Source organism: Amycolatopsis sp. lyj-109, assembly GCF_046548995.1.
Taxonomy (GTDB): domain Bacteria; phylum Actinomycetota; class Actinomycetes; order Mycobacteriales; family Pseudonocardiaceae; genus Amycolatopsis.
Genome location: NZ_JAJPWR010000040.1, coordinates 1 through 56897, shown reverse-complemented (window position 1 = coordinate 56897; position 56897 = coordinate 1). Strand labels below are relative to the sequence as shown.

Annotated in this window: 54 protein-coding genes (1 of these 54 running past the window's edge); 26 read left to right on the top strand and 28 right to left on the bottom strand. The window is 70.9% G+C overall.

What is annotated here, in order from left to right:
* Window positions 1-1524: the 5' portion of an alpha/beta hydrolase gene (locus ACLJQF_RS46070; protein ID WP_410616777.1), read on the bottom strand. The gene continues 54 nt to the left of window position 1, outside the view; only the first 1524 of its 1578 coding nucleotides appear in the window; its start codon is at window positions 1522-1524; the stop codon falls past the left edge of the window.
* Window positions 1525-1717: 193 nt separating this feature from the next.
* Here ACLJQF_RS46070 and ACLJQF_RS46065 point away from each other — a divergent pair, with 193 nt between their 5' ends.
* Complete coding sequence (locus ACLJQF_RS46065; RefSeq protein WP_410616775.1) at window positions 1718-2407, top strand: DNA alkylation repair protein; 690 nt, start codon at window positions 1718-1720, stop codon at window positions 2405-2407.
* A 139-nt stretch (window positions 2408-2546) separates the two neighbouring features.
* Here ACLJQF_RS46065 and pheT read toward each other — a convergent pair whose 3' ends face one another.
* The 7 genes from pheT to infC form a co-directional block, all read right to left on the bottom strand.
* Window positions 2547-5114, bottom strand: coding sequence for a phenylalanine--tRNA ligase subunit beta (gene pheT, locus ACLJQF_RS46060; RefSeq protein ID WP_410616773.1), 2568 nt, complete (start codon window positions 5112-5114; stop codon window positions 2547-2549).
* Window positions 5114-6175, bottom strand: a complete 1062-nt coding sequence (gene pheS, locus ACLJQF_RS46055; protein WP_410616771.1) for a phenylalanine--tRNA ligase subunit alpha — start codon at window positions 6173-6175, stop codon at window positions 5114-5116. The genes pheT and pheS overlap by 1 nt, the downstream gene beginning before the upstream one ends.
* A gap of 133 nt (window positions 6176-6308) precedes the next feature.
* Window positions 6309-7142: a DUF6159 family protein gene (locus ACLJQF_RS46050; protein ID WP_410616769.1), complete on the bottom strand. Its 834-nt coding sequence runs from the start codon at window positions 7140-7142 to the stop codon at window positions 6309-6311.
* A 51-nt stretch (window positions 7143-7193) separates the two neighbouring features.
* Complete coding sequence (locus ACLJQF_RS46045; RefSeq protein ID WP_410616801.1) at window positions 7194-8009, bottom strand: TrmH family RNA methyltransferase; 816 nt, start codon at window positions 8007-8009, stop codon at window positions 7194-7196.
* Window positions 8006-8380: a 50S ribosomal protein L20 gene (rplT, locus tag ACLJQF_RS46040; RefSeq protein ID WP_364511634.1), complete on the bottom strand. Its 375-nt coding sequence runs from the start codon at window positions 8378-8380 to the stop codon at window positions 8006-8008. Before rplT ends, ACLJQF_RS46045 begins: the two co-directional genes overlap by 4 nt.
* 67 nt (window positions 8381-8447) lie before the next feature.
* A complete protein-coding gene (rpmI, locus tag ACLJQF_RS46035; RefSeq protein ID WP_013227847.1) occupies window positions 8448-8642 on the bottom strand; it encodes a 50S ribosomal protein L35 in 195 nt (64 codons plus the stop codon).
* A gap of 66 nt (window positions 8643-8708) precedes the next feature.
* Window positions 8709-9335: a translation initiation factor IF-3 gene (gene infC / locus ACLJQF_RS46030; protein WP_410616768.1), complete on the bottom strand. Its 627-nt coding sequence runs from the start codon at window positions 9333-9335 to the stop codon at window positions 8709-8711.
* A 200-nt stretch (window positions 9336-9535) separates the two neighbouring features.
* On the opposite strand from infC, the gene ACLJQF_RS46025 reads away from it, so the two are divergent.
* The 3 genes from ACLJQF_RS46025 (at window position 9536) to ACLJQF_RS46015 (ending at window position 11679) form a co-directional block, all read left to right on the top strand.
* Window positions 9536-9895 carry a DUF1844 domain-containing protein gene (locus ACLJQF_RS46025; protein WP_410616766.1) on the top strand — a complete coding sequence of 120 codons (360 nt, stop codon included), beginning with the start codon at window positions 9536-9538 and terminating at the stop codon, window positions 9893-9895.
* Window positions 9896-10051: 156 nt separating this feature from the next.
* Complete coding sequence (locus tag ACLJQF_RS46020) at window positions 10052-10687, top strand: GntR family transcriptional regulator (RefSeq protein ID WP_410616764.1); 636 nt, start codon at window positions 10052-10054, stop codon at window positions 10685-10687.
* The gene (locus ACLJQF_RS46015; protein WP_410616762.1) at window positions 10684-11679 is read left to right on the top strand and encodes a 1-aminocyclopropane-1-carboxylate deaminase; all 996 of its coding nucleotides are present in this window, start codon (window positions 10684-10686) and stop codon (window positions 11677-11679) included. Before ACLJQF_RS46020 ends, ACLJQF_RS46015 begins: the two co-directional genes overlap by 4 nt.
* A 15-nt stretch (window positions 11680-11694) precedes the next feature.
* On the opposite strand, the gene ACLJQF_RS46010 is transcribed toward ACLJQF_RS46015, so the two are convergent.
* From ACLJQF_RS46010 to ACLJQF_RS46000, 3 genes are read right to left on the bottom strand one after another with little or no spacing between them, the layout of a single operon-like run.
* Window positions 11695-12078, bottom strand: a complete 384-nt coding sequence (locus ACLJQF_RS46010; protein ID WP_410616761.1) for a RidA family protein — start codon at window positions 12076-12078, stop codon at window positions 11695-11697.
* Complete coding sequence (locus ACLJQF_RS46005) at window positions 12078-12836, bottom strand: IclR family transcriptional regulator (protein ID WP_410616759.1); 759 nt, start codon at window positions 12834-12836, stop codon at window positions 12078-12080. Before ACLJQF_RS46005 ends, ACLJQF_RS46010 begins: the two co-directional genes overlap by 1 nt.
* Window positions 12833-13807 carry a sugar kinase gene (locus tag ACLJQF_RS46000; protein ID WP_410616758.1) on the bottom strand — a complete coding sequence of 325 codons (975 nt, stop codon included), beginning with the start codon at window positions 13805-13807 and terminating at the stop codon, window positions 12833-12835. Before ACLJQF_RS46000 ends, ACLJQF_RS46005 begins: the two co-directional genes overlap by 4 nt.
* Before the next feature lie 145 nt (window positions 13808-13952).
* Between ACLJQF_RS46000 and ACLJQF_RS45995 the strand changes: the two genes are divergently transcribed.
* The 8 genes from ACLJQF_RS45995 (at window position 13953) to ACLJQF_RS45960 (ending at window position 23903) form a co-directional block, all read left to right on the top strand.
* Window positions 13953-15236: an amino acid deaminase gene (locus ACLJQF_RS45995; RefSeq protein ID WP_410616756.1), complete on the top strand. Its 1284-nt coding sequence runs from the start codon at window positions 13953-13955 to the stop codon at window positions 15234-15236.
* Window positions 15236-16831 (top strand): N-acyl-D-amino-acid deacylase family protein, encoded by a 1596-nt coding sequence (locus tag ACLJQF_RS45990; protein ID WP_410616755.1) that lies wholly within the window; start codon window positions 15236-15238, stop codon window positions 16829-16831. Before ACLJQF_RS45995 ends, ACLJQF_RS45990 begins: the two co-directional genes overlap by 1 nt.
* On the top strand, window positions 16828-18216 hold the full coding sequence (locus ACLJQF_RS45985) for a GntP family permease (RefSeq protein ID WP_410616753.1): 1389 nt from the start codon (window positions 16828-16830) through the stop codon (window positions 18214-18216). The genes ACLJQF_RS45990 and ACLJQF_RS45985 overlap by 4 nt, the downstream gene beginning before the upstream one ends.
* Window positions 18217-18264: 48 nt before the next feature.
* Window positions 18265-19386, top strand: a complete 1122-nt coding sequence (locus tag ACLJQF_RS45980) for a lactonase family protein (protein WP_410616752.1) — start codon at window positions 18265-18267, stop codon at window positions 19384-19386.
* A gap of 78 nt (window positions 19387-19464) precedes the next feature.
* Window positions 19465-20748 (top strand): extracellular solute-binding protein, encoded by a 1284-nt coding sequence (locus ACLJQF_RS45975; RefSeq protein WP_410616750.1) that lies wholly within the window; start codon window positions 19465-19467, stop codon window positions 20746-20748.
* Window positions 20748-21695, top strand: a complete 948-nt coding sequence (locus ACLJQF_RS45970; RefSeq protein WP_410616749.1) for a carbohydrate ABC transporter permease — start codon at window positions 20748-20750, stop codon at window positions 21693-21695. The genes ACLJQF_RS45975 and ACLJQF_RS45970 overlap by 1 nt, the downstream gene beginning before the upstream one ends.
* A complete protein-coding gene (locus ACLJQF_RS45965; protein ID WP_410616748.1) occupies window positions 21686-22534 on the top strand; it encodes a carbohydrate ABC transporter permease in 849 nt (282 codons plus the stop codon). The genes ACLJQF_RS45970 and ACLJQF_RS45965 overlap by 10 nt, the downstream gene beginning before the upstream one ends.
* Window position 22535: 1 nt before the next feature.
* Window positions 22536-23903, top strand: coding sequence for a beta-N-acetylhexosaminidase (locus ACLJQF_RS45960; protein ID WP_410616746.1), 1368 nt, complete (start codon window positions 22536-22538; stop codon window positions 23901-23903).
* 60 nt (window positions 23904-23963) lie between these two features.
* On the opposite strand, the gene ACLJQF_RS45955 is transcribed toward ACLJQF_RS45960, so the two are convergent.
* Complete coding sequence (locus ACLJQF_RS45955; RefSeq protein ID WP_410616745.1) at window positions 23964-25733, bottom strand: M64 family metallopeptidase; 1770 nt, start codon at window positions 25731-25733, stop codon at window positions 23964-23966.
* 98 nt (window positions 25734-25831) lie between these two features.
* Between ACLJQF_RS45955 and ACLJQF_RS45950 the strand changes: the two genes are divergently transcribed.
* On the top strand, window positions 25832-26437 hold the full coding sequence (locus ACLJQF_RS45950; protein ID WP_410616743.1) for a hypothetical protein: 606 nt from the start codon (window positions 25832-25834) through the stop codon (window positions 26435-26437).
* 4 nt (window positions 26438-26441) lie between these two features.
* Here the strand turns inward: ACLJQF_RS45950 and ACLJQF_RS45945 are convergent, their stop codons facing one another.
* Both ACLJQF_RS45945 and ACLJQF_RS45940 read right to left on the bottom strand, forming a co-directional pair.
* The gene (locus ACLJQF_RS45945) at window positions 26442-27110 is read right to left on the bottom strand and encodes a response regulator (RefSeq protein WP_176171321.1); all 669 of its coding nucleotides are present in this window, start codon (window positions 27108-27110) and stop codon (window positions 26442-26444) included.
* Entirely contained in the window at window positions 27107-28681 is a 1575-nt protein-coding gene (locus tag ACLJQF_RS45940; protein ID WP_410616742.1) for an ATP-binding protein, read from the bottom strand. Before ACLJQF_RS45940 ends, ACLJQF_RS45945 begins: the two co-directional genes overlap by 4 nt.
* A gap of 157 nt (window positions 28682-28838) precedes the next feature.
* Here ACLJQF_RS45940 and ACLJQF_RS45935 point away from each other — a divergent pair, with 157 nt between their 5' ends.
* Window positions 28839-30188 carry a cation:dicarboxylate symporter family transporter gene (locus ACLJQF_RS45935; RefSeq protein WP_410616741.1) on the top strand — a complete coding sequence of 450 codons (1350 nt, stop codon included), beginning with the start codon at window positions 28839-28841 and terminating at the stop codon, window positions 30186-30188.
* Window positions 30189-30367: 179 nt separating this feature from the next.
* On the opposite strand, the gene ACLJQF_RS45930 is transcribed toward ACLJQF_RS45935, so the two are convergent.
* On the bottom strand, window positions 30368-30769 hold the full coding sequence (locus ACLJQF_RS45930; RefSeq protein ID WP_410616739.1) for a winged helix-turn-helix transcriptional regulator: 402 nt from the start codon (window positions 30767-30769) through the stop codon (window positions 30368-30370).
* 122 nt (window positions 30770-30891) lie between these two features.
* On the opposite strand from ACLJQF_RS45930, the gene ACLJQF_RS45925 reads away from it, so the two are divergent.
* Window positions 30892-32331 (top strand): DHA2 family efflux MFS transporter permease subunit, encoded by a 1440-nt coding sequence (locus ACLJQF_RS45925; RefSeq protein WP_410616800.1) that lies wholly within the window; start codon window positions 30892-30894, stop codon window positions 32329-32331.
* Here ACLJQF_RS45925 and ACLJQF_RS45920 read toward each other — a convergent pair.
* The 4 genes from ACLJQF_RS45920 to ACLJQF_RS45905 all read right to left on the bottom strand — a co-directional run bounded on the left by ACLJQF_RS45920 (window position 32319) and on the right by ACLJQF_RS45905 (window position 34682).
* Complete coding sequence (locus tag ACLJQF_RS45920; RefSeq protein WP_410616738.1) at window positions 32319-32762, bottom strand: SRPBCC family protein; 444 nt, start codon at window positions 32760-32762, stop codon at window positions 32319-32321. The genes ACLJQF_RS45925 and ACLJQF_RS45920 overlap by 13 nt on opposite strands.
* Before the next feature lies 1 nt (window position 32763).
* Window positions 32764-33486, bottom strand: coding sequence for an anti-sigma factor family protein (locus ACLJQF_RS45915; protein ID WP_410616736.1), 723 nt, complete (start codon window positions 33484-33486; stop codon window positions 32764-32766).
* Window positions 33483-34034 carry a sigma-70 family RNA polymerase sigma factor gene (locus ACLJQF_RS45910; protein ID WP_247025062.1) on the bottom strand — a complete coding sequence of 184 codons (552 nt, stop codon included), beginning with the start codon at window positions 34032-34034 and terminating at the stop codon, window positions 33483-33485. Before ACLJQF_RS45910 ends, ACLJQF_RS45915 begins: the two co-directional genes overlap by 4 nt.
* Before the next feature lie 144 nt (window positions 34035-34178).
* Entirely contained in the window at window positions 34179-34682 is a 504-nt protein-coding gene (locus ACLJQF_RS45905; RefSeq protein WP_410616735.1) for a hypothetical protein, read from the bottom strand.
* Between the two features lie 225 nt (window positions 34683-34907).
* Between ACLJQF_RS45905 and ACLJQF_RS45900 the strand changes: the two genes are divergently transcribed.
* Window positions 34908-35453 (top strand): fibronectin type III domain-containing protein, encoded by a 546-nt coding sequence (locus tag ACLJQF_RS45900; protein WP_410616734.1) that lies wholly within the window; start codon window positions 34908-34910, stop codon window positions 35451-35453.
* Window positions 35454-35503: 50 nt separating this feature from the next.
* On the opposite strand, the gene uvrA is transcribed toward ACLJQF_RS45900, so the two are convergent.
* Both uvrA and ACLJQF_RS45890 read right to left on the bottom strand, forming a co-directional pair.
* Complete coding sequence (gene uvrA / locus ACLJQF_RS45895; protein WP_410616732.1) at window positions 35504-38365, bottom strand: excinuclease ABC subunit UvrA; 2862 nt, start codon at window positions 38363-38365, stop codon at window positions 35504-35506.
* A gap of 85 nt (window positions 38366-38450) precedes the next feature.
* Window positions 38451-39653: an acyltransferase family protein gene (locus ACLJQF_RS45890; protein ID WP_410616730.1), complete on the bottom strand. Its 1203-nt coding sequence runs from the start codon at window positions 39651-39653 to the stop codon at window positions 38451-38453.
* Window positions 39654-39763: 110 nt separating this feature from the next.
* Between ACLJQF_RS45890 and ACLJQF_RS45885 the strand changes: the two genes are divergently transcribed.
* From ACLJQF_RS45885 to ACLJQF_RS45875, 3 genes are all read left to right on the top strand, one after another.
* Entirely contained in the window at window positions 39764-40441 is a 678-nt protein-coding gene (locus ACLJQF_RS45885; RefSeq protein ID WP_410616729.1) for an MBL fold metallo-hydrolase, read from the top strand.
* A 320-nt stretch (window positions 40442-40761) separates the two neighbouring features.
* Window positions 40762-42729: a UvrD-helicase domain-containing protein gene (locus tag ACLJQF_RS45880; protein ID WP_410616727.1), complete on the top strand. Its 1968-nt coding sequence runs from the start codon at window positions 40762-40764 to the stop codon at window positions 42727-42729.
* Window positions 42730-42838: 109 nt separating this feature from the next.
* The gene (locus ACLJQF_RS45875) at window positions 42839-43330 is read left to right on the top strand and encodes a hypothetical protein (RefSeq protein ID WP_410616726.1); all 492 of its coding nucleotides are present in this window, start codon (window positions 42839-42841) and stop codon (window positions 43328-43330) included.
* 31 nt (window positions 43331-43361) lie between these two features.
* On the opposite strand, the gene ACLJQF_RS45870 is transcribed toward ACLJQF_RS45875, so the two are convergent.
* The 4 genes from ACLJQF_RS45870 to ACLJQF_RS45855 form a co-directional block, all read right to left on the bottom strand.
* Complete coding sequence (locus ACLJQF_RS45870; protein WP_410616724.1) at window positions 43362-44144, bottom strand: DUF1684 domain-containing protein; 783 nt, start codon at window positions 44142-44144, stop codon at window positions 43362-43364.
* 83 nt (window positions 44145-44227) lie between these two features.
* Window positions 44228-45208 (bottom strand): hypothetical protein, encoded by a 981-nt coding sequence (locus ACLJQF_RS45865; RefSeq protein ID WP_410616723.1) that lies wholly within the window; start codon window positions 45206-45208, stop codon window positions 44228-44230.
* Window positions 45209-45375: 167 nt separating this feature from the next.
* A complete protein-coding gene (locus ACLJQF_RS45860) occupies window positions 45376-45543 on the bottom strand; it encodes a hypothetical protein (protein WP_410616721.1) in 168 nt (55 codons plus the stop codon).
* A gap of 110 nt (window positions 45544-45653) precedes the next feature.
* Window positions 45654-46358 carry a Crp/Fnr family transcriptional regulator gene (locus tag ACLJQF_RS45855; protein WP_410616720.1) on the bottom strand — a complete coding sequence of 235 codons (705 nt, stop codon included), beginning with the start codon at window positions 46356-46358 and terminating at the stop codon, window positions 45654-45656.
* Window positions 46359-46432: 74 nt separating this feature from the next.
* On the opposite strand from ACLJQF_RS45855, the gene rnhA reads away from it, so the two are divergent.
* The 3 genes from rnhA to ACLJQF_RS45840 all read left to right on the top strand — a co-directional run bounded on the left by rnhA (window position 46433) and on the right by ACLJQF_RS45840 (window position 50625).
* A complete protein-coding gene (gene rnhA, locus ACLJQF_RS45850) occupies window positions 46433-46894 on the top strand; it encodes a ribonuclease HI (protein WP_410616718.1) in 462 nt (153 codons plus the stop codon).
* 32 nt (window positions 46895-46926) lie between these two features.
* Window positions 46927-47307 carry a YchJ family protein gene (locus tag ACLJQF_RS45845; RefSeq protein ID WP_410616716.1) on the top strand — a complete coding sequence of 127 codons (381 nt, stop codon included), beginning with the start codon at window positions 46927-46929 and terminating at the stop codon, window positions 47305-47307.
* 246 nt (window positions 47308-47553) lie between these two features.
* The gene (locus ACLJQF_RS45840; RefSeq protein WP_410616715.1) at window positions 47554-50625 is read left to right on the top strand and encodes a glycosyl hydrolase 2 galactose-binding domain-containing protein; all 3072 of its coding nucleotides are present in this window, start codon (window positions 47554-47556) and stop codon (window positions 50623-50625) included.
* On the opposite strand, the gene ACLJQF_RS45835 is transcribed toward ACLJQF_RS45840, so the two are convergent.
* Entirely contained in the window at window positions 50622-51899 is a 1278-nt protein-coding gene (locus tag ACLJQF_RS45835) for a carboxylesterase/lipase family protein (RefSeq protein ID WP_410616713.1), read from the bottom strand. The genes ACLJQF_RS45840 and ACLJQF_RS45835 overlap by 4 nt on opposite strands.
* 126 nt (window positions 51900-52025) lie before the next feature.
* Here ACLJQF_RS45835 and ACLJQF_RS45830 point away from each other — a divergent pair, with 126 nt between their 5' ends.
* Genes ACLJQF_RS45830 through ACLJQF_RS45820 form a run of 3 tightly spaced genes read left to right on the top strand, consistent with a single transcriptional unit; the run spans window position 52026 to window position 55047 of the window.
* Entirely contained in the window at window positions 52026-52433 is a 408-nt protein-coding gene (locus ACLJQF_RS45830) for a nuclear transport factor 2 family protein (protein WP_410616712.1), read from the top strand.
* A 33-nt stretch (window positions 52434-52466) separates the two neighbouring features.
* Window positions 52467-54350: a Na+/H+ antiporter gene (locus ACLJQF_RS45825; RefSeq protein WP_410616710.1), complete on the top strand. Its 1884-nt coding sequence runs from the start codon at window positions 52467-52469 to the stop codon at window positions 54348-54350.
* Between the two features lie 10 nt (window positions 54351-54360).
* Window positions 54361-55047, top strand: coding sequence for a histidine phosphatase family protein (locus ACLJQF_RS45820; protein ID WP_410616709.1), 687 nt, complete (start codon window positions 54361-54363; stop codon window positions 55045-55047).
* Here the strand turns inward: ACLJQF_RS45820 and ACLJQF_RS45815 are convergent.
* Window positions 55031-55774, bottom strand: a complete 744-nt coding sequence (locus ACLJQF_RS45815) for an ABC transporter permease (RefSeq protein WP_410616708.1) — start codon at window positions 55772-55774, stop codon at window positions 55031-55033. The genes ACLJQF_RS45820 and ACLJQF_RS45815 overlap by 17 nt on opposite strands.
* A 17-nt stretch (window positions 55775-55791) precedes the next feature.
* Window positions 55792-56265, bottom strand: coding sequence for an MmpS family transport accessory protein (locus tag ACLJQF_RS45810; RefSeq protein WP_410616706.1), 474 nt, complete (start codon window positions 56263-56265; stop codon window positions 55792-55794).
* Window positions 56266-56413: 148 nt separating this feature from the next.
* On the opposite strand from ACLJQF_RS45810, the gene ACLJQF_RS45805 reads away from it, so the two are divergent.
* On the top strand, window positions 56414-56897 hold a 484-nt coding region (locus tag ACLJQF_RS45805), incomplete at its 3' end, for a DUF6597 domain-containing transcriptional factor (RefSeq protein ID WP_410616705.1).

Genomic DNA, 56897 nt, shown 5'->3' with positions numbered 1-56897 from the left:
GGAGCTGTCCGGCTTCTGCGCCGCGGGCTCGTCAGGCACCGGCACCGGGCTGCACTGGACGTCCGAGTGGTTGCCGGGCCGGCGCTTCGGCAGGGCGCCGGTGGCCAGGTAGTCGGCGACCTTGTCGTCCACACAGGCCACCCCGGACAGCGAACCGGCGTGCGTGGTGCCACCCGGCGCACTGATCAGGCTCGAGTTCGGGAACAGCTTCCGCACCTCGAGGCTGCCGGTGTACGGCGTGGCGGCGTCGAGCTCTTCGCTGATGAGCAGGGCACCGGCCACCTTGCGGCCGTCGATGTTCACCGGCTTGCCCGCCTTCGCCGGCCAGAACGCGCAGGGCGCGTTGAACCAGGCGTTGCCCCAGGTCTCGAACGGGGCCTTGAAGTGGGTCAGCCAGTTGTCGATCCGCCACCGGTTCCAGTCGGTCGGCCACTGCACGTCGGTGCACTGCACGCCCAGGTACACGGCGAAGCCGTTGTCGTCGCCCAGCGGGTTCGAGTTGTCGTAAAGCTCCTTGAGTGTCTGCCAGTCACCCTTGTGCACGAAGCCGTCGAAGGCCTTGGCCATCTCGACCCAGCCGAAGACGTAGTAGCCGGCCTGCAGGAAGACGTCGGTCCACTCGTCGCCGCCGATGACCCCGCCCGCCGGGTTCTTGGCGAACTTGCGCTGCGTGTCGTACCACAACTTCTCGACGGCGTCGCCGGTCTTGCCCAGATGGTAGACGTAGTCGTACTTCGCGAGCCAGTCGAAGTAGATCTTGATGTTCTTGTCGAACGCGACGTCCTGGTCGAGGTTGGCCTCGTACCAGACCTTCCGCGGGTCGACGTTGCCGTCCAGCACCATCCGGCGGACGTTCTTCGGGTACAGCGTGCTGTACACCTGGCCGAGGTAGGTGCCGTAGGAGAAGCCGTAGTAGTTGATCTGCTTCTCACCGAGCGCCTTGCGCAGGCTGTCCATGTCCTGCGCGACGTCGGTCGTCTTGAGGTGGTTCAGGATCTCGCCGTTCTTGCGGCACGCGTCGGCGTACCCCTTCGAGCGGGCGAGCCAGGTCTTCTCCAGCTGCACGGTGGTCGGCACGTACGCCGGCCGGTTGTAGCTGAAGTAGTTCCCGTCGCAGCTGATCGCGGGCTTGCTGGACCCGACGCCCCGCGGGTCGAAGCCGATCCAGTCGTAGCTGTCCCCGGCGCCGTTCGGCACGTACTTGCCGAGCACCGACAGGCCGAGGCCAGAGCCACCCGGGCCACCCGGGTTCACCAGCATGATGCCCTGGGACCGCGCGGTCTTGTGCTTGATCCGCGACACCGCGACGGAGACCTTCGCCCCGCCCGGCTTCGCGTAGTCCATCGGCACTTCGAGGAAGCCGCACTCGGCGCCGTCGGCCTTGAGGCTCGCCGACGCGCAGGGGCCCCAGGCGATCGGCGCGGGGGTGAACTGCACCCCGGATTCCGCCGAGGCGGCGGGCGCGGCGGCCATCAGCCCCGCCGCGAGCCCCGCGGCGGCGATGGCGGCAACGATTCTTTTCACAGTCGTCCTTTTCGTCCGCATTCGACAGCGTTCGGCAGATTTCGACGAAACTACCGGCAACCTTGGACAATCTCGCCGACCGACGCGACTTTCGCCATCCGCCTTTCGTCGGTTCCTGCGACGTCCGCGCAGCGCCGGAACTGTCGGTGGCCGGCAGTACGCCTCGGAGCGCCGGAGCCCGACGGGAGGACAGATGAGCGCGGACGAGACGCTGGTCAAGGCAATCCGCGCCGGGCTGGCCGAGCTGGCCGACCCGGCGAAAGCGCCGGCGATGCAGGCGTACATGAAGTCGGCCATGCCGTTCCGCGGGGTGGCGAAACCCCAGCGCAGCACCCTCCTCAAACGAGTGCTGGCCGACCACACATTGCCCGATCGGGTGACATTTTCGGCAACCGTCCTGAAAATGTGGCGGACCGCCGAATTCCGCGAGGAGCGCTACGCGGCCATCGATCTTTCCGGGTACCGGGCCTACCGGCGCTGGCAGGACCCCGACCTGGTCCCGGTGTACGAGGAACTGATCGTCGACGGGGCTTGGTGGGACGTCGTGGACGAGGTCGCCATCCGGAGGATCGGCCCGATCCTCCGTGACGACCGCGCCCGGATGACGCCGACGATGCTGGCCTGGGCCCACGACGGCGACCTCTGGCGCCGCCGGACGGCGATCATCTGCCAGGTGGGGGCCAAGGAGGACACGGACACCGACCTGCTCGCCCGCGCGATTGAGCCGTCGATCGCCGAGCCGGAGTTCTTCCTGCGGAAGGGAATCGGCTGGGCCCTGCGGGACTACGCGAAGACGGCGCCGGACTGGGTGCGGTGCTTTGTGCACGACCACCCGGGGCTGGCCGGGCTGTCGAGACGGGAGGCGCTCAAGCACATCGGCTGAGGTGACGGCGGGCGTGCCGCGCGGGCCGGCTCGCGTGATTGGAGGGTCAGTTCGCGTGATTGGAGGGTCGACACGCGTACCTGGGTGGACGACACGGCGCCGGCCCCTCCTGCCGGGGTGCGGGAGGGGCCGGTGACCGTCAGGCGCGGAGGGTTGCGCCGAAGCGCTCGCCTGCCGCTGCCACTGCCGCGTCGCGGGCCTTGATGGCCTCGTCGACCGTCAGCGTGCGGTCCGGGGCGCGGAACCGCAGCTTGTACGCCAGCGATCGCTTGCCCTCGCCGACCTGCTCGCCCGCGTACACGTCGAACAGCGTGATGTTCTCCAGGAGCTCGCCCGCCCCCGTGCGCAGGACCTCGGCGAGGTCCGCCGACGGGACGTCCGCCGCCGCGACCAGGGCGACGTCCAGGAGCACCGGCGGGTAGCCCGAGACGCTCGGCGCCGGGCGGGAGTCCGGCAGCGGGATGGCGTCCAGGTCCAGCTCCATCGCCACCGTGCGCGGCGGCAGTCCGAGTGCCTCGACCACCTTCGGGTGCAGCTCACCCGCGTGGCCGACCGGCCAGTCGCCGACCCGGAGCTGGGCGCAGCGGCCCGGGTGCCACGGCGGGAGGTCGGTCGCCTGGACGGTCAGCTCGACCCCGGCCGCCTCCGCGATCGCGCGGGCCGCCTGGACCGCGTCGGCCCAGTTCGCCGGCTCGCCTGCGCCCCACCAGCCCGCTCGGCGGCGGTTCCCGGCGAGGACGACGGCCACGTGCAGCGGCTGCTCCGGGACCGCCGCCTCCAGTAGGGCCAGGTCCTCGTCCGAAGGCCGGCGGTCGACGCCGAGGTCCGGGACCTTCAGCGGGTTCGGGGCCGGGAGCACCACCTGGCCGATGTGGTACAGCGACACGTCCTTCATCCCGCGGGACACGTTGCGCTGCAGGGTGTCCAGCAGGCCCGGCAGCAACGTCGTCGCCAGCCGGTTGCGGTCGGCTTCCAGGGGGTTGCGGACCACCATCGTGTTGCGGCGGACGTCGTCGGCCGGGAGGCCGAACGCGTCCCACACCGCGTCGCTGATGAACGGGAACGGGCGCACCTCGACGTAGCCCGCCTCGGCCAGCGCCCGGGAGACACTCCGGACGCGCCGCTGGCCGTCGCTCAGGCCGCGACCGGCCGGGGCGGCGGGCAGCGTCGACGGGATGCTGTCGTAGCCCTCCAGCCGCAGCACCTCTTCGACGAGGTCGGCCGGCTGGCGCAGATCGCCGCGCCAGCTGGGCGGGATCGCCGTGACCAGGCCCGTGCCGTCGTCGCCTGTGCTGACCGAAACCTTGCAGCCGATCTGGGTGAGCCGGCGGACCGTCACGCCGCGCTGGTAGTTCACGCCCGCGACCTTGTCGGGCAGGTTGATCGGCATCACGACCGGCGGGTTCGGCTCGACCGCGCCCTCGTCGGTGCGGCCAGGCTGGATGGCGGCGTCGCCGTACTGGCGCAGCAGCCGCGCGGCCAGCTCGACCGCCGCGGCGCACAGCTGGGGGTCGGTGAACCGCTCGAAGCGCTTGGCGGCCTCCGAGAACAGCTTGTGCCGCCGCGCGGTGCGGCTGATCGCCGCCGGGTTCCAGTGCGCCGCCTCGAGCAGCACGTCGGTGCTCTCCGGCGTGATCTCGGTGCTCGCGCCGCCCATCGTGCCGGCGAGCGAGATGACGCCGCTGTCGTCGGCGATGACCACGTCGTCCGGGTCGAGCGTGCGCTCCACATCGTCCAAAGTGGTCAGTTTCTCGCCCGGCTTCGCCCGGCGCACCACCAGATCGCCCTGGATGGCCTTGGTGGCGAACGCGTGCAGCGGGTGCCCGAGCTCGAGCATCACGTAGTTCGTGACGTCGACGGCCAGCGAAATCGACCGGATGCCGGCCAGCATCAGCCGCCGCCGCATCCGCCACGGGGTCGGGGCGGTCGCGTCCAGGCCGGTGACCCGGCGCAGCACGAACCGCGGGCAGCCTTCCGGGTCCTCGATGCGGACCGGCCAGGCGTCGCCCTCGGCCGCCGGGACCTCCAGCAGCGCCGGGTCGCCGAAGGGCACGTCGAGCGCGTTCGACAGCTCGCGCGCGAGCCCGCGGATCGACAGGGCGTAGCCGCGGTCCGGGGTCGGGGCGAGCTCGATCACCGAGTCGTTGAGGCCGAGCAGCTCACTCGCGTCGTCGCCCGGGCTCGCGGTGCCCGGGGGCAGCACGAGGATGCCGGTGTGGTCGTCGCCGAGGCCGAGCTCGCGCGCCGAGCAGATCATGCCGTCGCTGACGCGGCCGTAGGTCTTGCGGGCCGCGATTTCGAAGTCGCCGGGCAGGACGGCGCCGGGCAGCGCGACGACGACCAGGTCGCCCTCGACGAAGTTGCGCGCGCCGCAGATGATGCCGCGGGTCTTGATGCCGTGCGGGCCTTCGTCGAACTCGCCGGCTTCGTCGTCGTCCTCGTCTTCGTCTTCTTCGTCGTCGAGGTCGTCGGCTTCGTCGGCGGGCTCGCCGACGTCGACGCGGCAGAAGCGCACCGGCTTCTTGAACTCGGTGAGCTCCTCGATCTCGGCCACCCGGCCGACGACCAGCGGGCCGGTCACGGGACCGAGCTCGCGCAGGTCGTCGACCTCGATGCCGATCCGGACGAACGCGTCGGCCAGGTCCTGCGGCGTGACCTCCTCAGCGAGCTCGAGGTGTTCGGTCAGCCAGCTGACTGGGACTCGCACTACGCCTCCGTTCCGAAGGGAAGGGTGAAGCGGACGTCGCCCTCCACCATGTCGCGCATGTCCGGGATCCCGTTGCGGAACTGCAGGGTGCGCTCGATACCCATCCCGAAGGCGAAGCCCGAGTACACCTCGGGGTCGACGCCGCAGGCGCGCAGCACGTTCGGGTTGACCATGCCGCAGCCGCCCCACTCGACCCAGCCGGGGCCGCCCTTCTTCTCCTCGAACCAGACGTCCACCTCGGCAGACGGCTCGGTGAACGGGAAGAAGTGCGGCCGCAGGCGCGTCTTCGAGTTCTCGCCGAACATGGCGCGGGCGAAGGCGTCCAGCGTGCCCTTGAGGTGGGCCATCGTGATGCCCTTGTCCACCGCGAGGCCCTCGACCTGGGTGAACACCGGGGTGTGCGTCGAGTCGAGCTCGTCGGTGCGGTACGTCCGGCCGGGGCAGACGACGTACACCGGCAGGTCGCGGTGCAGCAGCGTGCGGGCCTGGACCGGCGAGGTGTGCGTGCGCAGCACCAGGCTGGAGTCCTCTTCGCCGACGTAGAACGTGTCCTGCAGCTGCCGGGCCGGGTGGTCCTTGCCGAAGTTCAGCGCGTCGAAGTTGAACCACTCGGCTTCGAGCTCCGGGCCCTCGGCTACCTCGTAGCCCATCGCGATGAAGGCGTCCGCGACGCGTTCGGAGATGGTGCTGATCGGGTGCCGGGCGCCGCGCGGGACGCGGTCCCACGGCAGGGTGACGTCGACGGCCTCTTCGCGCAGCACGCGCTCGTCGCGCTCCACCTGGAGCTCGGCGCGGCGGGCGTCGAAGGCCGCCTGGACGGCCTGGCGGGCCTCGTTGACGCGCTTGCCCGCCTCGGCCTTCTCCAGCTTGGGCAGGGCGCCGATCTCGCGGCGGGCCAGCATCAGCGGCGCGTGGTCGCCGAGGTGGGCCGGCTTGACCTCGGCCAGCCCTTCGAGCCCGGTCGCGGCGGCGAACGCCGCTTCGGCGGCCTTGACCGCCTCCTGCAGCGTCTCGGGGGCGAGTACCGCGCCCTGTGCTTCCTTCTCCGTGGCTCCGGGCATAACTCCTCGGCGTCCGCTGGGACTGGTCGTTCGCGCTCCGCCGCACACGGCGCGCGAGAGGTCAAAGGCGGGAAAAGTCTATGGGATCGGCTCCGCGCGCCCCCGGTCGCCCCGGGGGCGCGCGGACGCACGGTCAGCGCCGGCGGAACGCCTCGGTGAAGTCGATCGACGCGAACTCGCCGGGCACGACGCCGTCGGCCGCGTAGCGGTACAGCGTCGTCTGGTAAATGCCCGTCAGCGTCGTGGTGAAGACCGCGATCAGCAGCGTCCAGATGATCGCCAGTCCGACGCAGACGAACACGGTGGCGGTGCCGCCGAGCAGGAAGCCGGCGCCGAGGAGGACGACGTAACCGGCGAAGGTCAGCAGGAAGCCGACCAGGCCGATGCCCGCGGTACCCGCGACGTTCTCGCCCCAGGTGCGGCGGAACAGCTCGACCGACCGCTTGACGCCGGCCTTCACCCCGGTGCCTTCGAGCATGACGACCGGCAGCACGAGGAACGTCGTGAGCCGCCAGGCCAGGCCGACCAGGCCGCTGATGATGCTGCCGAGGAAGCCGAGCCGCTCTTCGATCGTGCGCAGCACCACGCTGACCGTCGCGGTCACCCCGGCCCAGCCGAGCAGTGCCGGCCAGCGGCGGCCGGCCGCGGCGAGGCCGGCACCGACGCCCGGCATGCCGCCGTCGCCGCGCAGCGCGACGTCCGCCTGGGAGATCAGGGCGGCGTTGAAGAAGGTCGTGACGAACGCCGAGACGAGGTAAAACGCCCCGAGCAGCACGTACGTGCCGGCGGTGGGCCGGAAGTTGTCTGCGTCGAGGTGGACGGTGAAGAACGCGGGTGTCAGGAACACCGCGGCGACCACCAGCCCGGCGATCCCGGCGAGCACCGGGAACCACGCCAGGCCCTTGTGGGCGCGCAGCACCTTGAACGAAGCGGAGAACAGCGCGAACGAACGAGCGAGCCTGCCCATGGAATCCCCCCGGAACGGCCACAACGGATGATCGGGCAGCCTACTCGCAGGTCAGCGCCGCGCCGCCATCGCGCTCGTGTAGACGCAGACGGCGGCCGCGGTGGCGAGGTTGAGGCTCTCGGCGCGGCCGTACAGGGGGATCCGGACGGCGAGATCGGTGCGGTCGAGGACGTCGGCGGGCAGGCCGTGGGCCTCGTTGCCGAACACCCACGCTGTCGGCACGGCGAGGTCCACCCGATCGAGTTCGGCGTCGGCGTAGCCGTGGGCGGCGAACGTCCGCAGGCCCGCGGCCGAGCAGGCGGCCAGCGCGGCGGGGACGTCGCGGACGCGCGCGATCGGCAGGTGGAACAGGCTGCCGGCGGCCGCGCGGACGCACTTGCCGTTGTGCGGGTCGACCGTGTCGCCCGCCAGGACCACCGCGTCGGCGCCGGCGGCGTCGGCGACGCGGATGACCGTGCCCGCGTTGCCGGGGTCGGCGACGTCCACGAGCACCACGACGAGCCGGGCGGCCGGGGTCAGGGCTTCTTCGAGGAGCCGGTCCAGCAGCGCGCAGACGGCCACGATGCCCTGGGGCGTCACGGTTTCCGACAGCCCGTCGGCGGCGCGGTCGGTGATCGGCGAGACTCCGACACCGGCCGCGCGAGCCGCGTCCAGCAGGTCCGCGTGCTGCTCCGCCGCGCGCGCGGTGACGAACAGCTCGTGCACGGTGCCGTGCTCGAGCGCGGCCTCGACGGCGTTGGCGCCTTCGGCCAGGAACCGGCCGGTCTTGTCGCGTTCGGCGCGCCGCGTCAGTTTGCGCGCAGCAACGACCCGGGGGGTCCGCTCGGTGAACGGATCCGCCCCGGGTCGGTGAAAGCTGCCGGTCAGGCCGACTTCTTTTCGGTGTTCACGTTGGCCTTGGCGAGCTCGGCCAGCGCGGTGAAGGCGGCGGCGTCGTTGACGGCCAGGTCCGCGAGGATCTTGCGGTCGACCTCGACACCCGCGGCCTTGATGCCCTGGATGAACCGGTTGTAGGTCACACCGTTCTCGCGGGCGGCCGCGTTGATGCGGGTGACCCACAGCCGGCGGAAATCACCCTTGCGGGCACGGCGGTCCCGGTAGGCGTAGTTCAGCGAGTGAAGCGTCTGCTCCTTGGCCTTGCGGTACAGCCGCGAACGCTGGCCGCGGTAGCCGCTGGCCAGTTCGAGAGTTGCGCGACGCTTCTTCTGGGCGTTGACCGCCCGCTTGACGCGTGCCACGGGTCCATCCTGTCGATCTCAGGGGGCGAAGGGGACGCCCCGGGTGGTTACAGCAAGTTCTGCGGGATCAGATGCCGAGCAGGCGCTTGAGGCGGCCGGCCTCGGTCTTCGACACCTCGGTGGTGCCCTCGAGACGGCGGGTCACGCGGCTGGACTTCTTCTCCATGCGGTGGCGCCGGCCGGTCATCTGGCGGCGCAGCTTGCCCGTACCCGTCTTGCGGATGCGCTTGGACGTCCCGCTGTGGGTCTTCATCTTCGGCATTTCTGTCCTCTTTCGTGCGGCGGCTCACCGGAGATCCGGTGAGCCGCTGGCATGTGCTGGTCGGCGTTACGCCTCAGTCACCTGGTCGGGGGCCTGCTCGGCATCGACCTTGGCCTTCGGCTTCACGTTCTTGTGCGGGGCCAGCACCATGATCATGTTGCGGCCGTCCTGCTTGGCCGACGACTCGACGAAGCCGAGTTCGGTGACGTCTTCGGCGAGCTTCTGCAGCAGCCGGTAGCCGAGCTCCGGCCGGGACTGCTCGCGGCCGCGGAACATGATCGTGACCTTGACCTTGTTGCCCGCCGCCAGGAAGCGCGACACGTGACCCTTCTTGGTCTCGTAGTCGTGCTGGTCGATCTTGGGGCGCAGCTTCTGTTCCTTGATGACGGTCAGCTGCTGGTTGCGCCGCGACTCGCGGGCCTTCTGCGCGCTCTCGTACTTGAACTTGCCGAAGTCCATGAGCTTGCACACCGGCGGGCGGGCCTGCGGCGCGACCTCGACGAGGTCGAGGTCGTTCTCCTGCGCCAGGCGCAGCGCATCCTCGATCCGGACGATGCCGACCTGTTCACCGGCGGGTCCGACGAGACGGACCTCCGGCACCCGGATTCGGTCGTTGATGCGTGTCTCGGAGCTGATGGGGCCTCCTTGGTCCGAGGAATGTTTCCTGTTCTCGTTTCGACCTGGTGCCCACATAGCGAAGGCCCCGACACCGTTCGGTGCGGGGCCCACTCTGTTTCCGATCGCACCCGGCCGCGAGGCCGGGCACTTCACCCTGGACTTGCGCCCGGGCGAGACCGGACCCGGACACCTGTACGGTGACACGGGTGGGAGCGGGGCTCCACTTGCCGCCCCCGATCACTCGGGGGCTGGTCGCACGTGGAAGGGTACCAGACGTGTCAGATCAACCCTCCGAACAGCCCCCCTATTCCCCTGAAGCCCGCCACCTGGAGGACATCCCCAGCGTGGAGGTGATCAGCCGCGCCGCCGTCATGCTGCTGTCGGCCGGCGCCGAACGGCTCGGCCTCGCCGACGCCGACCCGGCGACGTCCCCGCACCGCGACCTCGACGAAGCACGCCGGCTCATCACCGCGCTCGCGGGGCTCGTGACGGCCTCCGCGGAGTATCTGGGCCTGCACGCCGGGCCGCTGCGCGACGGCCTGCAGTCGCTGCAGAAGGCCTTCCGGGAGGCTTCGGCCGTGCCCGATGAGCCCGGGAAGGGCCCCGGGGAAAAGTACACCGGCCCGGTCTACTGACAGCTCCGGTTCCCAGCGCCCCAAGGCGGCCTTGGTTGCGTCTGACGCACCGAAGGCCGCCTTGGGTGCGTCAGACGCACCGAAGGCCACATTGGGGCGCTTGAGCCCGCCCGAGGGGGCTGGCGCGATTCGTCGCTCACATCTAACATGTTAGATGTGAGTCTCTCGAAGGTCACTCGCCCGCTGCTCCGCGACGAGGCGTACGACCGCATCCGCCGCGCGATCGTCGACGGCACGCTGCCGCCCGGCACCCCGCTGCGCGACGCCGACCTCGCCGACCAGCTCGGCCTGTCCAAGGCGCCGGTGCGCCAGGCCCTCCTGCGCCTGGCCGACGACGGCCTGGTCGACTCGAAGCCGCAGAGCTACACGCGGGTCTCCGAGGTGATGTCCCCCGACGTCATCGACGCCCGCCAGATCGTCCGGCTGCTGCACGAGTTCGCCGTCCGCCAGGTGGCGCACCGTTGCCGTCCGGCCGACATCGCCGCGATGCGCGCGGCCAACGACCGCTTCGCCGCCGCCATCGAGGCCCGGGACATCGCGGCCGCCGTGCGAGCGGACGACGAGCTGCACGACGTCCCGGTCCGCCTGGCGGGCAACGCCGCCGTCGCCGCCACCCTCGACCGGTACACCCCGTTGCTGCGCCGCCTCGAGCACACCCGGTTCAGCTCCGCGCTGGCCTGGAACTCCGTCGAGCGCCACACGAAGCTCATCGACGCGCTCGAGAAGCACGACACCGAAACCGCCGTCTCCGTGATCTCGACCATCTGGACCGATCTGCTGGAGGACCGATGACCCTCGCCGACTTCCCGCGCTACCCCCTGCTCTTCGGGCCCTCGCCGGTGCACCCCCTCGAACGCCTGACCGCCCACCTCGGCGGCGCGAAGATCTGGGCCAAGCGCGAGGACGTGAACTCCGGCCTCGCGTTCGGCGGGAACAAGACCCGCAAGCTCGAGTACCTCGTCGCCGACGCGCTCGCCCAGGGCGCGGACACGCTCGTCTCCATCGGCGGCGTCCAGTCCAACCACACCCGCCAGGTCGCCGCGGCCGCGGCGCGGGCCGGGCTGAAGGCCGTGCTGGTGCAGGAGAGCTGGGTCGACTGGCACGACCCGCTCTACGACAAGGTCGGCAACATCCAGCTGTCGCGGATCCTCGGCGCCGACGTCCGGCTCGTCGAGGCCGGCTTCGGCATCGGCTTCAAGCAGGCGTGGGAGGACGCGGTCGCCGAGATCGAGGCCGGCGGCGGGAAACCGTACGCCATCCCCGCCGGCGCGTCGGACCACCGGCTCGGCGGGCTCGGGTTCGCGAACTGGATCGTGGAGCTCGAACAGCAGGAGGAGGAACTCGGTGTCTTCTTCGACACCGTGATCGTCTGCTCGGTCACCGGCAGCACCCAGGGCGGGATGGTCGCCGGGACCGCGCTCGGCAAGAAGCGGCGCATCCTCGGGATCGACGGTTCCGCCAAACCCGCCGAGACGCGTGAACAGGTGACCCGCATCGCGCGGAACACCGCCGAGCTGATCGGCGCGGGCGAGATCCCCGAAGTCGAACTGGACGACCGCTACCACGCCGGGATCTACGGCATCCCGGACAACTCCACAGTGGACGCCATCGAGACCTGCGCCCGGCTCGAGGGGATGATCACCGACCCGGTGTACGAGGGCAAGTCCATGGCGGGACTCATCGACCTCGTCCGGAACGGCGAAATCCCGCGCGACGCGAACGTCCTCTACGCCCACCTCGGCGGGCAGCCGGCCCTGAACGGCTACACGAGCGTTCTGGGCTGACCGCCCGCCGAAGGCTCAGTCCAGCACGCAGAGCACGTCGATCTCGACGAGCAGTTCGCCCGGGAGGCCGACGTACACGGTCGTGCGCGCGGCGTGCGGGGCGTCGCCGATCAGCTCGTTGTAGACCTCGTTGAACGGCGCGAAGTGCGCGGTGTCGGTCAGGTACACCCGCACCATGATCGCGTCGGCGAGGCTCGCGCCCGCCGCCGCCAGCACGGCTTCGATGTTCTTGAACGTCTGCCGGGTCTGGCCCACGACGTCGTCGCCGACGATCTCGTTCGTGGCCGGGTCGAAGGCGACCTGGCCGGCGACCTGCAGCAGGTTCCCCTTGCGGACGGCCTGTGAGAACTTCGCCGGCGGCTTCGGTGCGTTCTCGGTGGAAACTGCCGTCTTGCTCATCAGTGCCCCTTTCCGTTCTCCGTCCATCCACTGTGGACGGAAGCTTCCCTGGTGGCGGCCCGCAGCTCGGGCACCAGCGCCAGCAGGCCTTCGTAGTCGAGCAGCACCTTCGGCACCGACATCGACGCGGCGGCGAGCACCTCGCCGCCGGTCCCCCGCACCGGCGCCGCGATGCAGTGGATGAAGTCCTCGTGCTCGGCGTTGTCGACGGCGTACCCACGCTCGGCCACGCGCTCCAGCTCCGCCAGGTATTCCGAGGGCGTGGTGATCGTGTTCGGCGTCCGCACCGGGTATTCGATCGACCGCGCGATCTCCTCGCGGCGAGCCACGGGCATCGCCGCGACCAGTACCTTCCCCACCGCCGTGCAGTGCAGCGGCGCGCGCTTGCCGATGCGCGAGTACATCCGCACGGAGTGCCGGCCTTCGAACTTGTCGATGTAGACGACTTCGCCGTCCTCGTAGCTGGCCAGGTGCACGGTGTGCCCGGTGCGCGTGTTGAGGGCGGCGAGCGCGGGGTGGGCGCTGCGCCGGACGTCGAAGGAGTCCAGGGCCTGGTTGGCGAGGTCGAACATCGCGCTGCCCAGCCGGTAGTAGCGGGTGCCTTCGCGGCGGACGAAGTGGTGCTGCTCGAGGGTGCGCAGCAGCCGCAGCACCGTCGACTTGTGCACGCCGATCTCGTCGGCCAGGTCGTCGAGGGTCCGAGCGTCCTGCGCGATCGAGTTCAGCAGCGTCAACGCGCGGTCCAGGCTCTGACTCACGTGCGCACCACCCCTTCACCGGTCAGCCGCGCCGAACGCCACTCGTCCGGGTCGGCGTGGAGCAGGGTATCCACGACCGCGGGCGGCAGCGGCACGCCGACGTCATCGTGGGTGAGCAGGGTGACGGCGGCCTGCAGGTGCCCCTGCCGCAGCCGTTCCAACGGCGGGGCGCCGCGCAGGGTCGCGGCGAGGAAGCCGGCGGCGAACGCGTCGCCGGCGCCGACCGGCTCGACGACGTCGACCTGCAGCGCGGGCGCGAACAGCGGTTCGCCTTCGACCAGCGTCGCGCCGCGCTCGCCGTGCTTGACGACCAGCGTGCGAGGCTCCGGGAGCAGCGCCCGCAGTTCCGCCGGGTCACCGGTCCCCCACACCTGCTTGGCCTCGTCGTCGCCGGTCAGGACGATGTCGGCCTGCCCGGCCAGCTCGGCGAGCAGGCCGGGGTCACGGCCCGCCCAGAGCGCCGGGCGCAGGTTGACGTCGAAGGAGATCAGGCGGTCGCCGCGGGGCAGCGCCAGGAGCGCGCGCACCAGCTCGAGGCAGCTGTCCGACAGCGCGGGCGTGATCCCCGACAGGTGCAGCACGCGGACGCCGTCGAGGTCGAGCCGGTCCAGCAGCGACGGGCCCATCCCGGACGCCGCCGAGCCGGTCCGGTAGTAGCGCACGGGACTACCGCCGGCGCCGCTTTCCTTGACGTAGAGCCCGGTCGGGCGCAGCGGGTCGACGGAACAGGCGCTGACGTCGACGCCGTGGGAGGCGACCTCGCGCAGCATCGCCCGGCCAAACGGGTCGTCGCCGACCGCGCTCACCCAGCCGCTCGACACGCCCAGCGTCGGCAGGTTGCAGGCCACGTTCGATTCGGCCCCGCCGATGGTGCGCATCCAGCGCTTCACCTCGTCCGGCGGGCCGGGTTCGGCGGGCACGAACAGCGCCATCGTCTCGCCCACGCACAGCACCTCGGGCCCGCTCGTCACTTTCCGTCTCCCCTGTCCGTCACCCCGTTGACCTGTGGCGACCCGGATGCTACACCTATGGCACTCAAAATGCGCAACAGTCGTTGCAACATACGCAACAGTAACACTCCTACTACAGGGGTCGCCGCCGATGAACGTATGCACCATGAACACCGCCGCGCTCGCCGCCCTCCGCCAGGAGCGGATCGACTGGCGCTTCCGCTCGGCTGCCCCAGCCCTGACCGGGCTCACCCTCGAAGAAGCCGCGGACCGCCGGCTGAACCTGTTCACCGACGGGTTCTTCGCCCCCTTCGTCGTCCTCGACGACGAAGCGCTCGAACACAACCTCCGGACGATGGCCGCGTGGTGCGCCGCCCGGGGCGTGGTGCTCGCGCCGCACGGCAAGACGACCATGGCACCCCAGCTGTTCGCTCGCCAGGCGGAGCACGGCGCCTGGGGCGTGACCTGCGCGAACGCCGGGCACCTGCGGATCTACCGCGCCTTCGGCGTGTCCCGGATCCTGCTGGCCAACCAGCTCCTCGACCCGAGCGGCCTGCGCTGGCTGGCCGCGGAGCTGGCGGCCGACCCGGACTTCGAGTTCCTCTGCTGGGTCGACTCGGTCCGCGGGGTCGAGCTGATGACCGCCGCCCTCGAAGGCGCCCAGCGCCCGGTGGACGTCCTGGTCGAACTGGGCGCCGACGGCGGCCGCACCGGCGTCCGCGACACCGCGACCGCACTGGCGGTCGCCGAGGCGGTCCAGGCGAGCCCGGTGCTGCGGCTGCGCGGCACCGGCGGGTACGAAGGCGCACTGTCCCACGGCACCGACGAAGCCGCGCTGACCAAGATCAGCTCCTATGTGGACGGCCTACGCGACCTGGCGATCTCGTTCGCGGACAAGGGACTCCTGGACGGGCAGATCATCGTCACCGCCGGCGGCAGCGCCTACTTCGACCAGGTCGCGAACGAGCTGACGAAACCGTGGCCGGACGGCCTCGACGTGCTGCCGGTGCTGCGCAGCGGCGCCTACCTGACCCACGACGACGGCTTCTACCGTGAAATCTCCCCACTGGGCGACCACCCGCGCATCGAGGGCCTCGACTCCTTCCGGCCCGCGCTGCGGGCGTGGGCACAGGTGACGTCGAAGCCGTCGGACGAGCTCGCGCTGCTGACCCTCGGCAAGCGCGACGCGTCCTTCGACGAAGGCATGCCCGAGCCGCAGCTGCACCGGACGCCGGACGGCCCCGCCGAACCCCTCGAAGGCCACGTCGTCGCGAAGATGAACGACCAGCACGCGTTCCTCACGCTGCCGGCGGGCTCGCCGGTCGACGTCGGCGACTGGATCGGCCTCGGTCTCTCGCACCCGTGCACGGTGTTCGACAAGTGGCCGCTGCTGCCGGTGACCGCGGCCGACGGCGAGACGGTCGTCGACTACGTCCGGACGTGGTTCTGATGGACGTCGTCTTCCGCGGCGCACTGGTCGCCGACGGCACCGGCGACGCGATCACGCGGCACGACGTCGGGCTCACGGGCGGGAAGATCGCGAGTGTCGCCGAGGCGGGATCGCTGGCCGGGCGGCGGCACATCGACGCCGACGGCCTGGTGGTCGCGCCCGGGTTCATCGACATGCACTCGCACTCCGACCTGCAGCTGCTGGCCAACCCGGACCACCCGGCCAAGATCACCCAGGGCGTGACGACCGAGGTCCTCGGCCAGGACGGGCTCTCGTACGCGCCGGTCGACGACGTCGTGCTCGAAGCCCTGCGGCAGCAGCTCGCGGGCTGGAACGACGACCCGCCGGGGTTCGACTGGAGCTGGCGCTCGGTCGGCGAGTACCTCGACCGGCTCGACCGGGGCATCGCCGTCAACGCCGCCTACCTGGTGCCGCAGGGCACGGTCCGGATGCTCGCCGTCGGCTGGGCCGACCGGCCCGCCACGGACGCCGAGCTGAACCGGATGAAGGAACTGGTGTCCAGGGGGCTGGCCGAAGGCGCGATGGGGATGTCGTCCGGCCTCACCTACACGCCGGGGATGTACGCGGAAACGAGCGAGCTGGTCGAGCTGTGCCGGGTCGTCGGCGAGCGGGGCGGGTTCTACAGCCCGCACCACCGCAGCTACGGCAAGGGCGCGCTGGAGGCGTTCGCCGAAATGATCGAGGTGAGCAGGCAGTCCGGCTGTCCGCTGCACCTGGCCCACGCGACGATGAACTTCTCGGTCAACAAGGGCAAGGCGCCCGACCTGCTGCAGCTTCTGGACGACGCCCTCGACGACGGCTGCGACATCTCCCTCGACACGTATCCGTACCTGCCGGGCGCGACCTACCTCTCGGCGCTGCTGCCGAGCTGGGCCACCGAAGGCGGGCTCGACGCCACGCTCGCCCGGTTGTCCGATGTGGACGAGCGCGAGCGGATCCGCGCCGAGATCGAGGAGTCCGGTTCGGACGGTGCACACGGCGTCCCGATCGACTGGGACGCCATCGAAATCAACGGTGTCCGCAACGAGCACAACGCCCATCTCGTCGGGCACAGCGTCGCCGCGTCGGCGCGCACGCACGGCACCGAACCGGCCCGGCTGTACTTCGACACCCTGCTCGACGAGCGGCTCGGGACGTCGTGCCTGATGCACGTCGGGCACGAGGAGAACGTCCAGGCGATCATGCGGCACCGGACGCACACCGGTGGCAGTGACGGGCTGCTCGTCGGCGCCCGGCCGCACCCGCGCGCGTGGGGCACCTTCCCGCGCTACCTGGCCCGGTACGTGCGCGAGCTGGGCGTGCTGGACCTCGCCGAGTGCGTCGCCCACCTGACCGGGCGGGCCGCACAGCGGCTGCGGCTGGCCGACCGCGGGCTGGTCCGGGCCGGGTACGCCGCGGACCTGGTGCTGTTCGACCCCGAAACGATCACCGACACCGCCACCTTCGACGATCCCCGGCAGGCTGCCGCCGGGATCACCCATGTGTTCGTCAACGGCGTCGCCGCCCTCGACGACGGCCGTCCCACCGGTGCCCTCGCCGGTGGATCCCTGCGCAATCCCGGGAGAACCCGATGATCCACTGGCTGCAACACACCACGGGTGGGCTGCTCACGCTCGCCGCCGTCTCGATCGCCGTCCTGCTGGTGCTGATCATCAAGCTCAAGCTGGAGCCGTTCATCGCGCTGATCGTGGTCGGCCTGCTCACCGCGCTGGCGGCGGGCCTGCCGGTCGGCACGATCGTCGGCTCGGCCCAGAAGGCGTCGGACTCCTTGCTGGAGAAGGGGTTCGGCAGCATCCTCGGGCACATCACGGCGATCATCGGGCTGGGCACGATCCTCGGGTCGATCCTGGAACGCTCGGGCGGCGCGAAGGTGCTCACCGGGGCGCTGCTGCGGTCGTTCGGGGAAAAGCGCGCGCCGCTGGCGATGGGCGTGGCCGGGTTCGTCTTCGGCATCCCGGTGTTCTTCGACATCGGCATCTTCGTGCTGGCCCCGCTCGTCTACGTCGCCGCGAAGCAGGGCGGCAAGTCGCTGGTGCTGTACGCGATGCCACTGCTGGCCGGCCTGTCGATCACGCACGCCTTCCTGCCGCCGCACCCCGGCCCGGTGGCCGCCGCCGGGCTGCTGCACGTCGAACTCGGCTGGATCATCCTGATGGGCCTGGCCTGCGGGATCCCGGCGTTCCTCGTCGGCGGCGTGCTCTACTCGACGTGGATCGGCAAGCGCATCGTCGTCGATGTGCCCGAGGACATGGTCTTCGCCGAGGAAGAGGGCGAGAAGGAGGAGAACCCGCCGTCGCTCGGGCTGGTCGCGGCGATCATCGCGGTGCCCCTGGTGCTGATCCTGGCCGGCACGTTCGGCAGCATCTGGCTGCCGAAGGGCTCGGCGCTCGCCGGCGTCGCCGCGTTCATCGGCACCCCCGCGGTCGCACTGACCGTCGCCGTCCTGCTCGCGTCCTGGCTGCTGGGCCTGCGGCGCGGGTTCACCGGCAAGGACCTCAACGAGCTGGCCGCCAAGTCACTGCGGCCGGTCGCGATGATCCTGCTGGTCGTCGGCGCGGGCGCGTTCTTCGGCGCGGTGCTGTCGGCGACCGGGATCGGCAAGGCCGTGGCCGACTCGCTGCACGACGCCGGGCTGCCGGTGCTGCTCGCGGCGTACGTGATCAGCTGCGGCATGCGGATCGCGCAGGGTTCGGCGACCGTCGCCATCGTGACCACGAGCGGGATCATCGCGCCGACCGTGGCCCAGCTCGGCTATTCGCAGATCCAGCTGGCGCTGCTCGTGATGGCGATTTCGGCCGGCTCGATCATCGCCTCGCACGTCAACGACGGCGGCTTCTGGATCGTTTCGCGGTACTTCAACCTCACCGTGCCGCAGACGTTGAAGTCCTGGACCGCGCTGGAAACCGTGCTTTCCCTTTCGGGTTTCGCCGCTTCGGCATTGCTCATGGCCGTGGTCTAGACCATACTGGAGCTTGTCACCGCCGAAACCCGTTGGGAGACAATGACGATGACCGGACTTTCCCGTCGCACGTTCCTCGGCGCCGCGGCCGGCGCGGGCGCCGCCACCGTCCTCGGCAGCCAGCTCGCGTCGGCGGTCACCACGCCGAAAGGCTGCTTCGCCGGAGGAACCGTGTACATCGGCAGTTACACCAGCGGGGCGACCGGGCACGGGCTCGACGTCACGACCCGATCCGGCGCCGCGCTGAACCCCGTCCGCACGGTGCCCGGCATCACCGACACGTCGTGGTTCGACCGCAGCGCCGACGGCAAGACGCTGTACGTCACCAACGAAGGTGATCCGGCGGGGTACGTCTCGGCACTGAACATCGCCGATCCCGCGAAACCGAAGCTGCTCAACAAGGTGTCGTCGAAGGGTGGCGCGCCGACGCACCTGAGCGTGCATTCGAGCGGGAAGTACGTGCTGGCGGCGAACTACAGCTCGGGCAGCGTCGTCGTGCTGCCGGTCCTGGCCGGCGGCAAGCTCGGCGCGGCCACGGACCTGGTCACCCACCACGGTGCCGAGCGGGACGCGCACGCGCACCAGGTCGTCAACGACCCGAGCGGCCGCTGGGTGCTGGCGGTGGATCTGGGCGCGGACTCCGTGTACGTCTACGGCTTCGCCGCCGGGAAGCTTTCGCTGCACCAGCAGCTGAAGCTGCCCTCGGGCGCCGGGCCGCGGCACCTCGCGTTCGACCGCACCGGGAAGTTCGCCTACATCCTGGGCGAGCTGCGGGCGGAGGTGACCGTGGCGAGCTGGGACGCGGCGGCCGGAAAGCTGAAAGCGCTCTCGGTCGTCCCGGCCGTGCCCGCCGGGAGCACCGGCGACCGGTTCCCGGGCGAGATCGTCGTGTCGAACGACGGGAAGTTCGTCCACGCCACCGTTCGCGGTCCCAACACCTTGGCCACCTTCGCGGCTTCCGGCGCGACGCTGAAGCTTGTTTCGACCGTGCCCACCGGTGGGAACTGGCCGCGACACGTGGCCCTCGACCCGTCCGAAAGCTGGTTCTACGTCTCGAACCAGCGCTCCGGCACCGTCACCTGGCTGCCGCGCGACCCGGCCTCCGGCCTGCCCGGCGCCCCCGCCGGTTCGCTCGCCGTCGGCAGCGTCAACTCCGTCTACTTCGCCTGAGCCCCAACCCCCTCGTGAGTGGTAATTAGGGTTCTAACCCTAATTACCACTCACGAGGGTACCTACGGGAGGTTCCTCATGAGACTGCGCCGCACCCTGCCCGTCGTCGCCGGGCTGGCCCTGCTGGCCGGCTGCGCGCCCACCCAGTCCGCACCCGCGGGCGGCGGCGGGGACGACAAGACCGGCACCGTCCGCGTCTGGCTGTTCGACGAAGCCAACCGCGCGCCGAAGGAGGCCGCGGTCAAGGAGGCGATCACCGAGTTCAAGGCGGCGCACCAGGGCGTCGAGGTCGACGTCCAGTGGGTGCCGGTCGAGGGCCGCGCCGACAAGTTCTCCGGTGCCTTCAACGACCCGGCCAACGCCCCGGACGTCGCCGAGTTCGGCAACACCGACGTCTCCAGCTACGCGGCCACCGGGGCGCTGGCCGACCTGACCGGCGACCTCGCGGCGTGGGGCGCGGGCAAGGACCTCATCCCGACCGTGCTGGACACCGCGAAGTCCGGTGGCCAGACCTACGGCCTGCCCTGGTACACCGGCATCCGGGCGCTCTACTACCGCACCGACGTCTTCACCGAGCTCGGCCTGAAGCCGCCGTCGACGCTGGCCGAGCTGACCGACACCGCCCGCCGGATCCGCGCCGCCAAGCCGGACCTCTACGGCATCTCCGTCGGCGGCAAGTACACCTACGCGATGCTGCCCTTCCTCTGGGCCAACGGCGGGGAGCTGGCGCAGGAACAGGGCGGCAAGTGGACGTCGGCGGTCACCGGCGAGCAGGCGAAGGCCGGCGTCACGCAGTACGCGAACCTGCTCAAGGACGACATCTGCCCGCCCGCGCAGTGCGCGAACCTGACCGGTACGCAGAGCGTCACGGCGTTCGCCGGCGGGAAGGCCGGGATGACGATCGGCGGCGACTTCAACCGCAAGGCCGTCGAGCAGGGCGCGGTGAAGGGCAAGTACGCCGTCGTGCCGCTGCCGGGCCTGACTGTGGGGAGCACCGCGCCCGCGTTCGCCGGCGGCAACCTCCTGGGCGTGTTCAAGGCGAGCAAGCACCGCGGCCTGGCGCTGGAGTTCGTCGAGCTGCTCGGCGGCGCGAAGTACCAGGAGAAGATGTACACCGCGATGGGCAACCTGCCGACGCTGGGCAGCGTGCAGCGGAAGCTCGCGGCGAACGACCCGTTCCTCAAGCCGTTCGTCGACACGCTGAAGGCGGGCACGAAGTTCGTCCCGGCGACGCCGGCGTGGTCGAAGATCGACAGCCAGAACGTGCTGCCGACGGCCGTGCAGCAGATCGCCACCGGCGGCAAGGACCCGTCGGCGGCCCTCGCCGACGCGGCCGCCGCGATGGACAAGGCCTTCGGCTAGTGGTGACGGTCCAGGAGGCCTCTTCCGTCACGGCCCCGGCGCGGCGGCCGAGGCGGACGGGGGACGGCCGGGCCGCCGCGCTCTACCTCGCCCCGGCGGGCATCCTGCTCGCCGCGCTGCTGGCCTACCCGATCTACCAGTTGGTCCTGATCTCGTTCTACGACTACGGCCAGCCGCAGGCCGCGGGCAACGCGCCCCTGGTGTTCCTCGGCTTCGCGAACTACGCCGACCTGCTGTCCCAGGCGCAGTTCTGGACCGTGCTGGGCAAGACGGTCGGGTTCGCCGCGGCCTGCGTCGTGGGTTCGCTGCTCGTCGGCACCGGGCTCGCGGTGCTGGCTTCGCGGGTGCGTTCGCTGCCCCGGATGCTGCTGTTCCTGGCCGCGCTGGGCGCGTGGTCGACCCCGGCGATCGCGGGCTCCTACGTCTGGCTGTTCCTCTTCGACACCGACTTCGGCCTGGTCAACGAGGTGCTGTCGGGCCTCGGGCTGCCGTTCGAGCACCACTCGTGGACGTTCGGCACGCTCGGCGCGTTCGGCCTGGTCGCCGCCGAGGTCATCTGGTGCTCGTTCCCGTTCGTGCTGGTCACGATGTACGCCGGGATCAAGGGCGTGCCGGACGAGGTCCTGGAGGCCGCGTCGCTCGACGGCGCGTCGGTGTGGCGCACGACGTGGACGATCGTGCTGCCGATGGTGCGGCCGTTGCTGATGATCGCGACCGTCCAGTCGATCATCTGGGACTTCAAGGTGTTCACCCAGATCTACGTGATGACCAACGGCGGCGGCGTGGCCGGGCGCAACCTCGTGCTCAACGTCTACGCCTACCAACAGGCCTTCGCCGGGCAGGAGTACGGCCTCGGCTCGGCGATCGGAGTCGTGATGACGCTGTTGCTGCTGTCGGTCACCGGGCTGTACGTCCGGGCGCAGCGCCGGAGCGCGGCATGGCTGTGAAGCGCCCCGGGCGCCTGATCGCCGAAGTCGTCACGGTCGTGATCGCCGGGATCGTTGCCTTCCCGCTGTACTGGATGCTGCTCTCGGCGGTGAAGCCGGCGGGCGAGATCCAGACGGCGAACCCGAAGCCGTGGACGCTCAGCCCGTCGTTCGACAGCTTCTCGCGGGTCCTCACCGTGTCGGGCTTCGGGCGGTTCTTCGTCAACAGCCTGCTCGTGGCCCTGGTCGTCGTGGCGCTGTCGCTGCTGCTGTCGTTCCTCTCGGCGGTGGCTCTGACGCGGTTCGCCTTCAAAGGCCGGACCGTGCTGCTGGTGATGACGCTGGTCGCCCAGATGGTGCCGGTGGAGGCGCTGACCATCCCGCTGTTCTTCCTGATGCGGTCGCTCGGCGGGGTCGTGCCGGCGTTCGGTTTGAACGAGCTGGGTTCGCTGGTCCTGGTGCACCTGGCGTTCAGCCTGCCGTTCGCGATCTGGATGCTGCGGGGCTTCGTCGCCGCGGTGCCGGTGGAACTCGAAGAGGCAGCGAAGCTCGACGGCGCGTCACGGATGCGGTTCACCTGGCAGATCCTGTTCCCGCTGGTGGCGCCCGGGCTCGTGGCCGTGAGTGTGCTGGCGTTCATCCACGCGTGGAACGACTTCCTGTTCGCCAAGACGTTCATCGTCTCCAAGACCGAGAACCAGACGCTGCCGCAGGCGATCCTGGTGTTCTTCAAGCCCGAGGACACCGACTGGGGCGCGGTGATGGCATCCTCGACGCTGATGACGATCCCGGTGCTCGTGTTCTTCGTCCTCGTCCAACGACGGCTGGTGTCCGGCATGGCCGGCGCCGTGAAGGGCTGACATGGCTTTCGACACCCTGCTCCCCCGCCCGGTTTCGGTGACGCCCGCGCCGGGTTCCTGCCCGTGGCCGTCCACAGTGGACGTCCGGCCCGCTGCGCTGCCGCCGGAGGGCTACCGGCTCACGATCTCCCCCTCGGGCGTGGTCCTGGAGGCGGCCGACGCCGCCGGCGAGTGCTACGGGCGGGAGACGCTGCGGCAGCTGGCGGGGCCGGCCGCGTTCCGGGTGGCCGGTTTCGCGCCGTCGTCGCTGCCGTGCGGGGTCGTCGAGGACCATCCCCGATTCGGGTGGCGTGGCTGCCTGCTGGACGTCGCCCGGCACTTCCGGACGAAGGCCGAGGTGCTCCGGTTCGTCGACCTGCTGGCCGCGCACAAGCTGAACGTGCTGAACCTGCACCTCACCGACGACCAGGGCTGGCGCTTCGAGGTGCCTTCCCTCCCGCTCCTGACGTCGGTGGGCGGCTGGCGGCCGTCGTCGATGGTGGGCAGCGGAGGCGAGCAGGACGGCCGTCCGCACGGCGGGTTCTACACCGGCGACGACCTTCGGGAGATCGTCGCCTACGCCGCTTCGCGGGCCATCACGGTGGTGCCGGAGATCGACATCCCGGGCCACGCGCGGGCGGCTTTGGCGGCCTATCCTTCGCTGGGGACGTCGTCGTCCTACGAAGTCTGGACTTCGTGGGGCATCAGCACCTCGCTCCTTTCGCCGACTCCGTCCGCATTGGACTTCTTCCGGACGGTGTTCGACCACCTGCTGGCGATCTTCCCGTCCCCGGTGATCGCCCTCGGCGGCGACGAGACACCGGGCGCGACCGACGAGCACCGCGCGTTCGTCCGGCAGCTGGCCGAGTACCTGGTGGCCCGCGGCCGCACCCCGATGGGCTGGGACGAGGTCCTCGACATCGGCGGCCTGCCCCCGATGGTCATCGCCGCCTGGCGGAACGAGGAGGCGGGCCGGCAGGCGGCGTCGGCGGGGCACGACGTGGTGCTGTGCCCGGAACAGCACGTGTACCTGGACCACCGGCAGTCCGCGGATCCCGGCGAGCCGATCCCGGTCGGCGAGGTGCACACGCTGGAGGACGTGTACGCGTACGAGCCGGCGCTGAGCGGCCCGCGGCTGCGGGGCGTGCAGGCGCAGGTGTGGAGCGAGCACTTGGACAGCGTGCGGCGGGTGGACTACATGGCGTTCCCGCGGCTGTCGGCGTTCGCCGAGGTGGCGTGGAGCTCCGGGCCGCGGGACTATGCGGAGTTCCTGCCGCGGCTGCGGGACCACCACCTGCCGCGGCTGGACGCCTTGGGGGTGGAGTACCGGCCGTTGGCCGGGCCGCATCCGTGGCAGCTGCGGCCCGGGGTGCCCGGCCGGCCACGCTGACTCAGCCTGGATTCACCTATCTGCCGCGGCTTGTCGTGAGTGGTAATTCGGGTTCTAACCCTAATTACCACTCACGACCATTTGCGGCAGCAGCGTCACCGTGACCGACTTCGCCGGGCCGACGTTGCCGGCCGCGTCGATCGACCGGTACTCGATCCGGTGCGTGCCGTAGCCCGGCTTGCGTTCGGAGAACGGCGACACCGTCAGCCCGCCCTCGCCGAGGTTGCCGTACGCGAGCCCGTCGATGTCCGTGCCGCGCGGGGTGAACAGGTACGGCGCGTTCGGGTCCGTCGGCCAGCCGAAGTACTTGTGCCAGCCGTCGCCGTCGACGCGGAACTCCGGCATCCCGTCGGGCGAGGTGAGCCGCATCGTGAACGAACCGTGGTACGCGGTGCCCGCCGGCAGCTCCGCCGTGGTCTCCGGGCCCGTCGCGTCCACCGTCCAGCTCACCGTCGTGCCGCCGGTCGTGGCGGTGAGCGTGTGCGTGCCGCGGGGTGCGTCGAGGGCGTGGTCGGAGCCGGTCCCGGCGTAGCGGCCGTCCAGGGTCCAGACGACCTCGGGGATCGAGCCGGTCGGCTCGCCGGTTTCGACGTACACCACGTCGTGGCCGCCGACCGGGCGCGAAGTCGGCGTCGAGGCCACCACCGCCGGACCACTCGCGGGCGGCGTGACCACCGCTGTATCGACCGTCCAGGTACGAGTTGCGGCGGGCCGGGCCGCCGGGTCGCGGACGAACGGCGTCGGGTCGGTCACCGTTGCGGTCAACGTGTGGCGACCGGGCCGCACGTGCGCGCGGCGCAGGTCGACCGCGTCCCGGCCGGGCAGCGCAACGCCGTCGAGGGTCCAGCGAATGTCCAAGCGGTGGTCCACCGGGTGCATCGGGCGCACCCGGACCACCCGGTCGGCGCCGATCGTCCCGGCCGGGGTGCCGCCGGTGATCAGCGGGACCTTCGCCGCGATCCGCTGCGTCATCCGCTCGCGGCCGACCTGGTCGAACGCGTAGCCGAGCGTCTTCATCATCGAATGCCTGCTCGGCCGCCAGACGCCGGTTTGGGTGTACAGCCCGCCTTCGAAGCGGCCGATCGTGCCGCCGGACTCGCTGGGCTCGCCGAGCCAGCGCCACCACTTCGCGTGCTGGGCGCGCAGCTGCGGCTCGGTCAGCAGGGTGTGGTGGATCGACGCGGGCTCGCCGCCTTCGTACGCCCCACCAGGAACTGCGCGCGCGTAGTAGTCGTACTCGTCGTCGAGGCCGCCGAGCGAATGGCCGAGTTCGTGCGGCGAAATGAGCGCGGACAGGGCGTTCCCGCCGGACGCCGTCGCGTAGGTGCCGCCCGCGCCGCCGTAGGTGGTGCTGTTGCCCAGCGCGAGGATCTGGCGGTTCGCGCGGGTCGTGCCCGGCACGAGGTCGGCGTACCGCTGAGCGGCCGCGTCGTCGACGGTCAGCAGCCGCTGCACGCTCTGCGGGTTGCAGCCGCCCCAGAAACCCATGTCCAGCGGGGTGTCCCGGCGGGGTGCGTCGAGCGAGGGGTCACAGTCCACACCGGACTCCGGCGAGGCGATCGACACGGCGTAGACGTTGAAGTAGCTGCGGTAGGACTTGAACGGCTCGAGCGACCACAGGGTGCTGACGTGCCGCTCGACGTCGGCGAAGAACTTCGGCTGCTCGGCGGCGGTGTAGCCGTCCCCGAGGACGACGAGGGTGAACCGCTGAGTGACCGGCCCGGTGACCTGCACTTCGGTGACGGTGGCCGTGGGCTCCGCGGCGTGCGCCGGAGTGGCGAGCCCGAGGGACAGGACGAACGCTGCGAAGAACCCCACCCATTTCCGCATGATCCCGGTCTACCGCAGTACTTCCGTGACCGGAACCGCCGGAAGTCGGACTATTCTCGGGCGATGGGGAATCGAGGGGAATCCTGGTCGCCGCGGGTGTGCTCGCGCTGCTGGCCGCGTGCTCGCCTGCCGAGCCGGTCGCGAGCACCACCTCTTCGGCGCCGCCACCGACCACGAAGGCGGTGCCGGCTTCGGACGCGCCGGCCCTGGGCGCCAGCCCGGGCTCTCAGCCACCGACCACGCCTCAGCCGCCACCGCCGCAGTCGCCGGACAAGGTCACCTCGGCCTGCCCCTTCCTCGGGGTGAACGACGTCCGCGCCGCCATGGGGGCGGCGCTCGATGCGTGGGCCGAAGAAGCGGCACCGGACCGGTCATGGCGGGCTGCGATCTACCGCTGCGACTACCCCTCCCGGGTCGGCGGCAGGCAGATCCACCAGCTCTACGTCGCCGCCGTTCCGGGGACCGGGCGGTTCGACGCGGTGCTGAAGGAATGGTCCCAGGAGTGCGCGGACGCCGCGGTGCCGGTCGCCGGGGTCACCGGGACAGCGCGCACCTGCTCTCCGACCACCCCCGGAAAGGAGGGCGTCGTGCTGATGGTCGCGAAAAAGTCCCACGGCGAGACCCGGTTGGCGGAGCTGGACCTGCGTCCCCAGCGAACCGAGGTCTACGCGAAGATCGCCCAGCTCCTGCTCGACCGGTTATAGGTCGTTATACGCGGGTCAGCCGGTACCAGACCTCCGGCCGCCCGACCTGGCCGTAGTGCGGCTCGCGGTGGGCCATGCCGTTGTCCGCCAGATACTCCAGGTACCTGCGCGCCGTCACACGGGACGCGCCGATCGCGCTCGCCGCCGCGCCCGCCGAAAGTCCTTCCGCCGCGCCGGAAAGCGCGTCCGTGATCGCCTCCAGGGTCTGGACGCTCATGCCCTTCGGCAGCGGGGGCTGCTCGGTCGTGCGCAGCGCGCCGAGCGCGCGGTCGATCTCCGCCTGGCCGGTGACCTCGCCGGACGCGTCGCGGAATTCCGCGTAACGCTCGAGCTTTTCGCGCAGGGTGGCGAAGGTGAACGGCTTGAGCAGGTACTGCACCACGCCGACCGAGACCGCCGCCTTGACCAGGCCGAGGTCGCGCGCCGACGTCACGGCGATGACGTCGATCGGCAGGCCGGCCGCGCGCAGCGAGCGGCAGACCGCCAGGCCGTGGGTGTCCGGCAGGTAGAAGTCCAGCAGCACCAGGTCGACCGGTTCGCGTTCGCAGAACCGCAGTGCCTCGCCGCCGGAGTGGACCACGCCGGCCACCGCGAACCCGGGGAGCCGCTCGACGTAGACGCGGTGCGCCTCCGCGGCGACCGGCTCGTCTTCCACCACCAGCACGCGGATCACCGGGCCGCCTCCTGCCGCGGCAGCCGGACGGTGAACACCGCGCCGTCGCCGCGCCCGACCTCGACCGCGCCGCCGTAGCGGCGCACCGCCTGCCCGACGAGAGCCAGCCCGAGCCCGTGACCGTCCTCGGCCTTCGTCGACCACCCCCGCCGGAACACGTCGGCATCCTCGGGCACGCCGGGCCCGGAGTCGGCAACGCGCAGCAGCAGCCCGTCCTCCTCGGAGCGGGCGGTGACGACGACCTTCGGGTGGCCGGTGCCGCGCACGGCCGCGTCGAGGCCGTTGTCGATCAGGTTGCCGAGGATGGTCACCAGGTCGCGGGCTTCGACGCCGAGCGAGGCGTCGTCGATCACGGTGTCCGGGGTGACCGTCAGCTCGACCCCGCGCTCGCTCGCTTCGGCGGCCTTTCCCAGCAGCAGCGCGGCGAGCACCGGCTCGGCGACGGCACCGACGACCCGGTCGGTCAGCTCCTGGGCGAAGGCGAGCTCGGCGGTGGCGAACTCGACGGCCTGCTCGGGTTTGCCGATCTCGACCAGGGAAACGACCGTGTGCAACCGGTTCGCCGCCTCGTGCGCCTGCGACCGCAGCGCCTCGGCGAGCCCGCGGGCGGTGGTCAGTTCCCCGGTCAGCGACTGCAGTTCCGTGTGATCGCGCAGGACGACGACGGTGCCGTGCGAGCGGCCGGCCGAGCGGACGGCGGTCGTGCTGACCAGCAGCACGCGCGAGTCCGTCAGGTGCAGTTCCTCGGCCCGGTTCTCCTCCGACGTGAACGCCTCGGCCAGCCCGTCCGGCAGGCCCAGCGTCGCCAGGTCGCGGCCCACCGGGTCGGCGTCGAGGCCGAGGAGCATGCGCGCGCCGTCGTTGCAGAGGCCGATCCGCCCGTCCCGGCCGACGAGCAACACGCCTTCGCGCACCGAATGCAGGACGGCCTCGTGGTATTCGAAGAGGTTGCTCAGCTCGTCCGGCGCGACGCCCCGGGTCTGGCGCCGCAGCCGGGCGCTGATCAGCCAGCCACCGAGCGCGCCGACCACCAGCACCGCGGCCGCCACGCCGAACAGCGGCCACAGGCGTTCGCGCAGCTCGGCCGAGATCGCCGCGACGGTGATCCCGACCGCGACCAGCGCGATCACCCGGTGGCCGGCGTCGAACACGGGCACGACGGTGCGCACGGACGGGCCGAGCGAGCCGGTGTAGGTCTCGGTTTGCTCCTCGCCGCGCTGCGCCTTGTCGATGTTCCCGATGTAGTGCTGTCCGATCAGCGCCGGAGTCGGGTGCGTGTAGCGGATCCCGGCCGGGCTCATGATCGTGATGAAGTCGACGCGGGTGTGGTCCTTCACCCGCAGTGCGAACGGCTGGAGCGCCGCGCTCGGGTCCGGCGTCCCCAGCGCCGCCACGACACTGGGCGCGTCGGCGACCGTCAGGGCGACCACGCGGACCTGGTCGCGCGCGTTCTCGTCGACCGCCCGCTGCGCGTCGAGGTAGGCGAAGGTGATCCCGGCGCCGGCCAGCACGCAGAGCACCACCAGCTGCAGCACGAGCAGCTGGCGCGCGAGGCTCCAATGGGACCGCACCGTCGGGGGCACCTCCTCATACCAGCACACCGCGCGAGCCGCTGTCCGAACGGGACGGTGCGATCATCACACGAACTCAATGAACACAAGTGAGCCGGATCACCGAACTCGGCCTACAGTGTGCCGCAACCTGGACATCCCCGAGCTGGAGGCAACGGTGCCTACACCGACCCCCGACGCGGCGCCGCGCCGCGACAAGACCCGCTACCTGTACCTGGCCGTGATCGTCGCGGTCGCGCTGGGCATCGCGGTCGGCTTCCTCTTCCCCGGCTTCGCCAAGGGCTTGAAGCCGCTGGGCGACGGCTTCGTGAACCTGATCAAGATGATGATCTCGCCGATCATCTTCTGCACCATCGTGATCGGCGTCGGGTCGGTCGCGAAGGCGGCGAAGGTCGGCAAGATCGGCCTGATGGCGTTGGTCTACTTCATCGCGATGTCGACGTTCGCGCTGGCGATCGGCCTGATCGTCGGCAACCTGCTGCACCCCGGCACCGGGCTGCACCTCAACCCGGGCGACGTGAAGAAGGCCCACGACTCGGCCACCGGCTCCGCCGGTCCGGTGGAGTTCGCGCTCGGCATCATCCCGAAGACGCTCGTCTCGGCGTTCACCGAAGGCCAGGTGCTGCAGACGCTGCTGGTCGCGCTGCTCGTCGGCTTCGCGTTGCAGAAGCTCGGCCCGAAGGGCGCGCCGATCCTGCGCGGCATCGAGCACATCCAGCGGCTGGTCTTCCGGATCCTGGCGATGATCATGTGGGCCGCCCCGATCGGCGCGTTCGGTGCCATCGCCGCGGTGGTCGGCGCGACCGGGGTCAACGCGTTGAAGAGCCTCGCGGTGATCATGATCGGCTTCTACCTGACCTGCCTGGTGTTCGTGTTCGGCATCCTCGGCACGGTCCTGTGGGTGGGTGCGCGGGTGAGCATCCTGAAGCTGCTCAACTACCTGCGCCGCGAGTTCCTGCTGATCCTGTCGACGTCGTCGTCCGAGTCGGCGCTGCCGCGGCTGATCGCGAAGATGGAGCACCTCGGTGTCGGCAAGTCGGTCGTCGGCATCACCGTGCCGACCGGGTACTCGTTCAACCTCGACGGCACCGCGATCTACCTGACCATGGCGACGCTGTTCATCGCCTCCGCCCAGGACGCGCCCCTCTCGGTCGGTGAGCAGATCGTGCTGCTGCTGTTCATGATCATCGCGTCGAAGGGCGCGGCCGGCGTCAGCGGCTCGGGCATCGCGGTGCTCGCCAGCGGCCTGCAGTCGCACCGGCCCGATCTGGTCGGCGGCGTCGGGTTCATCCTCGGCATCGACCGGTTCATGTCGGAGGCCCGCGCGCTGACGAACTTCGCCGGCAACGCCGTCGCGACCGTCCTCATCGGGAACTGGACGAAGGAGTTCGACCGCGACCAGGCGCACCGCGTGTTCGCCGGTGAGGAGCCGTTCGACGAAGCCACCATGCTCGACGAACACGAACCGGTGAAAACCGAGCCGGAGGGCGAAAAGGTCCCGGCTTGACCCCTTGACGTTCGTGCTCACTGCCCCCGCTGAGCACGAACCACCGCGGGCCGCGGTGCGAGTCCCCCCGACCTCGCACCGCGGCCCGTTCCACGTCTCCGCCAAGGGGCACTTTCACGTGAAAGTGCCGCTTTGCCGCGCAAAGCGCCGCTTTCACGTGAAAGCGGCGCGTGCGGCGTTCAGGAGGCGGCTTGGGTGTCGTAGGTGAGGCGCGCGGCGGTGATCTCGTCGCGGTGCTGCTCCGCCCAGCCGAGCAGGCCGTTCAGCGACTGGTACAGCTCCTTCGCCATCGACGTGGCTTCGTACTCCACGCGCGGCGGGACGGTCGGGTAGATCGTGCGGACCAGCAGGCCGTCACGCTCGAGGTTGCGCAGGGTCAGGGTCAGCATCCGGCGGCTGATCCCCTCGACCGCGCGTTCCAGCTCGGTGAACCGCACGGGGCCGCGGATGGCCTCCAGGAGGATGCCGATCGCCCACTTGCCGCTGATCCGGTTGATGACCTCCAGCACCGTGCAGACGTCGAGTTTCTCCGGGTCGATCACGGTGACCTGGACAGGTACACCGATGTTCCCCTGGGACATGAAAGTGCCTCCTTACCGGCGACCCCATGGTCACACATGATGGGCACTGTTACAAGAAGTGCCCTGGCAACGACCAGGGGAACTCTCGACTGGAGGGGCCTACTGTGCCATTCGACAACAACGTGGCCGAGAACCACCCCACCCGCTCCCGTGGCCTCGCGTTGGCGGTGCTGTGCGCCGCCTCGCTGATGGTCGTGCTCGACAGCAGCATCGTCGCGGTGGCGCTGCCGGCGATCCAGGCCGACCTCGGGTTCACGCCCGCCGGGCTCTCCTGGGTCTTCACCGCCTACCTGGTCGCCTTCGGCGGCCTGCTCCTGCTCTCCGGGCGGCTCGGCGACCTGCTCGGCCGCCGCCGCGTCTTCCTCGGCGGGCTGAGCCTGTTCACGCTCGCGTCGCTGGCCGCGGGCCTGGCCGCGGACGCGGGCGTCCTGGTCGTGGCGCGGTTCGCGCAGGGCATCGGCGGCGCGCTGGCGTCGGCGGTGGTGCTCGGGATGATCGTCACGATGTACCCGGAGCCCCGCGCCCGGGCGAAGGCGATCGGTGTCTACAGCTTCACGCAGGCGGCAGGCGCGTCGATCGGGCTCATCGCGGGCGGCGCGCTGACGCAGGCGCTGAACTGGCACTGGACCTTCTACGTCAACCTGCCGATCGGCGTGGCGGCGCTGCTGCTGGCCGTCCGGGTGGTCGAGGCCGACCGCGGCACCGGCCTGCGGGAGGGCCTGGACGTGCTCGGCGCGGTCCTGGTCACCGCCGCGGTGATGCTCGGCGTGTACGGCGTTTCGTCGTCGTCCTGGGGCGCGGTGCTCGCCGCGGTCGTCCTGCTCGCGGCGTTCGCGGTGCGGCAGGCGAAGGCGCGGACGCCGTTGCTGCCGCTGCGGCTGTTCCGGATCCGTGCGGTGGCCGGCGCGAACGTGGTGATGGTGCTGATGGTCGCCGGGATGCTCGGCTTCCAGTTCGTCACAGCGTTGTACCTGCAGCAGGTGCTGGGCCTCGACGCGCTGGGCACCGGCATCGCGTTCCTGCCGGTGCCGGCGGTGATCGCGGTGGCGTCACTGGGCTTCGCGGGCAAGCTCGCGGCCCGGTTCGGCCCGCGGGCGGTGCTGCTGACCGGACTCGGCCTGGTGATCGCGGGCCTGCTGCTGCTCACCCGCGTCTCCGTCGGCGGCTCCTACTTCGTCGACGTCCTGCCGCCGCTGCTGCTGATGGGCCTGGGTGCCGGCGCGGCCATCCCGGCGCTGATGGGCCTGGCGATGGCGGACGTCCCGGCGGAGGACGCCGGCGTGGCGTCCGGGCTGATCAACACGACCCAGCAGGTGGGTGCCGCGGTCGGCACCGCGGTGCTGGCCGCGGTGGCCGCTGCCCGGACCGAAAGCCTCGGTGCGGTGGACCACCGCGAGGCACTGGCGGCCGGGTTCCGGCTGGCCTACGGGGTCAGCGCCGGCTTCCTGATCGCGGCGGTGGCACTGGGCGGCCTGGTCCTGGCCCGCCGCACCCGGAAGGCCGCTGCCACGGCCCCGGCGGTTTCGGAGCCGGAGGTCTGCAGCGCCGGTCAGGCCAGGTAGGTGGAAAGCCCACGGTGGCCCCGCCGCATCATCAGCGCGTGGTTCGCGCGGAAGAGCGGCCGGGCCACCGTGTCGAAGCGCCGCAGCAACTCCTTACGGGCCTGGACGTCCTGCGTGATTTCCAGCAGCGTGCCCGCGCCCGCCGCGCGGACCGCTCCCGCCAGGGTCCCGTCGAGGTCGCCGCTGAGCCTGACCCGCATCAGGCCCGAGCGCTCGTCCTGGTGGTCCCGGTGCATCCGGACGACGATCCGGAACGGCAGCCGGGACCGGCAAACCAGCTCGGCGGTGTCGTCGTCCACGCGATGCACCGCGCGGACGTCCGACCACCACCGCGGGTAGCCGGCGAGGTCGGTGACCACGTCGAACACCCGCCCGGGCGCGGTACCGGGAAGCAGCCACGTGCTGCGGAACCGGTACAGCGCGCCCGTCACGTCACACCTGGGCCGAGACCAGCTTCCGGCCGTCCACCGTGACGATGTCGATCGAGGCGACGTCGTCCGGGGCGACCAGCGCCGACCCGTCGAGGTTGAAGCCGGAGCTCTCCCACTTCTCGGACACCTGCCAGCTGCCGGCGGTCACGGCTTTGCCGTCCTTGGTCACCACCTGGAGCAGGCACTTCTCTCCGGCTTTGACGCCCTTCACGCTGACGTCCGTCTTGACCCAGCCCTGGAACGGGATGATCGACGCGGCCAGCTGCACGCCGGTCGTCGGATCCCGGCCTTCGACGGTCTTCGTGCCGGGCACGTTCGACGGCGGTGCCGCGATGCCCCCGTCGTTGCCCGGGGCCGTCTGGCGGCCGACCAGCACGCCGCCACCGAGGGCAGCGACCACCAGCACCGCCGCCGCGACCAGAGCCAGGCCCCGCCGGGACGACGACCGGCCCGAGCGGGCCGGTACCACGCGCTCTTCTTCGTCGCGCACCCGGCGCAGGGTCTTCTGCAGCAGCAGGTCCCCACCCTCGGGCGGCCCGTCGAGGAACGCCTCGGGCGGGACCTCGTCGAGCGAGTCGCGCAGGGCGACGAGCTCGTTCAGGTCGAACCGGCACTGCGCGCAGGTCTGCAGGTGCCGCCGCTCGAAGTCGGCCGCCTCCCCGGGATCGAGGGCGCCGAGGGCGTACGCGCCGAGCTGCGTGTGACTCTCGTCCACCGAGTTCATCGCGCCACCTCCGTTCCGCTCGAAATCATCGCTGCTCTGAGTGCTCGTAGTGCGTAATAAGACCTTGATTTCACGGTACCCGGTGCGACGCCCAGTGTTCTCGCCGCTTCGGCCACCGTCCGTCCCCGGTAGTAGATCTCCACCAGGACCTCTCGATGCTCGTTGGACAGCCCGTCCATCGCGCCGAGCACGGTCATCGAGTCGACCACGCCCTGGGCGTGATCGCGCTCGACGGCCGGGGTCGGCACGCCTTCGGCCGGTTCGGCCACCTCTTGTGGCCGGGCCGCCCGGGCCCGTGCCCGGTCGGTGACCAGGTTGCGCGCGACGGTCAGCAACCAGCCGCGCACCGAGCCTTTCCCGTCGTTCTGCAGGTCGTCCGCGTGTTTCCACGCTCGGACCAGCGTCTCCTGGACCACGTCCTCGGCTGCCGCACGATCCCCGGTCAGCCTCGTCGCGTAGGCCAGCAGGCTTCGCCCGTGTTCGGTGTACAGCTGCCGAATCAGGTCTTCGCCTTTGGCCTTCTTAGGCCGCCTGCCTCCTATGGCCACCCTCGTCCTCCCGACGGTGTTCTGAGTCGTCGAGGACAGTAGTGCAACCCTCAGCTCCACCGGCGGTGCGTGCGCCGAGCGCAGCGCGACCATGGTGTTCATCGGCTGCCCGTCCTTCCTCGTTCTGCCCAAAACCGTCGTCTGTCAGTTCCCGGCGCCGCCGGCCTTGCTCTTCGCGGTGATCTTGCTGCCGTCCGGCGCAATGGCGAACCACGCGCCGTTGGCGCCCTGGCCGTTCATGTCACCCGTGACCTTGTCGCCGGTGAACTCGTACAGCGGCCAGCCGTTGAGCGTGATCTGCTTGCTGCCGTCCTTGCGGGTCGCGGTGCCGACCTGGGTGTCCTGGATGCCCTTGAGCATCGGTGTGGCCACCCCGGCGAGCATCGGTGTCCACGAGGCCGTGCACTGGCCGTCGCAGTTGGACGTCGGCGGCTGGGAGAGGTCTTTGTCGAACCGGTAGAGCGTCTTGCCGTCGGCGTCGGTGACCACCGCGCCCACGCCGTTCACCGTGGCGACCTGGAGCATCTTGTGCCCCGGTTCCCCGTGTTGCGGTCCTTGGGCGCCGTCGGCCATGTCACCGCAGGCAGACAAGGAGGCGACGGCGAACAGCGCCACCGCGCTGACGACCACCGGCCGGATACGGTTCATGACGTTCTCTCCTCGGTGAGGGCGGCTCCACCATCCGGTGGACCTCGACACCCAGAACACGGCGGCAGGAGCGAAACGGTTCAGCCCGGTTTTCGCGCCATTCGGTGCCGGTCCGCCGGCGGATTGGTGTGCCCCGGTGATCGGCACGATCTTGTCGCCGTGCGGGCGCGCTTCCTAAGCTCGGGCACGTCCGCGCCGCCGACCCCATTGCCCTGGGAGGCCGCCGTGCCCGTCAAACCCCTCGTCCTGGTGGCGCTGCTGGCCGCGGGCTGTTCCGAGGCTTCTCCGCCCGCCTTCACCGCGACCCTGACTTCGCCCACCGCCGTGGTGCTGACGTGGCAGGACGACGGCGCCGGGCACCGCGTCGAGTACGCGAACGACCCGGCCGGGCCCTGGACGACGCTGCGGTTCCTGCCCGCGCACACGATGAGCTACCGCCACCCGGACCTGATCCCGGAGACGCCGTTCTACTACCGGGTGCAGCCGTTCACCGGCCCGGTCTCGACGGACCTGGTCGCGGTGACTTCGGACGGCACGGTGACGGTCACCTGGCCCGACCGCACACGCGACGAAGCCGGCTTCCTGCTGGAGATCCGCCGCCCGGGCGCGCCGGACTTCGACCCGGTCGAGGTGACCGACCCGGACGTGACGACCTGCCTGCTCTCGCTGCTGCCCGGCGAAGAGGGCTCGGCCTACCGCGTCCGGACCCTGCACTACGGCCCGCTCTCCCCGGTGGTCCACCAGACCACCGGCCAGGCTCCAAGTTCGTGAAGGCCACCTTGAGGAACTTGTAGTTCCTCAAGGTGGCCTTCACGAACTTGCTACTCGGCCGTGAGCACCGTCCGCAGGAACTCGCCCGTGTAGCTGTCCTCCACGCCGGCGACGTGCTCCGGCGTGCCCTCGGCGACGATCTGGCCGCCGCCCGAACCGCCCTCGGGGCCCATGTCGATGATCCAGTCGGAGGTCTTGATCACGTCGAGGTTGTGCTCGATCACGATCACCGAGTTGCCCTTGTCGACCAGGCCGTTGATCACGCCGATCAGCTTGTTGATGTCCTCGAAGTGCAGACCCGTGGTCGGCTCGTCGAGGATGTACACCGTCTTGCCGGTGGAGCGCTTCTGCAGCTCGCTGGCCAGCTTGACGCGCTGTGCCTCGCCACCGGAGAGCGTCGGCGCGGGCTGGCCGAGCCGGACGTAGCCGAGGCCGACGTCCACCAGCGTCTGCAGGTGGCGGTGGATGGCCTTGATCGGCTCGAAGAACTCCGCGGCCTCCTCGATGGGCATGTCGAGCACGTCCGAGACGGTCTTGCCCTTGTAGTGCACCTCGAGGGTCTCCCGGTTGTACCGGGCGCCCTTGCAGACCTCGCACGGGACGTAGACGTCCGGCAGGAAGTTCATCTCGATCTTGATCGTGCCGTCGCCGGCGCACGCCTCGCAGCGGCCGCCCTTGACGTTGAACGAGAACCGGCCCTGCTGGTAGCCGCGGACCTTGGCCTCGGTCGTCGCGGCGAACAGCTTGCGGACGTGATCCCAGACACCCGTGTAGGTGGCCGGGTTGGACCGCGGGGTCCGCCCGATCGGCGACTGGTCGACGCGCACCAGCTTGTCGACGTTGTTCAGGCCGTTGACCCGGGTGTGCCGACCCGGCACCTGGCGGGCGCCGTTGAGCTTGTTCGCCAGCACGGTCGCGAGGATGTCGTTGACCAGCGTCGACTTGCCCGAGCCGGAGACGCCGGTGACCGAGACCAGGCAGCCGAGCGGGAACGAGACGTCGAGCCCGCGCAGGTTGTGCTCGCGCGCGCCGACGACGGTCAGCTGCCGCTTCTTGTCGATCGGCCGCCGGATCGCCGGCACCTCGATCCTGCGCCGGCCGGACAGGTACTGCCCGGTCAGCGACTCCTTGCTCTTCAGCAGCTTCTTGTACGGTCCACTGTGGACGATGTGGCCGCCATGCTCGCCCGCGCCCGGGCCGATGTCGACCACCCAGTCGCTGGAGCGGATGGTGTCCTCGTCGTGTTCGACGACGATCAGCGTGTTGCCGAGGTTCCGCAGCCGGGTCAGCGTCTCGATCAGCCGGTGGTTGTCGCGCTGGTGCAGGCCGATCGACGGCTCGTCGAGCACGTACAGCACGCCCACCAGGCCCGACCCGATCTGCGTCGCGAGCCGGATGCGCTGCGCCTCGCCGCCCGACAGGGTCGCCGACGCGCGGTCGAGCGAGAGGTACGTCAGGCCGACGTCGAGCAGGAAGCGCAGGCGGGCCTGGATCTCCTTGAGCACCGCGCCGGCGATCATCGCCTCGCGCGGCCCCAGCTCCAGCTCGTCGAGGAACTGCGACGCCTCCGCGATGGACAGCGCGCAGACCTCGGCGATGGACATGTCGCCGCGGGTCTGGTGCTGCAGCGTGACGGCGAGGATCTCCGGCTTGAGCCGGGTGCCCTGGCAGGCCGGGCACGGCACCTCGCGCATGTAGCCCTCGTACCGCTCGCGCATGTACTCGGACTCGGTCTGCTCCTGGCGCCGCTCGAGGAACGGGATGACGCCCTCGAAGGCCGCGTAGTACGACCGCTGGCGGCCGTAGCGGTTCTTGTAGCGGACGTGGACCTGCTCGTCGACGCCGTGCAGCACCGCCTTCTGGGCGCGCGCCGGCAGCCGCCGCCACGGCGTGTCCATCCGGAAGCCGATGGTCTCCGACAGCGACTCCAGCAGCCGGATGAAGTAGTCCGCGCTCTGCCCGCCCGACCACGGCGCGATCGCGCCCTCGGCCAGCGACAGCTCGTCGTCCGGCACCACCAGCTCCGGGTCGACCTCCTTGCGGATGCCGATGCCGGTGCACACCGGGCAGGCGCCGTAGGGCGAGTTGAAGGAGAACGAGCGCGGCTCGAGGTCCTCGATGGCGAGGGGGTGGCCGTTGGGGCAGGCCAGGTTCTCGGAGAAGCCGCGGATCCGGTGCGGGTCGTTGTCCGGCAGGTCGACGAACTCGAGCTCGATCAGCCCGTCGGCCAGCCGCAGCGCCGTCTCGACCGAGTCGGTGAGCCGCTGCCGCGACGCCGACTTCACGCTCAGGCGGTCGATGACGACACCGATCTGGTGCTTTTCCTGCTTCTTCAGCTTCGGCGGGTCGGTGAGCGGGTACACCGTGCCGTCGACGACCACGCGCGCGTAGCCCTGCTGCTGGAGGTTCTCGAACAGGTCGACGTACTCGCCCTTGCGGCCGCGCACCACGGGGGCGAGCACCTGGAACCGGGTGCCCTCCTCCATGGCGAGCACCTGGTCGACGATCTGCTGCGGGGTCTGCTTGCTGATCGCCTCGCCGCAGGTGGGGCAGTGCGCCTTACCGGCGCGGGCGTAGAGCAGGCGCAGGTAGTCGTAGACCTCGGTGATCGTGCCCACGGTCGAGCGCGGGTTGCGCGAGGTCGACTTCTGGTCGATCGACACCGCGGGCGAGAGGCCCTCGATGAAGTCGACGTCCGGCTTGTCCATCTGCCCCAGGAACTGGCGGGCGTACGCCGAGAGCGACTCGACGTAGCGGCGCTGCCCTTCGGCGAAGATGGTGTCGAAGGCGAGGCTCGACTTCCCCGACCCGGACAGGCCGGTGAACACGATCAGGCTGTCGCGGGGCAGGTCGAGATCCACGCCGCGGAGGTTGTGCTCGCGGGCACCGCGAACAACGAGGCGATCAGCCACGCCAGGGTCCTCTCAGGTCATTCTCAGTCATTCTCAGCTGCGGTCGCCGACCCGCTCAGAAGGTGCACGGGTGGCCGCATCCATGCTACGAGCCACCACCGACAGAAACTGGCTCCGCGTCTTTGACCTGCGGTTCTTCGGGCTTCCGGCGGGTGAGCCACCGGTGGGCCGGGCGTTCGACCCCCGCGGTGACCGCCCAGCCGGCCAGTACGGCGGCGCCGACGACCACGGGGAGCCGCAGCCAGCCGGGGAGGCCGAAGTCGAGCAGCGCGCGGGCCAGGATGTAACCCAGTTCCTGGTGCACCAGATAAAGACCATACGAGATGCCCGCGAGCCAGGTGACGGCCGGGGCGATCCGGGCCAGCCCGGGGAACCGCCAGTCCGGGCCGCGGGCGGCCAGGCAGACCAGCAGGAGCAGGACGGCGAACCCGATCGTGGACGGCCAGCGCAGGGCGTCCTGCGGCAGCGCGACGTGGAACGGGAACACCTGCAGGTCCTGCGCGGCCACGGCGGCGGTGACGAAGAGCGCGATGTGCCACGTCTTCAGCCGGCGCTGCGCCCACAGCCAGATCGCGGCGCCGATGGCGAAGACGTGCAGCCGGTGCAGCCCCAGGCCGTAGAAGAACGTCTCGACGACCGGGCCCGCCGTCCCCGGCGGGAAGACGAGGAACCGGAGCGCGAGCGGGCCGAGGATCAGCGCCCAGAGCAGGCCGACGGTCAGCCGGTGGGTGCGCCACGACCGCGGCCACAGCAGGGCGGCGCCGGTGAAGGCCATCAGCTGCACCGGCAGCGTCCAGTAGGAGCCGTCGAGGTAGTAGAAGGCCTCCCAGCGGATGCCCCACTCCGGCACCATGGCGAGGTTGGCGACCAGGTCCAGCCACGTGGGGATGTACCACGGCGACGGGTTCGCCGGCGGCCCCGCCGGCACGCCGAAGAGAAAGCCGGTGACGCCGGGCGGGTGGGGCAGGCCGCTGAAGGAGATCGCGGCCCACCGCGTCACGACGTAGGTCACCAGGACGGCGACCAGGTACGCGGGTACCAGCCGCGCGACGCGGTTCCACAGCCACCGGCGGGGATTGCCCTTGCGGAGGCTGGCGCAAACGAAGAAGGCGGAGATCACCAGCAGGATCGCGGCGCCGAACTGCGCTGTCACCCGGAAGGGGTACCCCGTGAGTTCCGGGTGCAGCAGGGCACCCTGGTGGGTGACGTGCCCGAGGACGACCGCGACGACGGCGACGACCCGGAGGAGGTCCCAGCTGATCCGGCGCGGCGTCGGGGAGGTGGGCACAGTCGTCCTGAGGTCGGGGCCGGCGGGGTTCGCGGTGAGCCTACGTGTCGCGGCGGCCGCGCGCTTGTGCGGGTGGAACCGCTTGGAGCGAAACGACTACCGTGTGCCGGGTGAACATCGTGGACACTTACACGGGGCACGTCGACCCGGGCGGCGACGCCACCCGCCGCACCCTGGACGCGCTGACCATCACCAAGCTGTCCGTCGGCCCGATGGACAACAACGCGTACCTCCTGGTGTGCCGTCAGTCGAACGAGGCCCTCCTGATCGACGCGGCGAGCGACCCGGAGCGCATTTCCGACCTGATCGGCCACGGCCCGGACCGGCCGTCGTTGAAGACGGTGGTGACGACCCACCAGCACCAGGACCACTGGCAGGCCCTGGGCGCGGTGGCCGGGGCGAACGGAGCGAACACGGCGGCCCACCCGCTGGACGCTTCGCCGTTGCCGGTCCCCCCGGACTTCCTGGTCGAGCACGGGGACACGTTGTCGGTGGGCGAGGTCACCCTGTCGGTGATCCACCTGCGCGGACACACGCCGGGATCGATCGCGCTGCTGTACCGGGATCCGGCGGGGCACCCGCACCTGTTCACCGGGGATTCGCTGTTCCCGGGCGGGGTCGGGAAGACGGCGTCGCCGGCGGACTTCACGTCGCTGCTGGACGACGTCGAGACGCGGCTCTTCGGGGAACTGCCGGACGAGACCTGGTTCTACCCGGGGCACGGGGACGACTCGACGCTCGGAGAGCAGCGGCCGCACTTGACCGAGTGGCGCGAGCGCGGCTGGTAACAGGGACGCGTGAGGGGGCTCATTGGACTGGTGAGCCCCCTCAACGCAGTTCGGTACCCCGTGCTGGGACCTGAGTCCAAGTGATTTATCAGCGTGCGTCCACCCGACCACGAGTCAACCTTCCAGATGACCGTTGATCTTGCTGCTCACAGGCTGGCAAGAGCACGCCGACCAGGCTCGCCACCAACCTGCTCTACACGGGCCAGCAAACATTGCCGTTCGGAGACAAGATCCGAGCCGTGCCTTTGGACGCGCTCTGGAGCCTCGCACCGTAGTCTTCACGTCGCGACTGGTGACCGGATGTCACGACGGGAGGGGCGGTGGCGCTCAGCAAGCATGCCAAGCGGGTACTCCAGCAGCAGGCTTCGGCACTCCTGAGGGACAAGGTCCGCGACGCCGATCATCGCCGGATCCTCACGGCCTTGCTCGTCGAGACCGTGGGCAACTGGCGCCTCTTCGTCCGTACCGACCCTCGTGACGACCGCGCGGACGCCTTCTTCATCGGCCCCGAAGGCCTTTTCGCCGTCACTATCGCCGCCGGCCCACCCCAAGGAAACGGCCTGCACGCCCTCGTCCGGCACGCCGAGGAAAGCTGCGCCGGGATCCGGGACGGCAGCGGCCGGGAACTCACCGGCAGTGCCGTCCACTTCGTGCTGATCACCCCCGGCCCCCAGAGGGTCATCCGGGACGCCGGGCCCTTCCGGGTCATCGCCGAGACCGAGCTGGCGAAGCTGCTCAAGCCCGCCGCACCCCACCTCAACCGGCGCCAGATCGAAGCGATCAGCGAGCAAACCGGGAAGATCCTCGACGGCTACGTCCCGCTGCGCGTCCAAACACCCGGACACAGCACGGCGGCCGAAGGATTCCTCGACGCCGGAACACTCGTCGAAGCCGAGGTCGCCGCCGCCCAGTTGCGGCCGTTCGACTCGTGGCTGACCTTCCTGCACCCGCACCAGCGGGCGGTCGTCACGCGCGACTACCGCGGGCCGGCGCGGATCAGCGGGCCGGCCGGGACCGGCAAGACGGTCGTCGCGCTCCACCGGCTGCGGCACGTCGCCCGGCGGACGGCCGGTCCCGTGCTGTTCACCACGTTCGTGCGCACCCTGCCGCCCGTCCACGAGGCCGCTTTCCGGCGGCTGGCCCCGGAATTCGGCGACCGGGCCGAGTTCGTCCACCTCCACGCCTGGGTGCGCCGGTTCCTGACCGCGCGGGGACGGCCCGTCGAGGTCGACGCACGCGCGGTGCGGACCGCGTTCGGCCGCGCCTGGTCGCGGCACCGCGCCGTGCTGGAGCCGATCGAGCGGCACGACGAGTACTGGCGGACCGAGATCGACCGCGTCATCAAGGGACGCGGGTTCACCACGCTCGAGGAGTACCGCCGTCCCGCCGTGCGGCGGGGGCGCGAACTCCGGCTCGGCCACGAGCAGAAGGCCGCGGTGTGGCAGTTCTACGAGACGTACCAGGAGATGCTCGCCGAGCGCGGTCTGCGCGACTACAACGACGTGATCGACATCGCACTGACCGAGCTGCGCCGCCGGCCGCTGGAAATCCGGTACGCCGCGGTGGTCGTCGACGAGGTGCAGGACATCACCCTCAACGGGCTCCGGCTGATCAAGGAGCTGGCCGGCACCGGCCCGAACCAGCTCCTCCTGGTCGGTGACGGCCAGCAGCAGGTCTACCCGGGCGGCTGGCGGCTCTCCGACGCGGGCATCCCGGTCCTGGGCCGGGGCGAGGTGCTGCGGGTCAACTACCGCAACCGCACGGAGGTGCTGACCTTCGCCCAGCGGTTCGACGCGCGCAACGAAGTCGACGACCTCGACGGCGCGTCCGGGATCGCCCTGAAGAACGCGGAAGCGGGCAACACCGGCGGGACGGCGGTGTCCTGGCACGGCACCGAAGCGGAACTCGCGGCCGAACTGACCCGGCGGATCGCCGGGCTGACCGTTCCGCTCGGGCAGACCGCGCTGATCCTGTTCCAGCGTCAGGACGTCGTGCGGTGCCGGCGGATCCTGCGCGAGGCCGGCGTGCCCGTCCTGTCCCTCGACGACTACTCCGGCGCTCCCGACGACCACCTCAAGGTCGGCACCGTGCACCGCGCCAAGGGGCTCGATTTCCAAGCCGTGCTGGTCGTCGAGTTCCCGGCCCGGACGGGCGAAAGCGGGGCCGCCGCGGAAGAGGCGTCGGAGCTGCGCGACCGGCAACGCCTCGTCGCGGCGACGCGCGCCCGGGACTTCCTCTGGTGGGGTGTCGTCGACGAGGGCACGGACACGGACGGAGCAGCCGGGTAACGCTTGGGGCGTCAAAACCCGGCTTCGGACAACTTCCCGGACGAACCGGGCGTCCCCAGCAAACCCAGCGCTGGCACTTCCATCGGACCACTCCGCCAGGAGGCCCATCATGTCCAGAACCCAGTGGCGCGCGCTCGCCGCCGTCGCCCTGCTGATCGCCGGGAGCGGCGTTCTCGCCGCCGCGGGGCCCGCCCAGGCCGCCGCTCCCGTCATCCCCACCCTGACCAACATCCGGACCGGGCTCAACACCGGCTTCGACCGGGTCGTGCTCGACCTCGGGAGCGGTCCCGCGCCCGCCGTTTCCTACCAGCTCGTCGACGAGCTGACCGCCGACCCGAGCGGGGAAATCGTGTGGCTCACCGGGGAGTACTTCATCAACGTCTCCGCCACGCCCGCGGCCGCGCACGACCTCAACGGGAACCTGACCTACACCGGGCCGCAGAAGTTCCGGACGCGGAACCTGCACAACGTCATGGCCGTCGCGCTCACCGGGGACTTCGAGGCGCACCTGACCATCGGGCTCGGCGTGCGGTCGCGGACCACGGTGAACGTCTTCACGCTCACCGCGCCCAACCGCGTCGTCATCGACGTCGCCCACTGAGACGTCTCCCGCCGGCAGGCGGGCGGGGGAGTCACCCGCGCTCGTGCGGGATCTTCTCCCCCGCCTCGACCGCGAACGGCAGGTGGTTGCCGGCCGGCGGCAGCGGGCACGTCGCGAAGTCCGTGAACGCGCACGGCAGGTTCACCGCGCGGGTGAAGTCCAGGGTCACCGACCCGTCCGGTGAAGGCGCTCCGACCGGCAGCGAGCGGTTGGCCGCATACGTCGTCACGCCGCTCGTCTCGTCGGTGAACAGGATGCTGAAGCCGCCGTCCTTGCCGTTGAACGCGGTCAGCGTGTGCTCGACCCCATCGCGGGAGAAGTGGACGAGGCCTGGCGCCGTGTAGACGTGGCTCAGGCCTTCCACGACCGCACCCACGGTGGTCGGCCGCGCCTCGGCGAAGGGCTCGAACCGGCCGGGCAGCACCCAGGACGGCGACGGCTCGTACGCCGGGACGCCGCGGAACTCGCGCAGGACTTCGGCCTTCGGGTCGTGGACGCGGATCAGGTACCCCGACCGGCGGGCGACCTCGATCTCGACGTCGCCGGCCAGCACCCGCGTGCCGGCGCCGCTGTTGACCAGCTCGAACCGGCGGACGCCGGTGATCGGCTCCCCGTCGTGCGTCAGCGACGCGCCGGCCGGGTCGGCGTAGGCGGCATCGGCGTCCTGCCACCAGCGGCCCGGGATCCCGGGGTACTCCCGCGGGGAGTCGGTCAGCCAATCCAGTGAGACCAGGGCCAGCCAGCCGTGCGGCTCGGCCAGGTCGGTCTCGCGCCGGGCCTTCCAGTCCTGCCACTCCTGGGTGAACGTGCTCATCGCGGGCCCCTTTTCCGTCGGCTACGACTGTGCCAACCCGGTGCGCGCGCCGCTATTCCGCGTCCCAGCATCCGGACGGCGGTTCAGTCGAAGGACCACTGCAGCCCGTAGCTCAGGCCCTGGTGCAGGTCGTGGAACTCGAGGCAGACCTCACCCACCCGGTTGACGGTCAGCGCGTCGCCCGAGTCGACGCCGTCGTCGACCACCCGGCCCGGTACCCCGTTGAGGCGCCAGACCCGCGACGGCGGTGCCGCCCGGTCGAACCGGACCCGCACCGCGAACTCCTCGCACCGGCGCAACGGCGTCATGGCGTAGTACGGCCGCAGTTCCGTGCGCCTCGGCGTGAACCGGATGCCGTACTCGTGGCGCTGGCCGAGCCGCAGCGGGTTCGGCAGCCGCATGACGAACTGCGCGTGGCTCGCCGACACCTGGCGCGATTCGACGATCTCGCCGCCGAACAGCGCGTCCGCGGTGATGTCCGGTACCGGGTCGCTGCCCGCTTCGGCCGGCACGCTGAACGGCAGGACCAGCTCGTCGAGCTCGTCGACTTCGGCGACGATCCGGCGTTCCTCCTGCAGTTCCGGCGGCTCGCGGTCGAGCCGGAGCATCGCCTTCATCGACTCGACGTACCAGCCGGCCAGCGGGTGCAGGTCACTGCGGTGGGCGGGCGCGCCGAGCAGTTCGTCGAGCCGGCGGAACGCCAGGTCGATCCGGCGGCGGGCGGTGCGCGGATCGCGGTCGAGGACGCTGGCCAGCCACGAGATCCGCCGGTCGAGGAACTCCCCCGCGGCCTCTTCGTGCAGGCCGAGCGCCGCCAGCGCGGCCAGCTTCAGGTCCGGCGGCAGCCGCCCGCACAGCTCGGTCAGCCGCAGCACGAGCTTCTCGCGCGCGGAGGCGGGCTGGTCGGTTTCGGTGATCGCGCACGCCGCGCGCAGACAGGGACCGATCCGCTGGTGCAGGTCGGCGGCGTCGAGGCCGCGGCCGCGGCGCAGCTCGTTCAGCTCGCGCACGAACGGGGAGGTGTGCTCGTCCGTCGTCCCACCCCCCGCCGAAGATTTTCCCACGTTACCAGGTTTCCGTTCCGAGAAAGCAGGACAAAATGGGGACATCACCATTCTGGAATACCCGGCCGGCCGACCCCCCACGAGCCGGCCGGCCGGGTCTCACCGCGGGTCAGTTCACCCCGAAGATCAGGGCCCAGATCGAGTGGCTCTCCATCAGACACACCTCCTCATCGCTGTACCCAGGCCGAGGCGGAAAGCGGCGCGGAGCCGTGGAACGTCGGCGCGGACGGTTCCGCCGCGTTTCCGGCCGCCACCGCGAAACCCGCGACGGCGCCGACCACGAACGCGGCGAAGACCGATTTCACCAGGGTCAGAATCTTGCAGTAGACGTTCACGGCACGGGCTCCCCGACCTCGCTTGAATGAAATCCGGCCGGGTGGCATCACATTCTTTTCCGGCCGGGCTCCAGGATCACCCGGTCGGCGTGTCCGTCAGATGTCCGCTGTCACGGGCCTTGTGTGCCGTTTGGCTCAGAGTGGGCGAAGGCGCGCAGGACGCGGAGCTCGCGGATGAGGAAGCGGCGCCGGCCGGTCTCCACGATCCCGCGCTCCCGCAGCACGCGCAGCGCCCGCGCGACGGTCCGCCGGGCAGCGCCGATCTGCGCGGCGATGTCCTCCTGCGACAGCGCGTCGACGATCACTCCCTCCGGCACGGTCCGGCCGCGCTCCTCGGCCAGCCGGACCAGGACCACCGCGACGCGGCGGCTGACGTCGAAGGCGGCCGCGTCGACCCGGGCGGACTCGGCGCTGCGGAGCCGGGCCGCGACCGTCTTGATCGTCGCGATGGCGATCGCCGGCCGCGCGTGCAGGACGTCGACGAACTCCGCGCCGGTGAGCTGGAAGACGATGCACGGTTCGATCGCGCGCACCGACGCCGACCGCGGCCGGCCGGTGACCGCGGCGAGGTCGCCCAGCACCTCGCCGGGGCCGCGCAGCCCGAAGAGCACCTCGCGGCCGTCCTCGACGATGGTGGAGACGCGCACCCAGCCGGAGACCAGCACGTGGACGTGGTCGGAGGGGTCGCCCTCCATGAGCACGACGTCGTTCGCGCGGAACCGGCGGCGGGTGCCGCGGGCGAGCAGGTACTCGCGATCGGCGTCGGCGAGGTAGGCCAGAAGCGGCCCCTCCGCCGTGTCGTCGTGCCCGCTCATGGCTCCCCTCCGGAGGTTCACCGTAACCCGGCGTGGCGACCTTCGGCGAGGGGCGCGACCGGTAGGGTCGCCGCGTGGACGTGGAGATCTACACCGACGGTGCGTGCAGCGGGAACCCCGGACCGGGCGGCTGGGGCGCGGTGCTGCGCTACGGCAGGCACGAGCGCGAGCTGTACGGCGGCGAAGCCACCCCGACGACGAACAACCGCATGGAGCTGACGGCGCCGATCCGCGCCCTGGAGAGCCTGACCCGGCCGTCGCAGGTGCGCGTGTTCACGGACAGCACGTACGTGCGCAACGGCATCACGCAGTGGCTGCCCCGCTGGAAGAACAACGGCTGGCAGACGGCCGCGCGCGAACCGGTGAAGAACGCGGACCTGTGGCAGCGCCTGGACGCGGCGATCGGCGGGCACACGGTCGAGTGGCTGTGGGTCAAGGGGCACGCCGGACACCCGGAGAACGAGCGAGCCGACCGGCTTGCGGTGCGGGGTGCGCAGGAGGCCCGGGAGAGCGGGAAGCCGGTCAACGCGGGTTAGTCCGGAATGGACGGTCGTGGCAGAATTCCCCGATGCCTCCCGCGTCGTGCCCGTGCGGCCTCGCCGAGTCCTACGCCGCCTGTTGCGGCCGGTTCCACGACGGCGGGCTCACCGCTCCCACCGCCGAGCTGCTGATGCGGTCGCGGTTCAGCGCCTTCGCCGTCGGGGACACCGGTTACCTCCTGCGCACCTGGCATCCCGGTACCCGGCCCCGGCAGCTCAGGCTCGATCCCGGCCAGGAGTGGACGCGGCTGGAGATCCTCGGCCGCACCGGGGGCGGCCTGCTGCACCAGGAAGGCACCGTCGAGTTCCGGGCGCACTACCGCCACCGGGGCCGGGACGGCTTCCTCGAGGAGAACAGCCGCTTCCGGCGTGAGGACGGCCACTGGGTCTACCTCGACGCGGAAGCATAACCCCGCCCCGCGCACCGCCGGTGGTGTCCCGCTCAGCGAGGCACTTCCTCGACGACTCTGGAAGACGGTTCCCTGCCGCTCCTGCTGGCCCTGCGCGCCGCCGCGGCCTGGCAGGCCGCCCGGGTCTGACGAAACGCCCCTGTTCCCGGCGTGACCGGACCGCTACGATCGTCCGCAATTGTTAGGAAAGTTCCCTAACGATGGTCCGCTGTCCCCCGCCGCCGTGGGTGCCTAGGAGGCGCGCTAGTGAGCTATCGGCAGAGAAGAACCCGGACTCTCCTCGCGGCGGCGGTGCTGGCCGTCGCGGTGACCGGGGCGACCGTCCCGGCCGCGACCGGGCAGGAACCGGTCAAGGCCGTCGTCGCGGCCGCCGCCCCGGCGACCGCGGTCCCCGGCTTCCTGATCCAGACATCGGCGCAGGTCGGCGACGACTCCGCGGTCTCCAAGCCCGGCTACAACACCTCCGGCTGGTACCCGGTCGGCCCGCGCTCGACCGTCTACGCCGGCCTGCTGGCCAACGGCAAGTACGCCGACCCGTTCTACTCGACGAACATGAAGAACGTGCCGGCCGCGGACTTCCAGGTCCCGTGGTGGTACCGCACCGACCTCACCGTCGCCGACACCACCCAGCGCACGTACCTGGACTTCAGCGGCGTGCTCTCCAAGGCCGACGTCTGGGTCAACGGGACGCGCGTCGCCGACAAGACACAGGTCAACGGCGCCTACACCCGCCACGACCTCGACATCACCGCGCTGGTGAAGGCCGGCACGAACAGCGTCGCGTTCAAGGTCTACCCGAACGACCCGAACAAGGACCTGTCGATGGGCTGGATCGACTGGGCGCAGACCCCGCCGGACCAGAACATGGGCATCGTGCGGGACGTCCTCGTGCGCCGCAGCGGCCCGGTGGCGCTGCGCGGCGGCCACGTCGTCACGAAGCTGACGGGGCTGACCCACGCCGACCTGACGGTGAAGGCCGACGTCCGCAACGACTCGGCGGCCGCCGTGTCCACGACCGTCTCCGGCACGGTCGCCGGACGCACCATCAGCCAGACGGTGAGCCTGGCGGCCAAGGAGAAGAAGACCGTGACGTTCCCGGTCATCGGGATCGACAACCCGCAGGTCTGGTGGCCGGCCGGGATGGGCGGCCAGCCGCTGCACGACCTCGACCTGACCGCGAGCGTCGGCGGCACGGCGTCGGACTCCTCGCACTCCACCTTCGGCATCCGCCAGGTCACGGCGAACAAGAACTCGAGCGGCGGCCGGGCGTACACGATCAACGGGCGCCCGCTGCTGATCAAGGGCGGCGGCTACTCGCCGGACCTGTTCCTGCGCTGGAACGAGCAGTACGCCGCGGACAAGCTCGCCTACGTCAAGGACCTCGGGCTCAACACCGTGCGCCTGGAGGGCCACATCGAGCCGGACGAGTTCTTCGACCTCGCCGACAAGATGGGCGTGCTGACGCTGCCCGGTTGGGAGTGCTGCGACAAGTGGGAAGGCCAGGTCAACGGCGACGAGAAGGGTGACCCCTGGACCGCCGCGGACTACCCGGTCGCGAAGGCGTCGATGACCGCGGAGGCCGAGCGCCTGCGCGACCACCCGAGCGTCATCTCGTTCCTCATCGGCAGCGACTTCGCGCCCGACGCGACGATCGAGAAGAACTATCTCGACGCGCTGAGCGCCGCGGACTGGCCCACCCCGGTGGTCCCGGCCGCGTCGGCGAAGTCGTCGCCCCAGCTCGGGTCGTCCGGGATGAAGATGAACGGGCCGTACGACTACGTACCGCCGAACTACTGGTACGACAAGGCGCACACCGACCTCGGCGGCGCCTGGAGCTTCAACTCCGAGACCAGCGCCGGGCCGGACATCCCGACGATGGACACGCTCAAGCGGATGATGTCGGCGAGCGAGCTCGACACGATGTGGAAGAGCCCGCAGACCGCGCAGTACCACCGGTCGTCGTCCTCGACGTTCGCCAACCTGAAGCTCTTCGGCAACGCGCTGACCGGCCGCTACGGCAAGCCGGCGAGCCTCGACGACTTCGTCCGGAAGGCGCAGCTGGCGCAGTACGAGAACGTCCGCGCCGAGTTCGAGTCGCACTCGCGGAACTTCAGCGACGGTTCGAACCCGGCCACCGGGATCATCTACTGGATGCTCAACAGCGGCTGGACGTCACTGCACTGGCAGCTGTTCGACGCCTACCTCGACCAGAACGGCTCCTACTTCGGGGCCAAGAAGGCGAACGAGCCGCTGCACATCCAGTACTCGTACGACACCAAGTCGGTCGTGGTGGTCAACCACGACCACGACGCGGCGTCGGGCCTCACCGCCCGGGTGCAGCTGTTCAACCTGGACGGCACCGCGAAGTTCGACCAGACGAAGGCCGTTTCGGTGGGCGGTGACGGCGCGAAGACCACCGCGCTGACCATCGGCTCGGTGAGCGGGCTGTCGACGACGTACCTGGCGAAGCTGGTCCTGACCGATTCGTCGGGCAAGGAGGTCAGCCGGAACGTGTACTGGCTGTCCACCAAGGCCGACACCCTCGACTGGGGCAACAGCGACTGGTACTACACGCCGACGACGTCGTACGCGGACCTTTCCGGGCTGAACGGCCTCGCGCAGGTCTCCCTCGGGTCGACGGCCACCTCGACCGCCAACGCCGACGGCACCACGACGACCAAGGTGACGCTGAAGAACGGCACCACCGGCAAGGTGCCGGCGTTCTTCGTCGACGCGCACGTGGTCGGCGCGGCGGGCGCGCCGGTGCTGCCGGTGCGGTGGACCGACAACCAGGTCAGCCTGTGGCCGGGCGAGTCGGCGACGCTGACGGCGACGTACCGGACCGCGGACCTCAAGGGCGCCAAGCCGTCCGTGCGGGTCGCGGGCTGGAACACCGGGACGAAGACGATCCCGGCGGACGGCTCGGTCGACCCGGGCACCCCGGGCGACTACCAGGCCGAGGACGCGACGATCACGAACGGCGTCGTGGAGTCGAACCACCTCGGCTACACCGGAAGCGGGTTCGTCAACTACGACAACGCGACCGGCAGCGCGGTGGAGTTCTCCGTGCCCGCCGCCACGGCCGGCCCGGCAAACGTCGTCCTGCGGTTCGCCAACGGCACCACGACGAACCGCCCGATGGACATCACGGTCAACGGCACGAAGGTGGCGTCCGGGTTGGCCTTCGGCGGCACGGGCAACTGGGACACGTGGCAGACGGTCACCGTGCCCGTCACCCTGGCCGCCGGAACGAACAAGATCAAGGCGACCGCGACGACCGCCAACGGCGGCCCCAACCTCGACAAGATCACCTTCTAGCGCAAGTTCGTGAAGGCCACCTTGAGGAAGTTAAAGTTCCTCAAGGTGGCCTTCACGAACTTCAGAGCGAGGCCGGTCGCGACGAAGCGGACCCAGGTGTCGAACATCTCCGTCGCCATCGCCTGCATCCGCTCGGCCGGGAACGGGCGCCCGGCGACGAGGAACCGCCAGTTGCGGTTGCGGATGTCGTCGAACATCAGCGGGAGGTCGAGCCCGTGCGGCGCGCCCAGGCCCCGGCCGCGCGGGGCGATCCGCCAGTCCAGGCGGTACATCCAGGCGACCGGCTGTGCCTCGGCGAACCGGATCGCCGGGATCCACCAGTCCCCCGCCGTCAGCGCGCGGTTGCGGACCTGCTCCGCCGGCCAACCGAGTATGTCGTTATACGCCGCGACGGCCTTTTCCACCGCGGCCGCGTCCAGCATCGTCGAGCCGGCGCCCAGCAGCTTCGCGCCGCCCGACTGCAGCCAGCTGAACAGGTCCTCCTCGTCGGCCGTCGTGCCGATGAGCAGCGGGACATCGCGGACGCCGTCCAGCGGCCGGTGCGGGAGCAGCTCGTCGCCGACGACCACGCGGTAGGTCACCTTGGTGCCCGATGCCGCCGAAACCCGTTGCTGCGCCTCGAGAATCCGGGTGACCGGCAGCGTCGCCAGATCCTCCGGCGAAACGTCCAGCTCCGCGAGGACCGCTTCGGCCAAGGCCGTGCCTTCGGCCGGGGTGTGCACGACCGAGCCGACGCCGGTGCCGCTCTGCACGATCGCCCGGTGGACCAGTCCGCGGGTGGCGGGCACGGCCAGCAGCGTCCCGACCGTCCGGCCGCCGTTCGACTGCCCGGCCAGCGTCACGCGGCCCGGGTCGTCGCTGAAGGACCCGATGTTGTCCCGCACCCACTCGAGCGCGGCGACCTGGTCGCGCAGGGACAGGTTCGAATCGGCGATGCTGGGCAGGTGCAGCATCCCGAGCACGCCGAGCCGGTAGGCGATGGTCACGACGACCACTCCGGCGCGGGCATACGCGGACGCATCGAACTGGTGCGGCGCGCCCATCACGCCGCCGCCTCCGTGGATCCACACGAGCACGGGGTACGAGCCGGGTGCCGCGGGCGAGTAGACGTTCAGGTAGAGGCAGTCCTCGTCGCCGGTGAAGCCGCGCCCGGTCAGTTCGGGCTGGGGCGCGCGGGGCGCCCACCCGGTGGCGTCCCGGACGCCCGGCCACGGCGCCACCGGACGCGGCGCGCGGAACCGCAGCTCCCCGACCGGCGGCTCGGCGTACGGCACGCGAGAAACGTCCTCACTTCGTCCCGATCGGACCCGCGCAGCACGCCGGCCGCGATCTCCACCATCGTCACGCCGTCAGCCTGAGGACTTGCCCTGGAGCACACTCCAGCGTGTTGACTACGAGCCATGAGCGCAGCCGAAAACAAGCAGCTCCTGAAGACGGCGTTCGACGCCTGGGCGACCGGCGACATCCGGCCGCTCATCGCCGCCATGGCCGACGACGTCACGTGGACGGTCGGCGGGCACAACAGCTGGTCCGGCACCTTCCGCGGCAAGGACTCGGTCCGCCGCGACCTGCTCGGGCCGCTGGGCGCACAGTTCGACGGCACCTACACCAGCACCGCGAGCCGGTTCGTCGCCGAGGACGACGTCGTCGTGGTCGAGACGCGGGGCAGCGTCGCCACGAAGGGCGGGGGACGCTACGACAACAAGTACTGCTTCGTGTTCCGCGTCGAGGACGGCCGGATCCGCGAGATCACCGAGTACCTGGACACCCAGCTGGTCGCGGAAGTGCTTCCGGAGCTGGCCCGGTGACGCCCGCCACCGCGCCCGGGTGATGATTACCCCGTGCACATAGCGGCAGAGATAGTGGCGCTGGTCGTGGCCGTCCTCGTCGTCAGCGCGGTGGCGCGGCGGCTGGACTGGTCCGCTCCGCTGTGCCTGATCGTCGTCGGCGTCGCCGCGTCCTACGTGCCCGGCGTGCCCGAGGTCCACCTCGACCCCGAGGTCGTGCTGGTCGGCCTGCTCCCCCCGCTGCTGTACTCGGCGGCCATCCAGACGTCGCTGGTCGACTTCCGGAAGAACCGCGGGGCGATCGGGCTGATGTCGGTGGGGCTCGTGGTGTTCACCGCGCTCGGCGTCGGCGTGGTCGCCTGGGCGGTGATCCCCGGGCTCCCGCTGGCCGGTGGCATCGCGCTCGGCGCGGTCGTGGCGCCGCCGGACGCGGTCGCCGCCAGCGTCGTCGCCCGGCGGGTCGGGATGCCGCGCAAGCTGATCCGGCTCCTGGAAGGCGAGAGCCTCTTCAACGACGCCGCCGCGCTGGTCGCCCTCCGCACGGCCATCGCCGCGCTGGCCGGGTCGGTCAGCCTCTGGCAGGTCGGCGCCGACTTCTTCCGCGCGGCCATCGGCGGGGCCGTGGTCGGGCTCGTCGTCGGGTTCGCGGCGGCGTTCATCCGCGCCCGGATGGACGAGCCGGTGCTCGACACCGCGCTGTCGTTCGCCGTGCCGTTCATCGCCTACATCCCGGCCGAGGCGATCCACGGCTCCGGCGTGCTCGCGGTCGTCATCGCCGGGCTCATCCTCGGGCACAAGGCACCGCAGATCCTGTCCGGCTCCACCCGGCTGGCGTCCCGGCTGAACTGGCAGACCATCCAGTTCCTGCTGGAGAACATGGTCTTCCTGCTGATCGGCCTGCAGCTGCGGCGGATCCTCGCCGAGGTCGGCGACAGCGGGCTGTCGCTGGTCACGCTCACCTGGATCTGCGTCGCCGTGCTCGCCGCGACCATCCTCACCCGCGTGCTGTGGATGGCCGGGATCGGCGCGGTGAAGCGCGTGAAGCGGCGCCTGCTGCCGAAGAAGGCGCAGCCGAAGGTCTGGCCGTGGCGCTACTCGGCCGTCATCTCGTGGGCGGGCATGCGCGGGGTGGTGACGCTCGCGGCCGCGTTCGTGCTGCCCGCGGACACCCCGCAGCGGGCCGTGCTGGTGCTCGCGGCGTTCGTCGTCGTGGCCGGCACGCTGGCCGTGCAGGGCATGACGCTGCCGCCGCTGATCCGGCGGCTGCGCCTGCCGCGGCCGGACCCCGCGGAGGACGCGCTGCAGGAGGCGGCCGTCCTGCACGACATGACCCGGGCGGCGCTGGCCAAGCTGGAGGAGATCCGGAAGCCCGACGACCCGCCGGAGATCATCCAGCGCCTGCGCGACCGGCTGCAGCACCGCGCCGACTCGGCGTGGGAGCAGCTCGGCCGGCAGAGCGCGCTGGCCGAGACGCCGAGCGACGCCTACCGGCGGCTGCGGCTGGAGCTCCTGGAAGTGGAGCGCGACCAGTTCCTCAAGGCCCGCGCCAGCGGCAGCGCCGACGACGACGTCCTGCGCAAGGTCCTGGAGCGGCTCGACATCGAGGAGTCCATGCTCGACCGCGACGAGGCCGAGCCCGACACCGAGGGCCGCGAGCTGCGCACCCCGGCCGCGACGGCCGGTTCGTGCAAGCACCTGGCCCACGAGTGGGTGGACAAGGAGCCCAGCTCGGCCGACAGCTGCGCCGCCTGCGTCGCCGAGGGCACCACCTGGGTGCACCTGCGGATGTGCCTGAAGTGCGGCAACGTCGCCTGCTGCGACTCCTCGCCGCGCCGCCACGCGACCCAGCACTTCCACGAATCCCGCCATCCGGTCATGCGCAGCTACGAGCCGGGCGAGACGTGGCGATGGTGTTTCGTGGACAAGCAACTCGGCTAATGTCGGGGTCATGAGCACGCCGGAGCAGGAGATCGAGTACCGCCAGCACCGCTTCAGCCCGCCCCCGGGCTCGACGGAGATCTTCCTGGTCCGGCACGGCGAATCCGCTCCGGCCCGCGGCGACGCCCCCTTCGACCTCGTCGACGGCCAGGCCGACCCGGACCTCGCCCCGGAGGGCCGCGACCACGCCGAGCGCATCGGCGTCCGGCTCGCCGGGGAGCGGATCGACGCGATCTACGTGACGACGCTGCGCCGCACGGTGCAGACCGCGGCGCCGCTGGCGGAGAAGCTGGGACTGACCCCGGTCGTCGAGCCGGACCTGCGCGAGATCCACCTCGGCGACTGGGAGAACGGCCTGTTCCGGAAGTACACCGCCGACGGCCACCCGATCGTCGACCGGCTGTGGACCGAGCAGCGCTGGGACGTGATCCCGGGCGCGGAGTCCGACGAGCGGTTCGGGGCCCGGCTGCGCGGCGCGCTGACCCGCATCGCGGCCGCGCACCCGGATCAGCGCGTCGCGGTGTTCACCCACGGCGGCGTGATCGGCGAGGTGTTCGCCCAGGCCGGCCGTGCGGTCGAGCGGTTCGCGTTCCTCGGCGCCGACAACGGCTCGATTTCGCACCTCGTGCTGCACGGCGACCACTGGATCGTGCGGCGCTTCAACGACACCGCCCACCTGGCTACCCCGCTCGGCTGAGCTTCCCGGCCGCGACCGCCTGCACGGTCACCAGGATCGAGACGGCCTGCGCGGCCAGCAGGCCGATCAGCACGAGCACCTGCGTCAGCCCGGCCTGGATCGGGCCCGCGCCGCCGAGCAGGACGCCGACGTAGGCGCCCGGGAGCGTCACCAGGCCGACCGTGCGGGTCTGGTCGAGCGCCGGGATGAGCGCCTCCCCGGCCGATGGGCGGCAGATCTCCAGCGCGGCCGGACGCGGCAGGAAGCCCAGCGCCAGCGCGGCTTCGTACTCGCCGTGCCGGGATTCGAGTTCGTCGAGGGCGCGGCGGGCGGCCTGCGACGTCGCGGTCATCGCGCCGCCGATCAGGATGCCGGCGATCGGCACGACGGCGATCGGCTTCAGCGGGACGACGCCGGCGCCGAGGACCAGGGCGAGCACGGGCGCGAACCCGGCCGCGATGGCCGCCGCCGTCCACGGAAGGTTCTTGCCGGTGCCGACCCGGCGCGCCGACGTCACCGCGGCGATCCCGAACATCAGCAGCACGAAGAGGCCGGTCAGCGGCGCCGAGCGCAGGACGGCGGTGATGACGAGCGACACGACGGCGAGCTGGGCGACCGCGCGGGCGGCGGCGATCAGCACCGCGCGTCCCTGGCCGAGACCGCCGGCCCGGACGACGGCCGCACCGGCGACGGCGAGCAGGACGAGGACCGCCACCAGGGCGGGCCCGAAGGTGATCGCGGCGTTCACGCCGCCGATCCTGCCGCTCAGACGGCGCAGCTGAAGAGGCGCCCCGGCTCGATCTCGGCCTTCTCCACGACGACGACGCCGTCCACGACGATCCGGCACCGCAGGGCACCGGGCCCGGGGTTGCGGGCGGCGAGGCTGTAGAACTCGGTGCGGCCGGCCGGGCCGACCCGGGTGAACCGCGTGGACCACGGCGTCGCGACCTCGGCGTGCTGGGTCAGCGCCGAGCCCGCGGCGGCGAAGGTGACGTTGCGGGCGCCGTGCGCGCCGAGCAGTTCGTACACGACGCTGTGGGCGACGGTGCGGACCGCGGCCGGGGCGACGGGCGCACTGGTGGGCTCTTCGCCGCCGGGCCCGCGCCCGGACCGGGGCACGACGTAGGCGGTCACCGCAAAGGCCGCGGCGAGCACCCCGAGGACGACGACGAAACTGCCGGCCGACCGAGCCCGCCCCGCGCAGTCGCGCTGGAGCCGGGTCGCGGTGGGAACGCCCATGGAGAGGTCTTCTCTCGTCGCGCGCACTTCCATCGAGTGCGTCGACCTATATCTCGCCGTGACCTGACGGGGTGTTAGCCGGTCTTCGCGGGAAGTTCGATGTTCACCCGGACGGGGGTCTCCCGGGACGCCGGTTTTTTTCGGACCCGTGGCACCCGGTGCGTTGCGGGGCGTGGCGAGGTGCGTGTGGCGGCCGGCTTCGGAGGGACCGACGCGGATCGTCCCGGACGGTTGCGTGGACCTGGTGGTGGGCGGCGGTGCGGTGTTCGTGGCCGGACCGGACACGGCGGCGTGGTCTTCGGTGACGGCGCCGGGAGTGGCGCTGACCGGGGTCCGGTTCGTGCCGGGCCGCTGGGTGCGGGGGCGGACGAGGTGCAGGATCGGCCTTCTTGTCCCGCGTTCAAGGGAATCTGACGCACCCGCCACACCGAACGCCGGTGTCGCGCGCCGCAGATTCGTTGACCCTCACCGACCCAAGCGCCCCAAGGCGGCCTTCGGTGCGTCAGACGCACCGAAGGCCGCTTGGGTTCATGGGGTGGTTGCAACACCGATGGTTGGAGGGTGTTGTGGCTGGTCGGGTAGGTCGGGTGCCGTTGTTGCGGGATGTGCGGGTGCGGTTTTGGGAGCAGGTG

Coding starts and splice junctions, on each gene's coding strand:
- ACLJQF_RS46065 (WP_410616775.1), top strand. CDS start 1,718: ATGAGCGCGGACGAGACGCTGGTCAAGGCAATCCGCGCCGGGCTGGCC.
- pheS (WP_410616771.1), bottom strand. CDS start 6,175: ATGCCCGGAGCCACGGAGAAGGAAGCACAGGGCGCGGTACTCGCCCCC.
- ACLJQF_RS46050 (WP_410616769.1), bottom strand. CDS start 7,142: ATGGGCAGGCTCGCTCGTTCGTTCGCGCTGTTCTCCGCTTCGTTCAAG.
- rpmI (WP_013227847.1), bottom strand. CDS start 8,642: ATGCCGAAGATGAAGACCCACAGCGGGACGTCCAAGCGCATCCGCAAG.
- infC (WP_410616768.1), bottom strand. CDS start 9,335: ATGTGGGCACCAGGTCGAAACGAGAACAGGAAACATTCCTCGGACCAA.
- ACLJQF_RS46015 (WP_410616762.1), top strand. CDS start 10,684: ATGACCCTCGCCGACTTCCCGCGCTACCCCCTGCTCTTCGGGCCCTCG.
- ACLJQF_RS46010 (WP_410616761.1), bottom strand. CDS start 12,078: ATGAGCAAGACGGCAGTTTCCACCGAGAACGCACCGAAGCCGCCGGCG.
- ACLJQF_RS45995 (WP_410616756.1), top strand. CDS start 13,953: ATGAACACCGCCGCGCTCGCCGCCCTCCGCCAGGAGCGGATCGACTGG.
- ACLJQF_RS45990 (WP_410616755.1), top strand. CDS start 15,236: ATGGACGTCGTCTTCCGCGGCGCACTGGTCGCCGACGGCACCGGCGAC.
- ACLJQF_RS45985 (WP_410616753.1), top strand. CDS start 16,828: ATGATCCACTGGCTGCAACACACCACGGGTGGGCTGCTCACGCTCGCC.
- ACLJQF_RS45980 (WP_410616752.1), top strand. CDS start 18,265: ATGACCGGACTTTCCCGTCGCACGTTCCTCGGCGCCGCGGCCGGCGCG.
- ACLJQF_RS45975 (WP_410616750.1), top strand. CDS start 19,465: ATGAGACTGCGCCGCACCCTGCCCGTCGTCGCCGGGCTGGCCCTGCTG.
- ACLJQF_RS45965 (WP_410616748.1), top strand. CDS start 21,686: ATGGCTGTGAAGCGCCCCGGGCGCCTGATCGCCGAAGTCGTCACGGTC.
- ACLJQF_RS45960 (WP_410616746.1), top strand. CDS start 22,536: ATGGCTTTCGACACCCTGCTCCCCCGCCCGGTTTCGGTGACGCCCGCG.
- ACLJQF_RS45955 (WP_410616745.1), bottom strand. CDS start 25,733: ATGCGGAAATGGGTGGGGTTCTTCGCAGCGTTCGTCCTGTCCCTCGGG.
- ACLJQF_RS45930 (WP_410616739.1), bottom strand. CDS start 30,769: ATGTCCCAGGGGAACATCGGTGTACCTGTCCAGGTCACCGTGATCGAC.
- ACLJQF_RS45915 (WP_410616736.1), bottom strand. CDS start 33,486: ATGAACTCGGTGGACGAGAGTCACACGCAGCTCGGCGCGTACGCCCTC.
- ACLJQF_RS45905 (WP_410616735.1), bottom strand. CDS start 34,682: ATGAACCGTATCCGGCCGGTGGTCGTCAGCGCGGTGGCGCTGTTCGCC.
- ACLJQF_RS45875 (WP_410616726.1), top strand. CDS start 42,839: ATGTCCAGAACCCAGTGGCGCGCGCTCGCCGCCGTCGCCCTGCTGATC.
- ACLJQF_RS45870 (WP_410616724.1), bottom strand. CDS start 44,144: ATGAGCACGTTCACCCAGGAGTGGCAGGACTGGAAGGCCCGGCGCGAG.
- ACLJQF_RS45855 (WP_410616720.1), bottom strand. CDS start 46,358: ATGAGCGGGCACGACGACACGGCGGAGGGGCCGCTTCTGGCCTACCTC.
- ACLJQF_RS45845 (WP_410616716.1), top strand. CDS start 46,927: ATGCCTCCCGCGTCGTGCCCGTGCGGCCTCGCCGAGTCCTACGCCGCC.
- ACLJQF_RS45830 (WP_410616712.1), top strand. CDS start 52,026: ATGAGCGCAGCCGAAAACAAGCAGCTCCTGAAGACGGCGTTCGACGCC.
- ACLJQF_RS45820 (WP_410616709.1), top strand. CDS start 54,361: ATGAGCACGCCGGAGCAGGAGATCGAGTACCGCCAGCACCGCTTCAGC.
- ACLJQF_RS45810 (WP_410616706.1), bottom strand. CDS start 56,265: ATGGGCGTTCCCACCGCGACCCGGCTCCAGCGCGACTGCGCGGGGCGG.